This window comes from Candidatus Electronema sp. PJ (genome assembly GCF_048287395.1).
Lineage (GTDB): Bacteria > Desulfobacterota > Desulfobulbia > Desulfobulbales > Desulfobulbaceae > Electronema.
This window is the reverse complement of the sequence record NZ_JBLWEO010000061.1, coordinates 1-57,222: the sequence shown is the minus strand read 5'-3', so window position 1 is coordinate 57,222 and position 57,222 is coordinate 1. Positions and strand designations below refer to the sequence as shown.

Annotated in this window: 54 protein-coding genes, 1 tRNA gene and 1 pseudogene (1 of these 56 only partly in view); 30 read left to right on the top strand and 26 right to left on the bottom strand. The window is 53.1% G+C overall.

From position 1 onward, the window contains the following. A protein-coding gene (locus ACNKIB_RS09695; protein ID WP_417910343.1) for a nucleotide sugar dehydrogenase crosses the window boundary here: on the top strand, positions 1-85 show its end. It extends 1,193 nt beyond the left edge of the window; 85 of the gene's 1,278 nt are visible here — the last part of the coding sequence; its start codon lies off the left edge, out of view; the stop codon is at positions 83-85. 54 nt (positions 86-139) lie between these two features. Here ACNKIB_RS09695 and ACNKIB_RS09690 read toward each other — a convergent pair whose 3' ends face one another. Both ACNKIB_RS09690 and ACNKIB_RS09685 read right to left on the bottom strand, forming a co-directional pair. Further along, positions 140-571: a hypothetical protein gene (locus tag ACNKIB_RS09690; RefSeq protein ID WP_417910342.1), complete on the bottom strand. Its 432-nt coding sequence runs from the start codon at positions 569-571 to the stop codon at positions 140-142. Between the two features lie 51 nt (positions 572-622). After that, entirely contained in the window at positions 623-2,032 is a 1,410-nt protein-coding gene (locus tag ACNKIB_RS09685; RefSeq protein WP_417910341.1) for a mannose-1-phosphate guanylyltransferase/mannose-6-phosphate isomerase, read from the bottom strand. A gap of 183 nt (positions 2,033-2,215) precedes the next feature. Here ACNKIB_RS09685 and ACNKIB_RS09680 point away from each other — a divergent pair, with 183 nt between their 5' ends. The 7 genes from ACNKIB_RS09680 (at position 2,216) to ACNKIB_RS09650 (ending at position 11,535) form a co-directional block, all read left to right on the top strand. Continuing rightward, a complete protein-coding gene (locus ACNKIB_RS09680; protein ID WP_417910340.1) occupies positions 2,216-3,571 on the top strand; it encodes a sigma-54-dependent transcriptional regulator in 1,356 nt (451 codons plus the stop codon). Positions 3,572-3,727: 156 nt separating this feature from the next. Further along, a complete protein-coding gene (locus tag ACNKIB_RS09675) occupies positions 3,728-5,542 on the top strand; it encodes an ATP-binding protein (protein WP_417910339.1) in 1,815 nt (604 codons plus the stop codon). Positions 5,543-5,695: 153 nt separating this feature from the next. Next, entirely contained in the window at positions 5,696-5,776 is an 81-nt protein-coding gene (locus tag ACNKIB_RS09670) for a potassium-transporting ATPase subunit F (RefSeq protein ID WP_417910360.1), read from the top strand. A 15-nt stretch (positions 5,777-5,791) separates the two neighbouring features. Further along, the gene (kdpA, locus tag ACNKIB_RS09665) at positions 5,792-7,477 is read left to right on the top strand and encodes a potassium-transporting ATPase subunit KdpA (RefSeq protein ID WP_417910338.1); all 1,686 of its coding nucleotides are present in this window, start codon (positions 5,792-5,794) and stop codon (positions 7,475-7,477) included. Between the two features lie 238 nt (positions 7,478-7,715). After that, positions 7,716-9,794 carry a potassium-transporting ATPase subunit KdpB gene (gene kdpB, locus ACNKIB_RS09660; RefSeq protein ID WP_417910337.1) on the top strand — a complete coding sequence of 693 codons (2,079 nt, stop codon included), beginning with the start codon at positions 7,716-7,718 and terminating at the stop codon, positions 9,792-9,794. A gap of 10 nt (positions 9,795-9,804) precedes the next feature. After that, positions 9,805-10,368 carry a potassium-transporting ATPase subunit C gene (locus tag ACNKIB_RS09655; protein ID WP_417910336.1) on the top strand — a complete coding sequence of 188 codons (564 nt, stop codon included), beginning with the start codon at positions 9,805-9,807 and terminating at the stop codon, positions 10,366-10,368. Then, complete coding sequence (locus ACNKIB_RS09650; RefSeq protein WP_417910335.1) at positions 10,369-11,535, top strand: histidine kinase; 1,167 nt, start codon at positions 10,369-10,371, stop codon at positions 11,533-11,535. A gap of 117 nt (positions 11,536-11,652) precedes the next feature. On the opposite strand, the gene ACNKIB_RS09645 is transcribed toward ACNKIB_RS09650, so the two are convergent. Both ACNKIB_RS09645 and ACNKIB_RS09640 read right to left on the bottom strand, forming a co-directional pair. After that, on the bottom strand, positions 11,653-13,002 hold the full coding sequence (locus ACNKIB_RS09645; protein ID WP_417910334.1) for a peptidoglycan-binding domain-containing protein: 1,350 nt from the start codon (positions 13,000-13,002) through the stop codon (positions 11,653-11,655). 44 nt (positions 13,003-13,046) lie between these two features. Further along, positions 13,047-13,144: transfer RNA gene (locus ACNKIB_RS09640), tRNA-Sec, on the bottom strand. Positions 13,145-13,320: 176 nt separating this feature from the next. On the opposite strand from ACNKIB_RS09640, the gene ACNKIB_RS09635 reads away from it, so the two are divergent. The 5 genes from ACNKIB_RS09635 (at position 13,321) to ACNKIB_RS09615 (ending at position 16,880) form a co-directional block, all read left to right on the top strand. Next, a complete protein-coding gene (locus ACNKIB_RS09635) occupies positions 13,321-13,620 on the top strand; it encodes a hypothetical protein (protein ID WP_417910333.1) in 300 nt (99 codons plus the stop codon). Between the two features lie 165 nt (positions 13,621-13,785). Then, the gene (gene resB / locus ACNKIB_RS09630; protein WP_417910332.1) at positions 13,786-15,183 is read left to right on the top strand and encodes a cytochrome c biogenesis protein ResB; all 1,398 of its coding nucleotides are present in this window, start codon (positions 13,786-13,788) and stop codon (positions 15,181-15,183) included. Positions 15,184-15,216: 33 nt separating this feature from the next. Then, on the top strand, positions 15,217-16,068 hold the full coding sequence (gene ccsB, locus ACNKIB_RS09625) for a c-type cytochrome biogenesis protein CcsB (RefSeq protein ID WP_417910331.1): 852 nt from the start codon (positions 15,217-15,219) through the stop codon (positions 16,066-16,068). Positions 16,069-16,220: 152 nt separating this feature from the next. Continuing rightward, positions 16,221-16,658, top strand: coding sequence for a cytochrome c3 family protein (locus ACNKIB_RS09620; RefSeq protein WP_417910330.1), 438 nt, complete (start codon positions 16,221-16,223; stop codon positions 16,656-16,658). Between the two features lie 72 nt (positions 16,659-16,730). Beyond that, complete coding sequence (locus ACNKIB_RS09615) at positions 16,731-16,880, top strand: hypothetical protein (protein ID WP_417910329.1); 150 nt, start codon at positions 16,731-16,733, stop codon at positions 16,878-16,880. A 237-nt stretch (positions 16,881-17,117) separates the two neighbouring features. Here the strand turns inward: ACNKIB_RS09615 and ACNKIB_RS09610 are convergent, their stop codons facing one another. The 9 genes from ACNKIB_RS09610 to ACNKIB_RS09570 all read right to left on the bottom strand — a co-directional run bounded on the left by ACNKIB_RS09610 (position 17,118) and on the right by ACNKIB_RS09570 (position 27,092). Then, entirely contained in the window at positions 17,118-20,255 is a 3,138-nt protein-coding gene (locus tag ACNKIB_RS09610; RefSeq protein ID WP_417910328.1) for an efflux RND transporter permease subunit, read from the bottom strand. A gap of 318 nt (positions 20,256-20,573) precedes the next feature. Further along, the gene (locus tag ACNKIB_RS09605) at positions 20,574-21,146 is read right to left on the bottom strand and encodes a hypothetical protein (RefSeq protein ID WP_417910327.1); all 573 of its coding nucleotides are present in this window, start codon (positions 21,144-21,146) and stop codon (positions 20,574-20,576) included. Further along, positions 21,143-21,403, bottom strand: coding sequence for a DUF2442 domain-containing protein (locus ACNKIB_RS09600; RefSeq protein WP_417910326.1), 261 nt, complete (start codon positions 21,401-21,403; stop codon positions 21,143-21,145). The genes ACNKIB_RS09605 and ACNKIB_RS09600 overlap by 4 nt, the downstream gene beginning before the upstream one ends. A 13-nt stretch (positions 21,404-21,416) precedes the next feature. Continuing rightward, entirely contained in the window at positions 21,417-21,686 is a 270-nt protein-coding gene (locus tag ACNKIB_RS09595) for a DUF4160 domain-containing protein (RefSeq protein WP_417910325.1), read from the bottom strand. A gap of 225 nt (positions 21,687-21,911) precedes the next feature. Continuing rightward, the gene (locus ACNKIB_RS09590) at positions 21,912-23,087 is read right to left on the bottom strand and encodes an efflux RND transporter periplasmic adaptor subunit (protein WP_417910359.1); all 1,176 of its coding nucleotides are present in this window, start codon (positions 23,085-23,087) and stop codon (positions 21,912-21,914) included. A gap of 216 nt (positions 23,088-23,303) precedes the next feature. Then, complete coding sequence (locus tag ACNKIB_RS09585) at positions 23,304-23,924, bottom strand: TetR/AcrR family transcriptional regulator (RefSeq protein ID WP_417910324.1); 621 nt, start codon at positions 23,922-23,924, stop codon at positions 23,304-23,306. 167 nt (positions 23,925-24,091) lie between these two features. Continuing rightward, positions 24,092-25,339, bottom strand: coding sequence for an ATP-binding protein (locus ACNKIB_RS09580; RefSeq protein WP_417910323.1), 1,248 nt, complete (start codon positions 25,337-25,339; stop codon positions 24,092-24,094). Between the two features lie 198 nt (positions 25,340-25,537). Further along, on the bottom strand, positions 25,538-25,951 hold the full coding sequence (locus ACNKIB_RS09575; RefSeq protein ID WP_417910322.1) for a hypothetical protein: 414 nt from the start codon (positions 25,949-25,951) through the stop codon (positions 25,538-25,540). 70 nt (positions 25,952-26,021) lie between these two features. Further along, entirely contained in the window at positions 26,022-27,092 is a 1,071-nt protein-coding gene (locus ACNKIB_RS09570) for a hypothetical protein (protein ID WP_417910321.1), read from the bottom strand. A 456-nt stretch (positions 27,093-27,548) separates the two neighbouring features. Here ACNKIB_RS09570 and ACNKIB_RS09565 point away from each other — a divergent pair, with 456 nt between their 5' ends. From ACNKIB_RS09565 to ACNKIB_RS09550, 4 genes are all read left to right on the top strand, one after another. After that, positions 27,549-28,148: a histidine phosphatase family protein gene (locus ACNKIB_RS09565; protein WP_417910320.1), complete on the top strand. Its 600-nt coding sequence runs from the start codon at positions 27,549-27,551 to the stop codon at positions 28,146-28,148. Between the two features lie 122 nt (positions 28,149-28,270). Beyond that, the gene (locus ACNKIB_RS09560) at positions 28,271-29,026 is read left to right on the top strand and encodes an acyltransferase (RefSeq protein ID WP_417910319.1); all 756 of its coding nucleotides are present in this window, start codon (positions 28,271-28,273) and stop codon (positions 29,024-29,026) included. Then, positions 29,023-29,997 carry a lysylphosphatidylglycerol synthase transmembrane domain-containing protein gene (locus ACNKIB_RS09555; RefSeq protein ID WP_417910318.1) on the top strand — a complete coding sequence of 325 codons (975 nt, stop codon included), beginning with the start codon at positions 29,023-29,025 and terminating at the stop codon, positions 29,995-29,997. Before ACNKIB_RS09560 ends, ACNKIB_RS09555 begins: the two co-directional genes overlap by 4 nt. Next, positions 29,997-30,977: a cation diffusion facilitator family transporter gene (locus ACNKIB_RS09550; RefSeq protein WP_417910317.1), complete on the top strand. Its 981-nt coding sequence runs from the start codon at positions 29,997-29,999 to the stop codon at positions 30,975-30,977. Before ACNKIB_RS09555 ends, ACNKIB_RS09550 begins: the two co-directional genes overlap by 1 nt. A 184-nt stretch (positions 30,978-31,161) precedes the next feature. Here the strand turns inward: ACNKIB_RS09550 and ACNKIB_RS09545 are convergent, their stop codons facing one another. After that, positions 31,162-31,299, bottom strand: a complete 138-nt coding sequence (locus ACNKIB_RS09545) for a hypothetical protein (protein ID WP_417910316.1) — start codon at positions 31,297-31,299, stop codon at positions 31,162-31,164. Positions 31,300-31,368: 69 nt separating this feature from the next. On the opposite strand from ACNKIB_RS09545, the gene ACNKIB_RS09540 reads away from it, so the two are divergent. From ACNKIB_RS09540 to ACNKIB_RS09510, 7 genes are all read left to right on the top strand, one after another. After that, positions 31,369-33,426 (top strand): lysylphosphatidylglycerol synthase domain-containing protein, encoded by a 2,058-nt coding sequence (locus ACNKIB_RS09540; RefSeq protein ID WP_417910315.1) that lies wholly within the window; start codon positions 31,369-31,371, stop codon positions 33,424-33,426. 177 nt (positions 33,427-33,603) lie between these two features. Continuing rightward, positions 33,604-34,569, top strand: coding sequence for a glycosyltransferase family 2 protein (locus ACNKIB_RS09535; protein ID WP_417910314.1), 966 nt, complete (start codon positions 33,604-33,606; stop codon positions 34,567-34,569). Further along, positions 34,553-35,587, top strand: coding sequence for a glycosyltransferase family 2 protein (locus tag ACNKIB_RS09530; RefSeq protein ID WP_417910313.1), 1,035 nt, complete (start codon positions 34,553-34,555; stop codon positions 35,585-35,587). The genes ACNKIB_RS09535 and ACNKIB_RS09530 overlap by 17 nt, the downstream gene beginning before the upstream one ends. Positions 35,588-36,292: 705 nt before the next feature. Beyond that, positions 36,293-38,923 (top strand): type II secretion system secretin GspD, encoded by a 2,631-nt coding sequence (gene gspD, locus ACNKIB_RS09525; protein WP_417910312.1) that lies wholly within the window; start codon positions 36,293-36,295, stop codon positions 38,921-38,923. A 15-nt stretch (positions 38,924-38,938) separates the two neighbouring features. Continuing rightward, positions 38,939-40,630: a type II secretion system ATPase GspE gene (gene gspE, locus ACNKIB_RS09520; protein ID WP_417910311.1), complete on the top strand. Its 1,692-nt coding sequence runs from the start codon at positions 38,939-38,941 to the stop codon at positions 40,628-40,630. Between the two features lie 110 nt (positions 40,631-40,740). Further along, a complete protein-coding gene (locus tag ACNKIB_RS09515) occupies positions 40,741-40,977 on the top strand; it encodes a type II toxin-antitoxin system Phd/YefM family antitoxin (protein ID WP_417910310.1) in 237 nt (78 codons plus the stop codon). After that, positions 40,977-41,399 (top strand): type II toxin-antitoxin system VapC family toxin, encoded by a 423-nt coding sequence (locus ACNKIB_RS09510; RefSeq protein WP_417910309.1) that lies wholly within the window; start codon positions 40,977-40,979, stop codon positions 41,397-41,399. Before ACNKIB_RS09515 ends, ACNKIB_RS09510 begins: the two co-directional genes overlap by 1 nt. A gap of 51 nt (positions 41,400-41,450) precedes the next feature. Here the strand turns inward: ACNKIB_RS09510 and ACNKIB_RS09505 are convergent, their stop codons facing one another. Further along, a complete protein-coding gene (locus ACNKIB_RS09505; RefSeq protein WP_417910308.1) occupies positions 41,451-41,639 on the bottom strand; it encodes a hypothetical protein in 189 nt (62 codons plus the stop codon). Between ACNKIB_RS09505 and ACNKIB_RS09500 the strand changes: the two genes are divergently transcribed. The 5 genes from ACNKIB_RS09500 (at position 41,628) to ACNKIB_RS09480 (ending at position 45,633) form a co-directional block, all read left to right on the top strand. Further along, positions 41,628-41,996: a hypothetical protein gene (locus tag ACNKIB_RS09500; protein ID WP_417910307.1), complete on the top strand. Its 369-nt coding sequence runs from the start codon at positions 41,628-41,630 to the stop codon at positions 41,994-41,996. The two genes, ACNKIB_RS09505 and ACNKIB_RS09500, sit on opposite strands and share 12 nt — an antisense overlap. Before the next feature lie 48 nt (positions 41,997-42,044). Continuing rightward, complete coding sequence (locus ACNKIB_RS09495; protein WP_417910306.1) at positions 42,045-43,055, top strand: hypothetical protein; 1,011 nt, start codon at positions 42,045-42,047, stop codon at positions 43,053-43,055. Beyond that, positions 43,045-43,593, top strand: coding sequence for an AAA family ATPase (locus tag ACNKIB_RS09490; protein ID WP_417910305.1), 549 nt, complete (start codon positions 43,045-43,047; stop codon positions 43,591-43,593). Before ACNKIB_RS09495 ends, ACNKIB_RS09490 begins: the two co-directional genes overlap by 11 nt. A gap of 104 nt (positions 43,594-43,697) precedes the next feature. Next, a complete protein-coding gene (locus tag ACNKIB_RS09485) occupies positions 43,698-45,170 on the top strand; it encodes a M6 family metalloprotease domain-containing protein (protein WP_417910304.1) in 1,473 nt (490 codons plus the stop codon). A gap of 25 nt (positions 45,171-45,195) precedes the next feature. After that, positions 45,196-45,633, top strand: a complete 438-nt coding sequence (locus tag ACNKIB_RS09480) for an NIL domain-containing protein (protein ID WP_417910303.1) — start codon at positions 45,196-45,198, stop codon at positions 45,631-45,633. Between the two features lie 117 nt (positions 45,634-45,750). On the opposite strand, the gene groL is transcribed toward ACNKIB_RS09480, so the two are convergent. From groL to ACNKIB_RS09460, 4 genes are all read right to left on the bottom strand, one after another. Continuing rightward, positions 45,751-47,412 carry a chaperonin GroEL gene (gene groL, locus ACNKIB_RS09475; protein WP_417910302.1) on the bottom strand — a complete coding sequence of 554 codons (1,662 nt, stop codon included), beginning with the start codon at positions 47,410-47,412 and terminating at the stop codon, positions 45,751-45,753. Positions 47,413-47,463: 51 nt separating this feature from the next. Further along, on the bottom strand, positions 47,464-47,754 hold the full coding sequence (gene groES / locus ACNKIB_RS09470; protein ID WP_417910301.1) for a co-chaperone GroES: 291 nt from the start codon (positions 47,752-47,754) through the stop codon (positions 47,464-47,466). 214 nt (positions 47,755-47,968) lie between these two features. Further along, the gene (locus ACNKIB_RS09465; protein ID WP_417910300.1) at positions 47,969-49,045 is read right to left on the bottom strand and encodes a branched-chain amino acid aminotransferase; all 1,077 of its coding nucleotides are present in this window, start codon (positions 49,043-49,045) and stop codon (positions 47,969-47,971) included. Positions 49,046-49,175: 130 nt separating this feature from the next. Next, positions 49,176-49,781, bottom strand: a complete 606-nt coding sequence (locus ACNKIB_RS09460) for a fibronectin type III domain-containing protein (protein ID WP_417910299.1) — start codon at positions 49,779-49,781, stop codon at positions 49,176-49,178. A 639-nt stretch (positions 49,782-50,420) separates the two neighbouring features. On the opposite strand from ACNKIB_RS09460, the gene ACNKIB_RS09455 reads away from it, so the two are divergent. Continuing rightward, entirely contained in the window at positions 50,421-50,966 is a 546-nt protein-coding gene (locus tag ACNKIB_RS09455) for a hypothetical protein (RefSeq protein ID WP_417910298.1), read from the top strand. A gap of 173 nt (positions 50,967-51,139) precedes the next feature. Here the strand turns inward: ACNKIB_RS09455 and ACNKIB_RS09450 are convergent. The 7 genes and pseudogenes from ACNKIB_RS09450 to ilvB form a co-directional block, all read right to left on the bottom strand. Then, positions 51,140-51,241, bottom strand: a pseudogene (locus ACNKIB_RS09450) (VapC toxin family PIN domain ribonuclease); the annotation flags it as partial. 15 nt (positions 51,242-51,256) lie between these two features. After that, positions 51,257-52,480, bottom strand: coding sequence for a class I SAM-dependent rRNA methyltransferase (locus tag ACNKIB_RS09445; protein ID WP_417910297.1), 1,224 nt, complete (start codon positions 52,478-52,480; stop codon positions 51,257-51,259). Then, on the bottom strand, positions 52,477-53,604 hold the full coding sequence (locus ACNKIB_RS09440; RefSeq protein ID WP_417910296.1) for a hypothetical protein: 1,128 nt from the start codon (positions 53,602-53,604) through the stop codon (positions 52,477-52,479). The genes ACNKIB_RS09445 and ACNKIB_RS09440 overlap by 4 nt, the downstream gene beginning before the upstream one ends. Then, on the bottom strand, positions 53,601-54,131 hold the full coding sequence (locus tag ACNKIB_RS09435; RefSeq protein ID WP_417910295.1) for a hypothetical protein: 531 nt from the start codon (positions 54,129-54,131) through the stop codon (positions 53,601-53,603). The genes ACNKIB_RS09440 and ACNKIB_RS09435 overlap by 4 nt, the downstream gene beginning before the upstream one ends. 49 nt (positions 54,132-54,180) lie before the next feature. Continuing rightward, positions 54,181-54,831, bottom strand: a complete 651-nt coding sequence (locus ACNKIB_RS09430; protein WP_417910294.1) for a phosphatidylserine decarboxylase family protein — start codon at positions 54,829-54,831, stop codon at positions 54,181-54,183. Positions 54,832-54,996: 165 nt separating this feature from the next. Next, positions 54,997-55,479 carry an acetolactate synthase small subunit gene (gene ilvN, locus ACNKIB_RS09425; RefSeq protein ID WP_417910293.1) on the bottom strand — a complete coding sequence of 161 codons (483 nt, stop codon included), beginning with the start codon at positions 55,477-55,479 and terminating at the stop codon, positions 54,997-54,999. Positions 55,480-55,514: 35 nt separating this feature from the next. Then, positions 55,515-57,218 carry a biosynthetic-type acetolactate synthase large subunit gene (gene ilvB / locus ACNKIB_RS09420; RefSeq protein WP_417910358.1) on the bottom strand — a complete coding sequence of 568 codons (1,704 nt, stop codon included), beginning with the start codon at positions 57,216-57,218 and terminating at the stop codon, positions 55,515-55,517. Positions 57,219-57,222 lie beyond the last annotated feature (4 nt).

The following is a 57,222-nucleotide window of genomic DNA, read 5'->3' as shown; positions in this document are numbered from 1 at the left end:
ATTCGCCCGCATCTGTCGCCCGCAGGCCGTGATCTATGATGTCAAACATGTGCTGGAGCCGGGCCTGGCAGATGGGAGTTTGTGAGCTGTTGGCAAGGTGAGACAGGGGGCGAAGAAGTCTTCGCCCCTGGTTTTCTTCTTACGGCTGGACAATCGGAGAGTTGCTAGGCTCGCTCGGCGGGTTGTTGGGTACACTCGTAGGGTTGCTGGGGGCATTCACCGCATGAGTTTTGTCGCGCAAGTCGTGGAGTTCTTCGCTTTTACTTGCACTCCCTGAGCTGGAGCCAAAGTAATAGGAGACAATTTGGGTCGAAACCGTGGTCAGAGCACCTACAATGTAGATGAGAATCTCTTTCATCCCATTTTTTCCAAGGTCGGCAGGGTACATTATGATCTTCCAGTACAAAAAGAAGGTCAGCAGGAGAATGCCACTGGCAAGCAGTGAGTGGATGTTTTTATCCAGCCAGCTTTTTTCTTTCTTCGGCTTTGCGCTGTTCCTTCTGGGCGCAGCTGGCTGAACTGCTGCTGGTTTGTCCTGATTTTCCGTTTCAGTTGTGTTGTGTTCAGGCATGTTCTGCTCCTCCTTTGGGTTGTATTTATGGCTTGATAACTGGCAAACGGGTTATTTTCCCCGGCCATAGGCATCATCAAAGCGAACAATATCATCCTCACCAAGATAGCTGCCGATCTGAATTTCAATCAACTCCAGGGGAATCACGCCAGGATTCGTGAGCCTGTGCTGCGTACCCAAAGGGATGTAGGTTGATTCGTTCTCACAAAGAAGAAACTCCTCTTCACCCGTCTCTACCTTGGCTGTACCGCTGACCACTATCCAATGCTCATAGCGATGATGGTGCATTTGCAAGGACAACTGGGCACCAGGTACGACTGTAATCCGTTTGATCTGGAAGCGTTCCTGGATTTCCAGGGTAGTATAGCTGCCCCAGGGCCGATACACCGTGCGATGGGTGCGGAACTCGGTTCGCTGCTGCTGCTTCAGTTTGTTAACTATCTTCTTGATGTCCTGGGCGCGATCTAAAGGGGCAACCAGCACGGCATCAGCGGTTTCTACGACCAAAATATCCCGCAAACCAACAGCAGCCACCAGTGTATCTTCCGAGCGAATCAGACAATTCTCCACATCTTCAAGCAGCACATCACCGCTCACCACGTTGCCCTGTGCATCTTTCTCGGCTACCTCATGCAAAGCACTCCAGGAGCCGATATCACTCCAGCCAAAGTCGGCCTCAACCGCTGCGGCGCACGCAGTCTTCTCCATAATGGCGTAGTCAATGGATTTGGCTGGCGACAGCTGCATGGCCTCGGCATCAAAGCGGAAGAATACCCCATCGGCTTTGCCGCCTTGCACAGCTTTCTCCATACAACGCAGGATCTCAGGCGCGTGAACCTGGAACTCAGCCAACAGCTTCTCGTTGGGAAAGGCAAACATGCCGCTATTCCAAAGCCAACCGCCTTCGGCAAGGTATCGCTGCGCTGTGGCCAGGTTAGGTTTCTCGACAAAGGACAGTACGGAGCCATCTCCAGCCCTGCGAATGTAGCCGTAACCGGTCTCTGGGCGGTCAGGCACAATGCCAAAGGTGGTCAACTTGCCCTGGGCTGCTTGCTCATGCGCCTTGGCCACAGCGAGGATGAAATCATCAGGCCGGACAATGAGATGATCCGCTGGCAGAACGAGCAGAAGTATATCTTCCTGCTTCTGCTCCTGGCGAGCATGGAGCGCAGCCCCGCAGACTGCCGGAGCGGTGTCCTTGCCGAGCGGCTCTAAGAGCAATTGATATTCAGGAAAGAGGTGCAAGGCCTCAACCTGGGTTTTCGTGAGAAAGCGGTGCTCCTCGCCCACCACGATAACTGGTGGAAGAACATCAGGGAGTAAGCTCACCCGGATGAGGGTGGTCTGGAGCAAGGTATGCTCGCCGGTCAGGCAGAGCAACTGCTTCGGATACAGCTCTCGAGACAAGGGCCAAAGCCGCGTGCCCGTGCCACCGGCAAGAATAACAGGCTGAATACGCATACACCTATCCTAGAAGAGATAAAGTAGAGGAAGCTGTTCCATCAAAACAGAATCCTTGCGCCTTGTCAACCGCTGTCTCTGTTGGCAGCCTGCGCATTTTTTCATGGACAGGTTCTGTTAGGAGCGATAAAAGCAGAACGCAATCACGCGGGCAACTCCACAATTGCTTAGGAAGGCCATAGAGTGAATGACCATCAGCCCAAACAGCCGCTTAACGTCCTTATTATTGACGACGAAGTCAATATCCGCAAGACCCTTGCCCTTTGCCTGGAAGCACGCGGCCATCGAACCGCTGCGGTCAGCAATCCCAAAGATGCTTTGGCTGAAGCAGGCCGTCGGGTATTTGATCTTGCCTTTGTTGATCTCCGTTCAGGGACACAGAACGGCTTAGATTTAATTCCCTCGCTCTTAGGAGAATGTCCGTGGCTAAAGATTGTCGTTATTACTGCCTATGCCTCCATTGATACCTCTGTAGAGGCGATGCGGCGCGGGGCAGCAGACTATCTGCCCAAGCCTTTTACACCTGCGCAGGTAGAACTGGTCACAGAACGAGCAGCCCAGCTGCGCGCAATGGAACAACATATTGCCTGCCTGCAAGAGGATCTGGCCCAGCTGCATCCAGAAGTCACCTTTACTTCTCGCCACCATCTTATGCAGCGAGCCATTGAGCTTGCCCGGCAGGTGGCTGCTTCTGAAGCAATGGTTTTGCTGCGTGGTTCCAGCGGCACCGGCAAGACTATGCTGGCGCGGGCTATTCATCAGTGGAGTAACCGGAAGGACAAACCCTTTGCGGTTATCTCCTGTCCAACCCTGAACCAGGAGCTGTTAGAGAGTGAACTTTTTGGTCATGCCAAAGGTGCTTTCACCGGCGCACTGCGCGATAACCCAGGCCGAGTAGCTGCATGTGATGGCGGCACATTGCTGTTGGATGAGATCGGTGATCTCCCCTTAGCCCTCCAGCCCAAATTGCTGCGCTTTATCCAAGATCGGGAATATGAGCGCATTGGTGAACAGCTGACCCGCAAAGCCAATGTCCGGCTTCTGGCTGCCACCAATACCGATTTAGAGACTGCGATCAAAGAAGGTCACTTCCGTGCTGATTTATATTATCGGCTCAATGTCATTCAAATTGAGTTACCCCCTTTGGCCGAGCGTCCTGATGATGTTGAGAACATGGCGCACGCGATGTTGCGCTTCTTTGCTGGGCAGAACCATAAGTTGCTGGCTGGGTTCAGCGGCGAGGCCTTGACTGCCCTGCGGCAGTACGCCTGGCCTGGCAATGTTCGTGAACTGCGCAATGTGATCGAACGGGCTGTAATTCTCTGCCCGACAGAGCTGATTGGCAGAGAATATCTGCCCACATCCATTGCCCCCCGCCCTTCGCAGGTGCAGCTCGGTGATCCTGTTTCACTGAAAGTGATTGAAGAGCAGCACATCCGCCGCCTTCTTGCTTCTACCAAGACCCTGCAAGAAGCCGCTGACCTGCTCGGCATTGACCAGGCCACCCTCTGGCACAAACGAAAGCAGTACGGCATCTAATTCCCTCCCGCGCGGCATTGCAAAACGCAAGGTCAGCGCATCTGTTTCCTTGTCCTTCACAAGCCTTCCTCTTGTGTTCCGAAGCATATCCTACTGAAAAGACAGCGTTGCCAGATTGGCACATCGTTTGCATAGAGAAACACAAGGAGCAGCATTATGCTAGGTATCAAACAGAAACTCATCTTTGGCTTTGGCAGCCTGCTGGCTGTTATGGTTGTGATCGGCTTGCTGACTATGAGCCAGATCGAACAGCTTGGTCAGGCCATTGATTTAATCCTTACCGAGAACTACCGCAGCGTTCTTGCCTGTCAGACCATGAAGGAAGCTCTGGCAGGCATAGATAATGGTATCCTCTCTAGCTTATTAGGCCAAGAAGCAGAAGGGCAGCAGCTGATTGACGAACATGTTGCCCAGTTTCACCAGGCCCTTGCTGTAGAGTTAAGCAACATCACCTTGCCCCAGGAACAGGAGAAAGCAGAGCAGATTCAGGTGCTCTTTATGCAGTACCTCCAGGCTGTGCCACAGGCAACAGGCTCAGTGCATGACAAAAGCAACGTGCAGCTGCTCTCTGGACAAATCAAGCAGCTGGCCCAAGAAATTCTGATCATGAACCAGAACAACATGATCGAGGCGAGCACAGCTGCTCGTCGTCTTGCAACAATCGCCCATCGCCACATGCTGACTGCTATTGCGGTTGCTGCCCTGCTGGCTCTGCTCTTCAGCTACCTTACCCAACAATGGATCCTGCATCCAATTAAGCGACTGATTGAATTGACGAATGAGATTCGGCAAGGCAACCTTGATCTTGTCCTTGAGACCTGTGCTCATGATGAAGTCGGGCTGCTGTCAGAATCCTTCAATGAGATGACCGCTGCCTTACGGCAAGTGCGTAATACCAATAAGACCAGTCTGCTCCGTACACGCCAGGCCACTGAGGAGGTATTCAAAGCCCTGCCTGATGCAGTGGCGGTGCTGGACTTGGAAGGCCGGGTAGAGCTGGCCACAGAAACGGCAGAGCGGCACTTCGGGCTGAAGCCAGGAGTCCTCGCCCATGAGCTTGGCTACGCCTGGCTGCCGCCTTTGCTCAGTAAAGCCCTGACCGAGGGCCGGACGGTTGAGCATGACCTTGCAAGCGGCTGCATACAGCAGTTTGTTGATCAGCGCGAATACTTTTTCCAGCCTATGGCAATACCTATTCCCCTTGGCTCAGAACACCTGGAACCAAATGGTCTGGCCTTAATTCTCAAAGATGTCACCCAAATCCATGAACAAGAGGAGATGAAACGTGGTGTCGTGGCCACAGTCTCCCATCAACTCAAAACCCCCCTTACTTCCTTGCGGATGGCTATTCACCTCCTTCTCGAGGATAAGATTGGTCCGCTCAATACCCAGCAGAATGAATTACTGATTGCGGCCCGTGAAGAGAGTGAGCGGCTGGCCAACATCCTTGATGACCTGCTCAATCTTAATCGAATCGAGGCGGGCAAAGCGGAGCTTGCGCCAGCGCCTGTCTTGCCGCTGACTCTTGCTCAGGATGCTGTTGAGCCGTTTCTTGCTGCTGCCAAGGATAAGGGGCTGACGCTTACCAATCAGGTACCTGAAGAACTGCCTCTGGTGCTGGCGGATGCCGAGAAAATCAGGCAGGTCTTTACTAATTTACTGACCAATGCCCTACGTTTCACCGCACCTGGCGGAGCCATTACCGTGCAAGCCGAACGCAAGCCAAACCTGGTGCATTTCCTTGTTGCAGATACAGGCACAGGTATAGCGCATGAGCATCTTAACCGCCTCTTTGAACAGTTCTATCGTGCGCCTGGTCAAGATGAGAAGTCAGGCATTGGCCTGGGTCTGTCAATTGTCCGCGAGATTATCCAGGCACACAATGGCCAGGTGAGCGTAGAAAGCCGCCTCGGCCAGGGGTCGATCTTTGGTTTCACCCTGCCTCTTGCAGGTAACTGTGAGCCACAGTAACACGCTTTACCGCCCACCGTCAGAGGCTAATCCGATACTCTTCACCAAGGAGCTGAACCATGTTGCATGTTATCTTCCTGCTTATTGGCCTAAGCCTTTTTGTGGCCATGATACTACTCACTGCTCTCTGCGAGCGAATCTAGGAGTTGCCTTATGATTTACCTGTCTGGTTGCGTGCTGCTGATCTGCATAGTCTACCTCGTTTATGCCCTTATCTATCCTGAACGCTTTTAGGCTGGGGAGTTATACATGAATCTTCTCTTCATTCTCTTGCTTCTCGTTGGTACTATCCTACTCTCCTGGCCTCTGGGTAAGGCCATAACCTGGGCAATGGAGCCGGACAACAGCATCTCACTCTGGCGGCGACAGCTTGAGCTGCTCTTGCAGAAAATAGGCGGGCCAGCACTTGCTAAAGGGCAAAGCTGGCAGCAGTATCTCTTTTCTCTGCTCCTGTTTAACGGCGTGATGTTCGTGGTTGCTTATACCATTCTCGCCTTGCAGCAATGGCTGCCGCTCAACCCGGACAGCAAGGGCGCACTTGAGCCAAGCCTTATTTTCCATACTGCCGCTTCCTTTGTTGCCAATACCAACCTTCAGCATTATGCCGGCGAGGTCTCGCTGAGTTATTTCTCCCAACTCTTTGCTTTAATGTGGCTGCAATTTGTATCTGCGGCCACTGGTCTTGCGGCCCTTAGTGCCTTAGCCCGTGGATTGGCAGGCCGCACCTGCTTAGGTAATTTTTATCAAGACCTGCTGCGAGCAGTCGTGCTGATCCTGTTGCCTTTATCAGCTCTGCTGGCACTGTTGCTGGTGCTGGGTGGCGTAGTCATGACCTTGCAGGGTGCAGTACATGCAAGCACCCTAGAAGGAGTGACGCAAGTCATTGCCAGGGGGCCTGTTGCTGCCTTTGTCGCCATTAAGCAATTAGGCACCAATGGCGGTGGTTTCTTTGGGGTCAATGCCACTCATCCCTTTGAGAACCCAACGAGTTTGACCAATCTTCTCGAAAGTATGAGCATCCTCCTGCTTCCTATGGCTTGTGTCTGGATGTTTGGCCGTATTACAGGCCGAATGCGCCATGCGACCGTGATCTTTGCAGTCATGGCCATCCTGCTGCTGATCAAGATTTGTCTGGCTAATTATTACGAGAGCGCACCGACCGCTGCTTTGATTGGTCTGCCCATTGAGACCGCAGCTAATCTGGAAGGCAAGGAACTGCGTTTCGGCCCAACGGCCAGTGCTACCTGGAGCATCCTGACTACAGCTACCAGCAATGGTTCCGTCAATGCAATGCACGACAGCCTTAACCCGCTCACCAGCCTATTGGCACTGATTGGCATGTGGTTCAATGTCATCTTTGGCGGCAATGGGGTTGGCATGATTAACATGTTCCTCTATATCATTATCGGCGTGTTCATCAGTGGCATGATGGTGGGTCGCACACCAGAATATCTGGGCCGCAAGGTGGAAACTCGGGAGATGAAATTTGCTCTTTTAGCCATCCTTATCCACCCCTTGTTCATCCTTGGCGGCACTGCTCTTTTTGCAGCAACATCTTGGGGTGCAAGTACGGTTGGCAATCCAGGCCTGCACGGGTTTACAGAGATATTATACGAATTCAGTTCTGCGGCCGCGAATAATGGCTCTGGATTAGAAGGACTGGCTGATAACACCGTGCCTTGGAACGTAGCCACAGGCATTATCATGCTCCTGGCCCGCTTCCTACCCATCATCTTTCCTGTAGCTATTGCTGGCTCACTCGCAGCCAAGAAACCCACCCCAACGACTGTTGGTACCTTACGTACAGATACGCCGCTTTTTGGCTTAGTGATCCTTGGTAGCATCGTTTTCGTAGGTGCGCTTTTGTTCCTGCCAGTAGCAGTTCTTGGGCCAATTGCCGAACATTTGGCTGCGATAACGACCAAGCCGCTCTAGCCAAAAAAACATAATGCTTAGGACGAAGTATTCTAAGCATTATGTACGAAGTCTCCTAAGTATTATGGATGAAGTCTTCTAAGCATTATAGACGAATCGCCATAAGCATTATGAATGATGCCTCCTAAGCATTATGGACAAAGCGTCCTAAGCATTGTCTGGTTCTCAATATCTATCTGCGCCAGCATTGCGTTACAAAGTTATTCGTACCCAGTGCTAAGAGCGCAAGGAATACACTATGAATATTAACACCATAGAAACAGCTCAACCTAAGTTAGAGCGGCGCAAAGCTCGTCGGGCCTCGCTTTTTGAACCGCAGCTCCTGCGGACTGCTGCTCGGCAGTCGGTGGTCATGCTGAAGCCTTGGCTTATGGCCCGCAATCCAGTCATGTTTGTCACGGAAATTGGCGCAGCCATGACCACCCTGGTGCTGGTCCTGGATCTATTGCACACGCAAGAAGCGGTCGGCTATACCTTTGCCGTGGCCGTGATTCTTTGGCTGACTGTCCTATTCGCCAACTTTGCTGAAGCCTTAGCTGAAGCGCGAGGCAAGGCTCAGGCTAATACCTTAAAGCAGACCCGCAGTAGGACGCTGGCCTGCCGGGTTGCCAATGGTAGTGAAGAGCTGGTTGGTTCGGATGAACTGGCCGAGAATGATTTAGTCTTGATTCGAGCAGGGGAAATTATTCCTGGCGATGGCGAGGTACTGCAAGGTGCGGCCAGCGTTGATGAGTCGGCAATCACTGGTGAATCTGCGCCCGTGGTGCGTGAGGCTGGCGGTGATCGCTCTGGCGTTACTGGTGGCACCCGGGTGCTTTCGGATCAGCTTGTCGTCCGTATTACTGCCGGGGCAGGCGATTCATTCCTTGATCGGATGATTGCCTTAGTGGAAGGGGCCGTCCGGCAAAAGACCCCGAATGAACTGGCTCTGACCGTAACTTTAGCTGGCTTGACCCTGGCTTTCCTGATGGTCACTGGTGCCTTGTGGCCGATTGGTCGATATTTTGGCGTATCTCTGCCAATACCGACCCTGATTGCCCTGCTCGTCTGCTTGATTCCCACGACTATTGGTGCCCTGCTGGCCGCGATTAGTATTGCTGGCATGGATCGTGCCCTTTCTGCCAATGTGCTGGCCAAGAGCGGCAAGGCGGTGGAATTAGCTGGCGATATTGATACCCTGCTGCTTGATAAGACCGGCACGATTACGATGGGCAATCGGCAGGCCACAAGATACTACGCCTTGCCTGGGATAACTGAAGCCCAGCTGGCCGCAGCAGCCATGTGCGCCTCCTTTGGGGATCAGACCCCAGAGGGCAAATCTATCGTGCAGCTGGGTGAGGATTTACTCAAGGCGAATGCGCCCAGAGAGTTCCCAGGGGCCAAGGTCATAGCTTTTTCTGCCCAAACTCGCTTAAGCGGCATTGATCTCCCTAATGGACATTCGTTCCGCAAGGGAGCGTCTGATGCAGCCCAGGCTTATATTCAAGGATTAGGCGGGGTAATTCCTGCACCGCTGCGGGGCTTGGTTGACCAAGTTGCTCGCCAGGGCAGTACCCCTATCGTGGTTGCCGCAGGTAAGAATGTGCTGGGGGTGATTGCGTTGGCAGATGTGCTGAAACCAGGCATCCGAGATCGCTTTGCACGTTTACGGGCAATGGGTCTGCGGGTGGTGATGGTAACAGGTGATAATCCTCTGACGGCGGCGGCGATTGCCACACAAGCAGGCGTGGATGATTACATTGCCGAAGCCAGACCAGAAGATAAGCTGGCATACATTCGGCAGGAGCAGCGGGCTGGGCGGCTGATTGCCATGATGGGCGATGGCACCAATGATGCCCCTGCCTTGGCACAGGCAGACATTGGTATTGCCATGAATTCCGGCACCCAGGCTGCGAAAGAAGCAGGCAATATGGTGGATCTGGACAGCGATCCCACCAAGCTGATTGAGGTGATTGAGATTGGCAAGCAGCTGCTCATGACCCGTGGTTCTCTGACGACCTTCTCGATTGCCAATGATGTGGCCAAGTACTTTGCGATTATTCCGGCGATGTTCATCTTAGCGATGCCGCAACTATCAGCTCTCAACATCATGGGCCTGGCAACCCCGCAGAGTGCGATCTTGTCAGCCTTGATCTTTAATGCGATTATTATTCCCCTGCTCATTCCGATAGCAATCAAGGGGGTGAAGTATAGGCCTATGGGTGCAGACAGTATTCTTCGTCGCAATCTGCTGCTCTACGGCTTAGGCGGCTTGCTGACCCCTTTTATCGGCATCAAGCTGATTGACCTGACCTTAACCCTGACAGGTATTCTTTAGGAGATTGATCATGAAGGCACAAGCTCAACCCACAGGCATTTTAGTGCAGCTCGCGATCTCAGGCCGGATTGTCCTGGCCACGGTGCTTATCTGCTGCGTTGTTTACACCTTGGTCATCTTGGCTATTGGTCAGACCTTGACCCCGCATACTGCCAATGGCTCCTTGATCAGCACTTGGCAAGGCGATATCGGTAGCGAGCTGATCGCCCAAGGCTTCAGCAGGCCGGAATACTTCTGGCCTCGGCCTTCAGCGGTTGCCTACAATGCTTCTGCGGCAGGCGGCAGCAATCTCTCGCCCACCAGCCCCGTGCTTCGCCAACGAGCAGAGGGGATACTCGCTCATCTGCAAGTAAAACCCGTGCCTACTGATGTAGTGACCGCATCTGGCAGTGGCTTAGATCCGCATCTCACAATCCAGGCTGCCCGTGGTCAGATAGAACGAATAGCTGCCGCGAGAGGCAGAACAGCAGAACAACTTATGCAGCTCCTTGAGCAGCATGTTGAACACGTCGGAAGATACAGCCTGGTGAATGTGTTGCGCGTGAATATGGCTCTGGATAAGATGGAGCCGTAGATGAACAGCAGCCGTGCTGACAGCTTCCTGCGCCTGATCCGCCGCTCGCAGCGCGGCAGATTGAAGCTCTACTTGGGCTATGCCGCCGGGGTAGGCAAGACCTGCCAGATGCTCCTTGAGGCCCGTCGCCTCAAAGAAGAAGGAGTTGATGTCGCTGTCGGCCTGCTGGAGACGCACGGAAGAGCGGAGACCGAGGCCTTGGCAGTCGGCCTGGAACGCATTCCGCGCCGCCAGATCACCTATCGCGGCATCGTGATTGAAGAGATGGATTTAGAGGCGATTCTTCACCGTCACCCGCATGTGGTGCTGGTGGACGAGTTTGCCCACACCAATGTGCCTGGCAGCAAGAATGCTAAACGCTATCAGGATGTGGAAGAGCTTCTCGCCGCAGGCATTCATGTTATTTCAACCCTGAACATCCAGCATCTGGAAAGTTTGTATGAAACGGTGGAACGCATCACCGGCATCAAGGTGCGCGAGCGCATACCAGACCGTATCGTGGCTGAGGCTGATCAGATTGTCAACGTTGATGTCACTGCCGAGGACTTGCGTCATCGCCTACAGCAAGGCAAGGTCTATCCTGTCGAGCGGATCGAGACGGCCTTGGCGCACTTCTTTCGCTCGGTTAATCTTGAACAGCTCCGTGAGCTGACCCTGCGCGAGCTGGCCTCACAAATTGACTCGCGACAACGTGATGCCCTGGCTGGGGATTGTCCGTCAAGCCCGGATCAGATCATGGTCTGCCTTAGTTCCATGGGGCCGAACAGCGAGGCCCTGCTCAGGTATGCTTCCCGTCTGGCAGGACGGCTGAACCGCAACTGGTATGCTGTTTATGTGCAGACTTCTAAAGAATTGCCAACCGCAATTGATGCAGCGACGCAGCGGATGCTCGCCAATACCCTGACCCTTGCCCAGCAGTTAGGAGCAACTGTTTTCACCTATAAGGGTGATGATATCGTCAAGACGATCCTTCAGTTTGCCAAAGAATATCGGGTTGGGCATATTGTCATCGGCAGCCCAGGCAGAAAGGCACCTTTCTGGCAACGCCTTAAGGGAAAAACCAGCATTATGGAGCAGCTTGCTACTGAGGGCAGAGGCATCACCGTGGTTGTCTTAGACACCAAGGCGATGCCGCATAAGCAGCAGGAGAAGAAGTGCGTCTCTTGATTGCGAAGCGGTGGGGCTAATACTCCGCCGCTTGCGGCAAAAATTGGCGGGATAGTAAAATAAAAGGGAGACACATTCTGTGTCCCCCTTTTGTAATCAACGTTGCAAAAGGTATTGTTATTGAGAAATACCTAAGGCCTCAACGGTTTCCTTGGTCAAGGTACCGCCTTGGGCAAGACCCTTGGCCTTCTGGAAGTCCACGATGGCCTGTTTGGTCTTGTCATTCAGCACGCCGTCAGCCGGACCAGCATCAAATCCTTCCTGAACAAGAGCCTCCTGAACCTGGGTAATGAGGCCAGAATGATTGCCCTTATCCTGACAGAAAGCCTCTTGCCTCCAGACGAGTACTGGTTTGCAAACTTGTGGCGGCACTCCAATACAATCTATTACAGGAGGCTTCGGTACAACCTTGTAGTCCGGCACCTTAAAGGTAACAGTGCCATAGGTTGGTTCAGGCTGCCCTATAATCACGCGGTCGGAGCATACCTTTTCCATGATCGGAACTTTTATGATCTGAGGCTCTCCCTGCACCTGCCTCCGTGTTATCTGACATGGAGGAGGATTAGTCGAATCCGGCTCGCATACCGTTACAAAGTACTGCTTAACGATAGTTCCTGGTTCCTGGACAACTTTATCAATACACTTCTCAATTTCCACTGTCTTGTGCCCGGGCTTGGTTTCATTGCAGACAGAAGAACAGTCGGTTCCACCCTTTCCATTCGGCGGGCAGGGAACAGGTCTTCTGTATAAGTCTTCCCAGCTGTATGGAAACGATATTGGGTGCGTGATAGTATGCGTTAATAGAGTAGGTCTCTCATATGTGACTGTTACTGACTGTAGTTTTTTACGGCACACAGAGGGAAGGGGGGTCGTGTTGGGAGTACAGTCCTTTATCATTACCGTTTTAGGCTTTGGCCAGACTACCTTATACTCATAATGCCCGCTGGGTTTTTCGATGCATTTCCTCTTTAGCACCCCAGGAGTCACGATTCTGACAACTTCCTTTTTTGTGATAGTTTGTGTTCCGTTTTGCACAACCTGATCACAGTCAATACATGTTTTGACCGGTTTATAGGTCTTTCCCATTCGGCCTGGATAAATACATTGCGACCAGCACTCCCCAGTTTGAATAATCGGGGTAAACTCGTCCTGCTTCGGACAGAATTTATGCTTAAGCCCTTCCTTTTCCTTAAGATTAAGGTAAATACATTGGCCATTCACAGGTGGATTGGATGCCTTGCATTGCCCACTTGGAGGATGATAGCCGCCTTTTTTGGGATCAACGATAACCTCTTGCTCTTGTTCAGCATCAACATCCTGTTCCTGATCAACAATAACTTCGCCCTGGCCTTGATCAACAACTTCCTGCTCCTGATCAATAACAACTTCCTCAGCAAGTGACCTCTCTGCCGCAAAGCCCAGCAGAGCCAACATCATTACGCCAGAAACCAACTTCTTTCTTCTCATCTTGCTCTCCTTTTTTGTTGGTGGTTAGTTTATACAACTCAATCTGGCGGAAGTGCATGGGAATCGAACCCACTTGCCAGGCTGTTCACCCGGCACACCGGATTTGAAGTCCGGGAGGGCCACCAGTACCCTTTCCACTTCCGAAACAGCTAGATACCCAACCAGCCCCGCTTGCGCTCCAATAATCCAGCGCAAAGAGACAGTGTGGATGTTTCTTTGTAATAGATATTGACCAGAAATACAACTTTTTTTATAATAGGTCATCTATTTGTCGCTGACCCTCCCCCGTCAACCCTCTGAGCACAGTCACCGTTTTCTATGCAATGCAATCAGCTGCTTCGCCTGGTCAAAGAATGGCACACGCACGTCAAGCAGGAGACTATGGCTCCTGGCCGCATGATGCAATTTGTGGACAGCCATGTCAAAGAGTGTCCAGTCTGCCGCGAGGACAGAGGTTTGCCCCATGAAATTGAGAAGATCCGGGAATATGTCCTGCCAGAGTTAAAACATGCCAAACATGGTCGCGCAGCTCAGGAGCTGTTCACGCCAGATATTTTTCCAGCAGACGAGCCGGATAACGACCCGCCCGACGATGCACCAATGGATGTCATTTTCTGACAACAGAACATTCTCCGCTCCGTTGCCTCTCTGCGCTCGAGCCTATCCTATAGGGAAAAAAGATTGACAGCTTTTCTGGCCTATGCTTGAATGATTCGAGCATTTGTTTGTCTTTTCTGCCCCTATTTCTATTTTATTTCTCCTTTCAAGGCATTGTTTCAATATATGGCTGCCAAAGCAAAAAATCCGGTCTGGGCTTTTTGGGCCTCGGTGCAACTTGCCCTGTTCCTCATAGGCTTGCTTGCCTCCACCTCCATCATTGGCACAATCATCCAGCAGAACCAGCCTGATGAGCATTATATTGAGAAATGGGGACAATCAAAGGCGGCAGTGATTCAGGCTCTCAACTTGGACGACATGTACAACTCGGTCTGGTTTCTCACCCTGCTGGCCGCGTTCAGTCTGAACCTGACCGTATGCAGTTTGGACCGACTGCCAGGCGTAATCCGTTTGGTGCGCAAGGACAATTTGGATACCGAGCCTGAGCAGCTGCTCAAGATGAAAATGCAGCACAAGGTGCAGGTCAGCGGCTTGGTAGAGACAGCAGCCCGGCAGGTCGCTGATTATCTTAGTGACAAAGGCTGGAAGACCGCCTCCCGCGCCGCTAAGGAGAACAGTATCCTTCTCTTTACCCAGAAAGGCGGTTGGACCCGCTACGGAGTGTATGTTGTTCACATCTCCATTCTGATTATCCTGCTAGGCGCGGTCATCGGCTCCCCGACAGTAGCGAAGAAGATTCTGAAAAACCAACAGTTCGCCTTTAAAGGCGGTGTATCTCTGCCGGAGACTGCCAGTACGAGCCGCATTTTCTCCTATGCTGATGAAAGCGAAATCCCTCTGAGCTTCACTGTCCGCTGCAATTTTTTTGATATTGATTTTTACGACAACGGGATGCCCAAGGATTATGTCTCCGGCCTGACTATCATTGAGCAGGGGAAAGAGGTGCTGACTAAGGAAATTGAGGTCAATAAGCCGCTAACCTACAAGGGTGTCACCTTCTACCAGTCGAGCTATAATGACATGCACAGCCCGATCATTCATCTGACCAACCTGAAGACTGGTAAAAAGATGGTCTTTCCGGTTAACCCGGAGAAATGGGATGCAACACATAGCTGGCAAGAGGAAGGCGGTGGCCAGGGAATGCTGCGCATCCAGGAGGCTAACAGTGTGCCTGTTCCAAACGGCACAGGCATGACCACAGAAATGAACATCTGGCTAATGGACTCGCAGGGGCCACCTTCGATGTTCTCCATGAGCTACGGCAGGCCGGTGATTGTTGAGCGGCCTGGTACCAAATATGAACTCAAAATTGGCCCGCATTACGCCACAGGTCTCCAAGTGTCTAAGGATCCTGGAGTCTGGTGGGTTTACAGTGGCTGCGCCCTGATGCTGCTCGGTCTCTACGCCGCCTTTTTCATGTCGCATCGCAAAATCTGGGCTTATGTGCATGAGGAGAACGGCGGAACCGTAGTTGTCTTTGTCGGCCAGGCCAACAAGAACAGCCTCGGCTTTGAAAAGACCTTCGCTGCCCTGACCGAAGGCTTCGGCAGCAGGCGCGTTTGATCTCACCATTTAATCTGCTGAGAAATTGAAATCATGAACAGCTCGCAGCTTTTCGGTATCACGACCTTAGCCTACCTGCTGGCCTCGGTTTGCTACATTGGCCTGTTTGTCTTTCGGAATAAAAAAGCCGGGCAGGCTGGGCTGATCCTGGCCCTCTTTGGTATTCTTGCCCAGACTGTCGGTCTCGGGTTACGCTGGTACGAATCCTATCAGGCAGGCATCGGTCATGCGCCACTGACCAACATGTATGAATCGCTGCTCTTCTTTGCTTGGTGCGCGACCATCTTCTATGTTCTGTTAGAGATGAAGTTCAAGCTGCCAGTGATCGGAGCTTTTGTCATGCCCATCCCCTTTATCACGCTGGCCTATACTTCGCTTGATAAAAGCCTCAGCAAGGACATCAGCCCCCTGGTTCCTGCCCTCCAGTCCAACTGGCTGATCGCCCATGTGATCACTTGCTTCATTGGTTACGGGGCCTTTGCCGTGGCTGCCGGTCTGGGCATTATCTATCTGCTCAAGCAGGTTGCCCATAATCGCAAATTCGCCGCAGACACTATGATTGGTAGTCTGCCTGAGCTGAGAACACTCGACGACCTGATCCACAAGACCATTATCTTTGGCTTTATGTGGTTGAGCGCAGGGATCATCACCGGCGCGGTCTGGGCCAACGAAGCCTGGGGCACTTACTGGCAATGGGATCCCAAAGAAACGTGGTCGATTATCACCTGGTTTCTTTATGCCCTGACCCTACACGCTCGTTTTACGAGAGGTTGGAGCGGCAATCGCATCGCTTGGCTGGCGGTGATTGGCTTTGTTTCGGTGTTCTTTACTTATTTCGGAGTGAACTATCTGCTGGCTGGCTTGCACAGTTATGGCTCCAACTGAGCTGTCTGCTGTTGCAGCGGCAACTCTTCGCTTGACACAACAGAGCAGTCGAGCTATATCAAGGCGATAAAAAGAAGACGACTGAACAACAGGTTGTTTATCACTTCATTGGTTAGAACCCTGTTACATCCGTTCATTAAGGAGGAGTTTGTATGAGGAAGACATTAGTTTTCGGTGCTGCTCTGGCACTGATCTGCGGCTCAGGTGTCATGACCATTACTTCTGCCCAGAATGATCAGGGGCCAGAACATCTCGTGATCACCGATGGTAGCCCAAGCTCCGCCAATCCTGCTTATTTCCCGCATCGCGACCATCAGAACCGTCTGAAGGACTGCGGCATCTGCCATCATGGCAAAGGTGCAGACGGCAAGCAGGTTCCCTATAAAGCAGGCGAGACCAAGCAACAGAAGTGCAATACCTGTCATAACAAGAATGCCGATGGCGTGTCTTTGGATGGCAGACTCCCTGGTATTTCCCCGATTCAGCGCGCAGGGCATGGCCGTTGCCAGGGCTGCCACAAGGATAAGACCAGCACCAAGACCCCGCCGGTTCAGCTACTGGCCTGCCCCACTTGCCATACCAAGAAGTAAACAGAATCCTTCCTGCATCTCGCTGTAAACCAAGGCCGCCTTTTGAGGTGGCCTTAAGTTTTGGCAGAATAGGTGCGGTGTTTTTCGCATACCCCTGAGTTACTCTTCCTTTCTTGCTCGCTTACAAAGCAGTTTGGCTTGGCACAAGAGGAGTTCTGCCGACTTGCAAAGGAGTTGTACTCGGCAGAAAAGGAGTCTGGCCGAGTACTCAAGGAGTTTTAGTGAGCCACAAAGGAGTTTGGCCGACTAGGAAAGGAATTTTAGTCGGCCAAACTCCTTTGCAACTCGGCAAGAAAGCAGTTTTGCCAAGCCGAACTCCTCGTTTGCCGAGGAGAACTCCTTGGCAAACGAGCAGGACTCTTCTCTTGCTTATTTGAACTTCACTTCAACCTGATTGCTAATTATTGTAATTCCTTGATGTTGGCACGAGAGCCGCATCCTCCGATTGCTGCCGAGCAATCAGGCCAGTTCCTTACCCTTCCCTGCAAACATCCCTGATACCAGCACAAAGAACAGCGGAATAAACACCAAGTCAATAAAGGTGGCGGACAGCATTCCGCCGCAGACCGCCGTGCCGAGGGCGTTCATCGCGCCTGCGCCCGCGCCGTTGGCCAGAGCCAGCGGCAGCACGCCGAAGAAGAAGGCCAGCGAGGTCATCATGACTGGGCGGAACCTTGTTTTAATTGCATCGAGCGTGGCTTCCGTCAATCCCTGCCCCACCGCCATCCGCTCCTTGATGAACTGGATGATCAGGATGGCGTTCTTGGTGGAGAGGCCCATCGTGGTCAGGAAGCCGATCTGGAAATAGACATCGTTGGGCATCCCGCGCCACGAGCTGGCGACTATCGCCCCGAACACGCCCAGCGGCAGCATGAGCAGGTTGACGAAAGGAATCGTCCAGCTCTCGTACAGCGCGGCTACGCAGAGGAAGATGACGAAGATCGAGAAGGCATACAGGATTGGCCCCTGCTTGGTCGCCATTTTCTCCTGATACGACAGGCCGCTCCAGTCGAAGCTGATACCTTGCGGCAGCTTGGCAGCCAATTGCTCCATGATCGTCATCGCCTCGCCGGTGCTGTGGCCGGGCGCGGGCTGGCCTTGGATATTCATGGACGGGAAGGCGTTGAAGCGCTCCAGCTTGGGCGAGCCGAGACTCCAGCGGGCCGTGGCAAAGGCGGAGAACGGCACCATCTTGTTTTCCTTATTGCGGACGTAGAGGCGGTCTAAATCTTCGGGCAGGCGACGGTACGGCGCGTCGGCCTGCACATAGACCTTCTTCACCCGGCCTGCTTGGATGAAGTCGTTGACATAGCTGCTGCCAAAGGCCGTGCCCAAGGTGCTGTGGATCGAGCCGAGCGGCACGCCGAGCGCGCCTGCCCTATCCCAGTCCACATCCACGCGGTATTCGGGCGTGTCGTCCATGCCGTTGGGCCGCACCGCCATCAAGCGCGGCTCCTGCATGGCCATGCCGAGGAGCTGGTTGCGGGCGGCGGTCAATGCCTCGTGGCCGAGGCCGCCCCGGTCTTGCAGCTGGAAGTCAAAGCCGGTGGCCATGCCCAGCTCCATCACGGGCGGCGGCGGAAAGGCCATGACCTGCCCCTCCTTCAGCTGCGAGAAAACCCGCATTGCCCGGCCTGCGACCGCCTTGACTTTGAGGTCAGGCCGCTGCCGTTCGCCCCAGTCCTTCAGCTTGACAAAGCTCATGCCCATGTTCTGACCCAAGCCGCCAAAGCTCCGCCCGGCTGCGGTCATAACCGCAGCCACCGCGTCTTTCTCAGTGTCCAAAAAATGGCTCCGCACTTTGGTCAGCACCGCCTCGGTCTGATCCAAGGTCGAGCCAGCAGGCAGCCGCACCAGCACCATCAGCAGACCTTGGTCTTCATCAGGAATATACGAGGTGGGCATCTGCCGGAGAAGCAAAGCGGAGGCAGCCACAATCACCAGATAGACCACTAGAAAGATGATCTTCACCCGCAGTGAGAAGGCGACGAAGCGCACATACAAGGCGCGGATGCCGCCGAAGAAGAACTCGAAGGCCGTGAAGAAAGGCCGCATGAAAAAGATCGCGCTTTCTGAGGGCGAATGCCCGGCCTTGACTGGCTTGAGGAAGGAGGCGCAGAGCACCGGGGTCAGAATCAGGGCCACGACCACGGACAGCAGCATCGAGGAGATGACCGTGATGGAGAACTGGCGGTAGAGCACGCCGGTCGAGCCGGGGAAAAAGGCCATCGGCCCAAACACGGCGGAGAGCACCAGCCCGATGCCGATCAGGGCGCTGGTGATCTCGTCCATAGACTTCGCCGTGGCTTCCTTCGGCGACAGCCCTTCTTCGCTCATGATCCGCTCGACGTTCTCGACCACCACAATCGCGTCGTCCACCAGCAGGCCGATGGCGAGAATCATAGCGAACATGGTCAGCATGTTGATCGAATAGCCGGAAAAACCCAGCACGGCAAAAGTTCCGAGCAGCACCACCGGCACCGCGATGGTCGGGATGATGGTGGCGCGGATGTTGCCCATGAACACATACATGATGATGAAGACCAAGAAGACCGCTTCAAAGAGGGTCTTCACCACCTCATGGATTGCAACCTTGGTGAAAGGCGTGGTGTCGTAGGGATAAATCACTTTGAGGCCCGGCGGGAAGAATCTGCTCATCTCCGCCAGCTTGGCTTTGACCGCGTCAGCCGTGGCAAGAGCGTTCGCACCCGCTGCCTGACGGATGGCCAAGCCTGCCGAGGGCCTGCCATTGCTCCGGGTGACTGAATCGCTGCGTTCGCTGGCCAGCTCAGTGCGGCCAATGTCTTTGATCCGCACCGCCGAGCCGTCCGGGTTGATCCGCACCGGTATTTCGGCGAATTCCTCCGGTGTTTGCAGCAGATGCTGGACAACAATGGGCGCATTGAGCCGCTGGCCGGGCAGCGCAGGCTGTCCGCCGAGCTGTCCAGCCGAGACCTCGACATTGTACGCGCGCAGAGCGGCTGCCACATCCTCAAAGGTCAGGCTGTAGCTGGTCAGTTTGTCAGGGTTCACCCATATCCGCATGGAATACTGCGAGCCAAACGGTTCGACCTCGCCCACGCCCTCAACGCGCGACAGCACTTTTTCCAGACTCGACGCTGCGTAGTCTTGCAAATCGCTGCTGTCCATGCTGCCGTCCTCTGAAATCAGGGCGGCGATCAGCAGGTAGTTGCGGGTGGACTTGTTCACTCGCAGGCCTGCCCGCTGCACCACGTCGGGCAAGCTCGCCAGAGCAAGCTGGAGCTTGTTCTGCACCTTGGCCCAGGCCATGTCCGGGTCGGTGCCCGGCGCAAAGGTCAGCTCTACCCGCGAGCTGCCGGAGGACGAGCTGGTGCCGGAGATGTAGATCATGTCGTCCAGGCCGGTGATCTTCTGCTCGATGATCTGCGTCACCGTGTTCTCCACAGTCTCCGCCGACGCGCCAGGGAAGAAGGCATCAATGGCAATGGCGGGCGGCGCGATGGGCGGGTACTGCGCCACCGGCATCTTCCAGATCGCCAGCAGGCCGACGGTCATGATAATAATGGCGATGACCCAGGCAAACACGGGCCGGTCGAGGAAAAACTTCGAGAGCATCAGATTCTCCCTTGGGTGCTGGTGGTAATCGGCAGACTTGATCTGCCGCTCTTTTTGATGGCTGAATGCCTGCTGCGATAGGTTGAACCATAGCTGAGGTATGCTTCAACGTATCCTTTGGTATGGTTGAAGCATACCGATGGTATGCTTTGTCCTATCCTCAGGTATGGTTCGACCATGCCGAGGGTATGCTTCTGCCTATTTGGCACTATGTTTTGCGTGTTCCGGGATAGGTTCTTCGGCAAAGACAGCCTATTGAGGGAGTGAATCCCTGTATTCACACATCGCTGTCTGCGGATTAACATCTTGTCCTGTCAGTCAAGGTGTTCCTTCCTCAGGATCTGGAAATTCAAGAAGCATCTTTCCTGCCTCTTGGATAGCTTGCACTCTACCTATGAGTTCATCAAGCTCAGGCGATATTTTATCACGCTGTAAATCAAGGTATTGTTCTACCTCTTTCCAGCTTTCAAGAGACAACGGCTTTAAGCGAGGCAGCAAATGATGAACTAATTCGTTTCGTTCGTTCTTTAAAGCCTGCAAAGATTCCTTCTTTCTCTTAAAATATGTAGGATCATCACTCTCCATCCATGTTTCAATTTTCATATAGCTTTCTTTTAGGCGGTCATGTACCTCTTCCGCGTCTTCCACAGCAGCTTTAGGCTGCATTTCCTCAACATAATTGCATACTAGCTGGCCTAACGTCTTCCGATGAACTGCTTTTTTCTGTCGGTCAATGACTGCTTGCCATTCGCTGCTATACCCCTCGATCTTTGCGCGAGCTAAAAGCCATTTAATTATATGTTCAACCTGTTGGAACAGAATTAAATTTCTTCCAATTTTACGTTGAACTTCATTCTTGATTGGTTCTAATTCAACAGGGAATTCCATCATCCTTCAAATCCTTCTCGAATCGCCCTCGAACAATCCCAAAGCGTCTCCGGCGCAATGTCTATGTTGCCCGGCCAGACCACAGTGCCGTTCTCCACACTGGCCTTCATAAACAACGGCACGTTCTTTAGCATCAGATACGGCTTGCGCTCCAAGTACGGTGCCATGTCGAAGATGCGTCGCTCGTTGTTCTCAAAGGTGAGGAGCAAAGTGCAGTCCTTTTGCGGCATCACGCTGACTACATCCAGCAATAATTCCATAAAGATCTCCGTCTTATTGCAGCGGCGCAATGCGGAACGGCTCCTCGCCTGCAAGAGCCAGCTCCCAGTCAGCCAGCAGCTCATCTTTATGAATGTCTAACCAGACCTGCACCATGCGGAGCTGCCGCGCCGGAAAATCTCCGGCCAAAACTGCTCCGTCCTCAATCGCGACCGAGGCTTTCTTCCCCTGATAGCGGACGTGAATGTGCGGCGTGCTGTGCTGCCCCGCATCTTCGTAATAGATGGAGACAAGAATGCCGTAGAACATCGAGATGGTGGGCATGTTGATCTGGTTGTTTCTGGTTTACTGATATGCTGATGCGCCGTTCTTCTGCTCTTCAGAGGCGAAAAACGGCAGCCAAGAGCCGTTCTGCGGCTCCGAAGATCGATTCAACGTATCTTGGAATACGTTTTTCCTATCGCCGAATACGTTCATCGTATCCGGCGATACGTTCTACGCATTCCGGGAGAGGTTTCGCAGATACAAAACAACGTCCTGCCGCACTGCTCACCGCCCCGGCCCTGCGCCGCCCTGCGGCTTCTCCCCAAAGGGCGCGGCCTTCACCTCCGCGCCGGGCCGGAGCATGATCAGACCCTCGACGATCACCTTGTCGCCGGGAATGAGGCCCTTGGAGACCAGCCATTTGTCCTCCACCGCCCGCTCGATGGTCAGCATCCGCATCTCGGCCTTGCTCTCCGCGCCGACGACCAGCGCGAAAGACTGGCCTTTGCCGTTGCGCGATACGCCCTGCTGCGGCACGAGCAGGCCCTGCTCGCGCACGCCTTCCTGAATCAGCGTGCGGACAAACATCCCCGGCAGGAGCAGCCCGTCGGGATTCGGAAAAACAGCCCGCAGCAGCACCGAGCCGGTGCTCTGCTCCACCGTGACATCGCTGAACTGGAGCGTGCCGTCAAGGGGATAGGCCGCGCCGTTCTCCAGCAGCAGGCGGACTTTGCGCTGGTTCTTCGCAGCTTGGCCGCCGTTGTTGAGCTGGAGCAGTTTGGCCGCTGACTGCGGCATGTCAGCGTAAATGGGGTCGAGCTGCTGCACTGTGGTCAGGGGCGCAGGCTGATAGGCGGTGACCACCGCGCCTTCGGTGACGCTGGAAATGCCCGCGCGACCGGAAATGGGGGCCGTGACCTTGGTATAGCTGAGGTTGATGCGGGCGGTTTTGACCGCCGCCTCGGCCTGTTGCACCGAGGCTTCCGCTGCGGCTATCGCGCTCTTGCTGCTCTCGACCTGCGCCTCGGCGGCGGCCAGCGTGGCTTCGGCAACAGCCACTTCTGTGGTCGCCTGATCGCGCTGCACCGCCGAATTGACCTTGCTCTTGAACAGCTCATCGGCCCGCTGACTGTTGCTGCGGGCAAGGCTCAAGGTGGCCCGCAGGCGCGCCAAGTCGGCCTGCCCCGCTTTCAGTGCGGCCTGCGCCCGTTCAGCAGCCTTGCGGGAAGCCAAATGACTTGCTTCGGCGTTGTCGAGTGCGGCTTGAAAGGGCGCAGGATCGATTTGATACAACGCCTCGCCCGCCTTCACATCCGCGCCTTCAGTGAAGAGCCGCTTTTGAATGATGCCGCTCACCTGTGGCCTGATTTCCGCCGCCCGGTAGGCAGCGGTGCGGCCCGGCAGCTCGGCGGTCAGCTCCACGCGCTGCGGCTGCACGACAACAAAGGACACCGAAGGCATGGGCGGTGGCCCTCCCGGCAAGCCGGGAGGGCCTTGACCGGGTTGCCCCTGCTGCGGGCCGCCGCCTTTGAGCCGCATAACCCAGGTCTTTGCATCTTCCATCTTGCAGCTGGCGGTCAGCAGGCTGCCGGACAGCAGGACAAGCAGGAGGCTTCGTTGATATATTGTCTTCATAGTGTCTCCGATTTTGTCGTAGTGGCGAAAGATTTTTCGCCACTACTTTACTTCCATCAGCCCGTGGAAAAAAATATTGAGAATGATGTCCGGGGATTCGGGATATGGCTGCCGCCCCTCCAGCCAGTGGAAGAGGAAGGCGTTGCAGAGGCTGTCCAGTGCCAAGGCGAGATGGTATGGCTCGGCGGTTTTGCGGAAAACGCCACTCGCCATGCCGTCAGCGAAGACGCTCTCCAAGCGGCGCAGCACCAGCTCGCAGCGTTCGCGGATCTCGCTGTCCAAGCCGGCCTTGATGTTGAAGCTCGCGCCCCGGTGTTCGGCAAAATAAAGACGGATGCAGGCGGCGTTGTCCATATAGATTCTGCCTTTGGCCCGCACGTAGCCACGCAGCCGCTCCACCGCATCGCCTTCCGCTGCCAACGCTTCGGTCAAGGCGGCATGGAAGCGGTCCGCCTGCTCCGCGATCAGGGCCTTGTAGAGGTCTTCCTTGTTTTTGAAAAACTTGTAGAGCGTGCCGACCGCGAACTCCGCCTTCTCGGCAATCTCCTGCATGGAGACATTGTGGTAGCCCTTGTCCGAGAAAAGCGCGATGGCGGCGGCGAGCATGTCCTGCCGCTGCCTGATTCTCTCCCTCTCCCGGCGGGGAAGGTTGTTTTCTTGCATAAATCGTCTCGCTTCGTTGGTAATGATGCCGCCATATAGAAGATGACGCTCGCTTCATATCTTACAACGAAGCATCCCATTGTCAACCGGAAAATACAAGAACTACCATCCAGAATGGAAGTAAAAAGAAAGCAGCAGATGGCAGCGGGTACAAGCTGTCTTGAAAATCAGCAGCGTTTTCCTGCACGCAGGAAACGAAACATGGTAGACTGTACCAGTTTGGAAAGTAGAAGGGATTTGATGGGAGGGAAGATCACTGCTGCATTAACAGCTCTACGCAGCAGAGCATGCAGTTGGCTTGTTTGGTTGTCGAACAAGTAGTTGCCCAGCTTGCCTGCATGGACAGCGGAGACCAGAATCTTTTCTATAGAATCTTTTGGGATATAGGGACGCGGCGTTCTGGGATACATGTGGCACGAATCATTAGGACAGAAGCGGGCGCACACACCGCAGCCTAGACAGACCTTAGGCTTCACCATCGGTTTGTCTCCTGCGGTATCAATTGCACCTGCCGGGCAGCGTTTGGCGCATATCCCGCAGCTGGTACAGATGTTCTGATCAATTGCAGCGAGAAAAGCTGACGGGCTGATTAGTCCACTGCTGCCGAACCGCCTATAGCCAAGAAGGAGATCGCAACAGCAGCCGCAGCAGTTGCAGATAACCGCCAGGCCGCTCCTGGTGTTGTCGCCAATCTGAACAAGACCTTCGTTCATACATTCTTTGACGATACGGCGTGCCTCCTCTTTGGAGATCTCCTTGGCAATACCGTAGTCAGCCAGATATCTCGCCACCTCATTAAAGGTGAGACATACTTCTTGCGGCGCATTACAGGCCTGCCCCATATGCTCCATCTTGTGACGGCAATAACACAGTCCGACTGTAATACAGGTTGCCGTCTCAATACCGACACTAACCCGATCATAGGAAAGCACCTCGGCAGCGACATCTTCCAAGACATCCTCGCCTGCATAGACCCGTGTGAAGGCAGGAGAGGATATCGCTCCATGTTGACGAACAAAGTCGCCCTCCACTTGGCAATACTGGTAGTACAACTCAGAGAGTCGCTTTGCATCCAGCTTACCGTCGGTACGCATAAGGGAGAATTCAACAAAGCCCAATACCGGTGGAGCCAGTCCATAAGCAGTGCCGCTATCGCCAGCAAAAGCGTACACCACCCCCTTCCCTGCCAGCCGATCTAGGACTGCCCTTGCCTCTTCAGCATCCATACCCCACACCCGTGCCATCTTCTCCGCAGGCACTGTGCGCAGTGGCATCAGCGAGCACAACTGCGCCTCTTCTTCAGTGACGAGTTGCTTGAGAATCTCAACAAGGGTTGCAGAGACAAAAGCACCAGGAACATACTGACCCAGTCGCTGCGCCATTCTTCCGTAGCTGTGATGATTCAGGTGTCCCATCTCTGCTTCTAGCTGCTCTGCATCCAAGCAAATTGAAAGTGAAAACTGAGGGTAGTTAGAACAGGTGACTACTGCCTACACAGGCATGTCAATACAGACCAAAAGGCTGCCTCTATAGACAAACACAGGCAGCCTCCATCAGGGGGATAAGGACGCAGGCTAGGAAAGAGCGACAAACCTAGCCTGCGATATAGAGCCTCACGGTGTAACAGCTGTGGTTGTTACATAGATTGATTTGACATGGCCGTTTACATTGGTTCCCGATGACGGATCTTTTGCGTTAGCAAGGCAGAACTTTACCTTCTTGTCGTCGGCAAGGGCAGTCAAGGCAGTAGCAAGCATTGCATCTTTTGGGGTGCCTGGTAGCTCGAAATATCTTGCTGGAGTACCAGTCCAGTCAGGATTAGTAGTAAGACCACTCTCACAGGTAAGCTTGACACCATGAGTGGTTCCGACAGCAAACCCAGTATCAAAATTACGAAATGAAGCACCAGCCTCATGCACTGTTCCGTCGGTACAGCAAACATCAGCTGCATACACCGACCCTGCAATCCCTGTTAGCAGCAAAGCTGCAGCTGCGATCCCTGTTATCTTCTTATTCATTGTTTTCATTTTTACCACCCTCCGGTGTTTCATTATGTGAGATACCTTTGTATCCCTATTGTAACCTGCTCGAAGCAGGTTACGCTGTGCGCACATCTAAAATATCCACTAACCTACCTGCGTAACCGTTTCTGGTCAAGTTCATGAGCTGGTCGAAGCTCATCACCTTGATCTCCAGGCTACTAACCGCAGAACCAGTAAAACCGTGCAAGGTATAAAGTCCGTTCTCTGTCACGATTACCTCTAGGCCTGCCTTACCTCCCTCCTGCATATCCAGGAGGTTAAACAGCAGACGACTCGTATCCCGAATATCTACCACTGCCTGAATCCGCACTCTCTCATTCGCACTGACCTCACCGTCCATAATGACTACGTAAGGCTCTGCGGCATTACCCGTCAGAATACCCACACTCGTAGCCGGGGAGATAAGTGCTACCAGTGGCGAGCGCAACTTCCTTTTGTACGTACTGGTACGCAAAGTCCCATGTTCGGAGTAGCGGGTGCTGAATACCAGAGTGTATTCATTATTCCATGCCTCTTCTTGGCTAGGAATATCCGGCAGCAACAAGATCTCTGTCTGCGAGGTCTGGACATACTTAGTCTGTACTGTTCTGCCACTCCGAGTGCCTTCGATCACGCAACCGCATTCTGCATCCTCCTGATTGAACATCAGGTTGCTGCCCGTAATCTTCAGCACACTCTGAGCTTGCAGAACCTCATCCAGCTTGAGCAGCGAGTCCTTGACACTGGCAAGCACGGGGAGCTTCTCTACGAGGGCTAGCCTTTCTAAATGGGCCGCGTGCCGTATCTCTTTGACAAAGGGTAGAGAAGCGTAAATCCGTACTTGGAGAACCTCATCTATCGGCGGTAGCGGACTGTCTGGATCCTCCAGTTTATCAGTCAGGGCCAGAGTATAAGTAAATGCGTCCTCCAGGGTTACCTGGTTGCCAGCGATCAGATTCTGCTGAATCCTTCGGGCCATAACTTGCAGAGCGAGCTGCATCTGTTCCGGGGTGACACCAGGAACCTCTGCGGCAATCTCCGCAGCTAAGACCTCACTCCCCACGGTCTTTTGAGGCAGGTAGCGCATCTTGTACGACTGAGGAACCGTAAGGGCATTGACTTCAGGTCGCCATTGAATGCTTGCCATGTCCGTGTTCCTCAGAGAAAAAAAATTATATAAGAGAAAGAATTCAGCTCTACACTTAAGCTTAATACAACCGCCGATCTTTTGTCAAGCGATTCTTCGCCATTTTCGGGTGGAAAAAGATCGCAAAACAGGATAAGAAGAGCTGTGGCCAAGGGATTAGAACCGGAGAGCACGAGGGATTAGAATAGCTCTACAAGAGGGATTCTAATCCCTCTGCAAGAGCCATTAGAATAGCAAGGCAAGAGGGATTCTAATCCCTCTGTAAGAGCCATTAGAATAGGAAGGAGAGAGGGATTCTAATCCCTCTGTAAGAGCCATTAGAATAGGAAGGAGAGAGGGATTAGAATAGCCAGCCAGGAGCCATTAGAATACCTTTGCGCAAGACACTCAGGCGGCAGGCAGACCGCATTTCACCTCCAATCACCCCAGGCACTCTACAGCAAACCCACCAGAGATATGAATCAAGAAGCAAGTACCTGTCTCTATCTGCTCCGGCACGGGCCAGCAGCGGCATTGCCTGGCTGTTTGCTCGGCAGCCGCACTGATGCGCCTTTATCTGGCCAAGGCCTCTTACGTCTCAACAGCCTCATCGAACCGCATCTTCAGGCCGTGGAAACCTGGTATTGCAGCCCGCTGCTCCGTGCTCGCCAAACCCTGGCCTACCTAGGTGAGCAGGGCTGTCAGATTGAGCACGCAATCTATGACCAACGGCTCCAGGAGATTGATTTCGGTGCCTGGGAGTTACGCACGTTCAGCGAAATAGCTGCGGCTGATCCAGCCCGTATCGAGGCCTGGCAGCGTTACACAGACTTTACCTTTCCAGAAGGGGAGGCTGTAGCTGACTTTATCCAACGGGTGCAGGCGATGTTGGGTATTCTGAGCACAGCAGGCAGCAAGGTGGGGGTTGTTGCGCACGGAGGAGTCATCCGCACCATGATTTGCTTGGCTCTTGGCCTGCCACCAAGCATGTACCTGCTCTTTGATGTCCAGCCTGCGGCCTTGACCATTCTCGACGTGTTCTCCAACGGTGGGGTGTTGCGGGGCTTGAATCTGTAAGATCCGGGTGGTCTGGGTAAATCTACAGGACAGGTTTGCAGTTGCGCAGTGCCCCTGGCTCAGGGTACTGTATTCAGGCACAGTGAAACGCTACTCTTTCTTCTTTTCCAACGCACTTGGCCATGCAGAAAACTCACCAGGCGGTAACTGGCAGCGGTTCGCCATTGACCAAATACCAAGACCTCATGGTTGGCAATCGCTCGTTATCTGCCCTACTCTATTACGAATGGTGTTTGTTGCTTGGGCCGTTACCAGGAGCAATCGGGATGCTGCTCCGGCAGAAATTCTGGCCCCGTCTGTTTGCCGAATGTGGTACAGATTGTATGTTCGCGCCAGGCATCACCCTACGGCAACCAGGGAAAATCCGCCTTGGCAAGGCAGTGGTAATGAGTGAAGGTTGTATCCTGGATGCTCGGCACGAGAGCAATGACATCTCTATTAGCCTAGGCGACAACGTTATCTTATCAAACAATGTTATGCTCTCTTGCAAAAACGGTTCCATCAGCATTGGCGATCACTGTGGGATTAATTCCCAAACTATCGTGCAATCAACAAACGGTTGTCCAGTCAAGATAGGCCCAGACTGCCTGATTGGTCAACAGTGCTTGATCGTGGGTGGTGGTACCTATAATATTTATAACCTCGATCAATCAGATCTGCCGATTCGCAAGCAGGATATTCGGCAAGACGGTGGCGTGCGTTTAGAAGCTGATGTCTGGCTGGGTGGGCGTGTGACGGTGCTGGGTGGCGTGAATATGGGTCGAGGGAGTGTCGCAGGGGCAGGAGCAGTACTCACCAAATCCGTAGGGGCCTACACCGTCTCTGTTGGTGTGCCTGCGAAGGTGGTTAATAGTCGGCAAGCAGGACAAGTAGTATGAAGAAACAGCTGCTCCTGCTTGGCAAGGTACTGTTCAGCTGCACGCTTATGGTGTTGCTCTACTGGAAGATCCCAGTGCAGGATCTGCATGGCCTCTTGGCTTCCATTGATTGGCGTTACTTCCTACCGATCCTTGTCCTGCTCTTCTTAAACACGGCTGCCAGTGCCCTGAAATGGCAACTCTTCCTCCTCGCTGATGGCGTACAGCTCCCCCTCTCCACTTTGACAAGCACCTATCTAATCGGGAGCTTCTATAATCTCTTCCTCCCCTCCAACATTGGCGGCGACTCCTTTCGTATCTATGACATTGCCAAGAAAAGTAAATGCACAGTCCGGTCTGCTGCCTCGGTCTTTGCCGACCGCTTTTCCGGCTTTATCGCTTTGGTAATCCTCAGCCTACTGTCCTCAATATTGGTGGCCCAGCAGTTTGGCAATCTCCTTTTCTTCTTTATTCCCTTAGCAATCCTCCTGCTGCTCCTAGCCGTGCTGGTTGCCCTCAGTAAAGAGAAGCCTGTGCGTATCTTCTTAGCTCTTACTCGGCTTGATCGGTTCCCGCTCCTTGTCAACCTAACGGAAAGGTTCTTTCTCTCCTTTCAGGCCTACGGCAGCAACCGCAGATTGTTAGCCCAGGTAATGGCCATCTCTTTTGCCTTCCAACTTTCAGTGATCACCATTGTCTGGTTACTTGCTCTCTCCCTCCATGCGCAAGTGCCGTTCTATTACTTCAGTGCTTTCGTCCCCCTGATTACGCTTATGGAAGCCCTACCGATATCTATCTTCGGCTTGGGCTTGCGTGATGTTGGCTATGTCTTTTTCTTTAGCTGGACAGGGATGAGCGAACTGCAAACCAGATCCCTGGCCCTCCTCTTTCTCGGTACTACAGTCAGCTATTCTCTCATAGGTGGGCTAGTCTATCTGGGACGGCTTTGCACTGCACCTGCGCGTGAGCAAGAAATACCACAAGGGCAATAATGAAAACCGATATCCTCCCTGCAAACCCAGCTGTCTCCCTGACCCGCTTTGCGTGGCTGTCTATCGCTGCTGCTCTCGTGACTATTATCCTCAAGTCAGTAGCCTACCTACTCACAGGCTCTGTTGGTTTGCTCTCTGATGCTGTAGAGTCGCTGGTCAACCTTGCTGGTGCGCTGATGGCTCTTGCTATGCTGACTATTGCTGCCCGACCAGCAGATGAAGACCATGCCTACGGGCATAGCAAGGCGGAATATTTCTCCAGTGGCGCAGAAGGGATCTTAATTCTGATCGCTGCGGTCAGTATCGGTATAGCTGCTGTCCAAAGGTTCTTTGCTCCCCAACCGCTCGAGCAAATCGGCATGGGTTTGCTCGTCTCAATCGCGGCTTCTCTGGTAAATTTGTTCGTTGCCCTCTTATTATTAAAGGCCAGCAAACGCTATCACTCTATCACCTTAGAAGCAAATGCCCATCATCTCCTAACAGATGTCTGGACTTCAGCAGGCGTGTTGCTGGGAGTTGGTTTAGTCGCGCTTACAGGCTGGCAGCAGCTGGATCCCCTTGTTGCTTTGCTTGTAGCTGGCAATATTATTTGGGCAGGATTCCACATTGTGCGCAGCTCGGTCTTAGGTTTGATGGACACTGCGTTACCTACAGAAGAACTGGCGGCTATTCAACGGGTACTGGATCAACATAGCCAAAGCCATGTGCAATTCCATGCCTTACGTACCCGCCGGGCCGGAGCACGCCGCTTTGTTTCGCTCCATGTCTTGGTACCTGGTGCCTGGACAGTGCATAAAGGACACGAACTTGTGGAACAGATTGAAGCTGATATCTGTCGGGCAGTGCCGAATATGACCGCATTCACCCATCTCGAATCACTAAACGACCCGGCCTCCTGGAATGATACCGACCTGGATCGTACAGAAGAACTCCCGCATAAGCCAACAACAAGGATTGACAGTGATGAGCAAGCAGGTTGAAGCGAAGTGCAAATAAGCAAGAGAAGAGTTCTGCTCGTTTGCCAAGGAGTTCTCCTTGGCCAGAAAGGAGTTGTCCTCGGCAGAAGAGGAGTTCGGCTTGGCAAAACTGCTTTCTTGCCGAGTTGCAAAGGAGTTTGGCCGAGTACCAAAGGAGTTCTAGTGAGCCGCAAAGGAATCTTGCCGACTAGCAAAGGAGTTTGAGTCGGCCAAACTCCTTTCTTGCCGAGTACAACTCCTTTGCTAGTCGGCAGAACTCCTCTTTGGCCGAGTACAACTCCTTGGTAACCGAGCTGTACTCGTGCTTATTTGAACTTCGCTTCAATTTGCTTGATGACTTCTGCAAAAAAGCCTCTTCACGAAGCATGTGAAGCAGAACATACTGGAGCTAGTGATGAGCCGCCGCCATTTGCTTAACCTTCTTCTCTCTCTTGGAGTTTCTCTGCTCCTGCTGGGTCTGCTGATCAACGGCTTCAGTGGCTCGGCAGAAGAAGCGGTTCGGCCACGCCTGTTCTCCATTCTTGCCGACACCTCTCTGCTCTGTGTTGGGTTCTATGTGTTCACGACTCTGAGTCAGGCTTTCTTTCGGATGCTCCGTTACCGGGTGATTCTGACGAACTCTACGAGCCGAAAGGACGTACCAGGTCTTTTTCATCTCTTTCTCGTTACCCAAAGCCGGAATATGTTTGTTGATATGCTCCCGGCCCGTCTAGGCGAACTGAGCTACATTGCCATGCTCAACCGAGGTTTCAAGGTAGGCGCAGATGCCTGCCTGTCCTCACTGGCAATCTCTTTTGTTTTCGACTTGATTGCCTTGGCCCTGCTCTTACTTGGCATCATCGGTTGGCAATTACTAGCCGCTGCTGTCCAGCTTTGGCTCATCGGTGTCTTTCTGGTGATTATGGGAGTCAGCGCACTCCTCCTCTTTTTTCTTTTTCCGCTTCTCCAAGGGGTAAGTAAACGACTTCCCCACCTTCGTTCTGGCACTTTGCTCACCAAGCTGGTCAAATTGATCGAGGATACAGCGCACTCTTTGCAACAGGCACGGCAGGCTGGCATTATTGGCAGGGTGCTGCTGCTGTCACTTGCTGTCCGGCTCTTTAAATATTTTGGCCTCTATCTGCTGTTCCTTGGCGTTGCGCTTCCCTCCTTCCCAGAAATGCGACATGAACTGACCGCAGTGCTGGTCGCTTTGGTCAGTGCCGAGGCCAGCAGTGCCCTACCCGTGCCGTCTTTCATGAGCTTTGGCACCTATGAGGCAGGAGGCGCATTGGCCTTAACTGCCCTCGGTGCTGCCAAGGGTACTTCCGTCCTGATCATGCTGGCTTTGCATATCTGGAGCCAGGTAGTTGATTATAGCTTGGGCATTATCGCCATGAGCCTGTTTATCTTTGTTGTTGGGAGAAAAAGTGAGGACTCTTTAGCTTGGAGCGGAAAAAAGAGGTTGCTTGTGCTGACAGGAGCTGTTCTGGCTACGGGGTTGCTCGTGTTTGCCTTCCAAGTGCGGCAAGTGGGCAAGATGGGTGCCTTCCGTCCACCCAAACCTGGCGAGCCAGTGCCTGTTGCCGAAGCAGAACTCAAGGTAGATCCCATTCTTGCCAAGCTGCGTGGCTTTGTCATCTGGAGTAGTAACCGCTTTGGCAACCACGATTTGGTCATGCTCACGCTGCCAGACCGCAAGCTGACTCGCCTGACCACAGACCCACACACCGAGTATTTCCCGCGCATTTCCCCGGACGGCAGCAAAGTGGTCTTTGCTCGCTCGCAGGAGCTGTGGGTCTCGCAGCGGAACAAATATCCCTGGGACACCTGGCTGCTTGACCTGACCACGCACGAAACCCGGCTACTGGCGCAAAATGCCAACACGCCCACATGGTCTATGGACGGCAAAAAGGTCTATTTTCAGCGGCAGGCTAACCAGTTTGTCGAATATGTCCTTGCCACCGGGAAGGAGACTGTGGTATTTGAAACAGGAAAGAATCTACCGCTCAAGGCCTCTGTGCATTTAGAGACCCCAGCGTGGAGTGAGGCCCGGCAAAGTTTGGCTGTAACCATGAGAAAAGGCGGGCCGGTGTACACTTATCTGATTAAGCCGGACAGGACAGTGCAGGAGATCAACGAGGGCTGCGAGTTGAACTGGGCACCAGATTCCTCGTACCTCTATCATGTTGGCCACGGCAAGGGTCGCCGTAATGTCTTTTACAAGATTAACCCAGACACGCTGGCGCGGGAAGTCTGGTTTGATTCACCAACGGAATACAGCCACGAATATTTCCCCAAGGTTGCCAATACCGGCGATGTGTTGGTCTATGGAGCCAGCACCGGCGGGCATGAACATGATACAGCGGACTATGAAATTTTCCTTTGGCCGATTGGCTCGCCGATGAACAACACAGCCAGGTTGAGTTTCCATACCGGGAATGATAACTGGCCGGATGTGTTTTTGTATTAGCTGGTACAGATAGAAGGCTGACAATAGCCCATTTCCTTGAGATTGTTTGGGAACGCAGCGTTTTCCACGTGTTCGTTGTCAGGGCAAGTAGAAGACTTGCCCTCGAAATGACGTGATCATCGGAGCGAATACAAAATTCGCCCTTACATTTTTTTGTTGCTTTTCAAGGTGTAGCTCGTGAAACTCTCCGTCGTCATTCCTATCTATAACGAAGAAGAAAACATCAATCCGCTCTACGCAGAGCTGAAGGGCGTGCTCAACAACCTTGAGCACGAGCACGAAATTGTCTTTGTTGACGATGGCTCCAGTGACAGCAGCCTCGTTCTGCTGGAAAACATCCAAGCGCAGGACAAGAACGTGGTCGTGGTCTCTTTCCGCCGTAATTTTGGCCAAACCGCAGCCATGTCCGCCGGTTTTCACTATGCCAGCGGCGATGTGATTGCGACTTTGGACGGCGATATGCAGAATGACCCCCATGATCTGCCGATGTTTCTCGCTAAAATGGCAGAAGGCTACGATTTGGTCAGCGGTTGGCGGCATAAACGGCAGGATCCTTTCCTTAACCGCCGCCTACCCTCGATGATCGCCAACAAGGTAATCTCCGTTGTCACGGGCGTACATCTGCATGACTACGGTTGCACCCTCAAGACCTTCAATAAAGAGATTACCCAAGGGATCAATCTCTATGGCGAGATGCACCGCTTCATTCCTGCCATTGCCAGCGGCGTTGGCAGCAAGATTGCCGAGGTTCAGGCGAATCATCGACCCCGGCGTTTCGGGGCATCAAAGTATGGTATCTCCCGCACCTTGCGGGTGGTGCTGGATTTGATGACCGTCAAGTTCCTTCTCAGCTACGGCACGCGGCCTATTCATGTTTTCGGGATGCTGGGCATGGCCAGCGGCGGCATTGGCTTTATCATCGCTCTGATCATGACCATCCAGCGGACGTTTTTCGGCAGGCCGCTGGCGGATCGACCTCTTCTTTTGCTGGCGGTACTGCTGCTGTTCATGGGTGTACAATTTATCTCGATGGGCTTACTCGGCGAGCTGCAAGTTAGAACCTACCACGAGTCGCAAGGCAAGCCGATTTACGTGGTGCGCAAGGTACTCGGTAAACGGGAAGAGATTGACCACCGCAGTTAACATTGTCATTCCCAACTGGAACGGGCTGCGCTTTTTGCCAAAATGCTTGGCTTCCATCCAGGAGCAGCAGTTTGCCGACTGGCAGATCACGGTTGTCGATAACGGCTCCAGTGATGGCTCGCTGGCATATTTGCAGGCGCAGTCCCAGCTGAGTGTAATTGCCCTGCCGAAAAATCAGGGCTTCAGCGCAGCGGTGAATGCGGGCATTCTCAGCAGTGCTGCGCCCTATGTTTTCTTGCTGAATAACGACACCGAGCTGTCGCCGGACTGTTTGCAACAGTTGCTCAAGGCGGCAGAAGAGTTGCCGGACTCTGCTTTCTTCGCCCCCAAAATGCTCAGTTTTCATGACCGCACCGTACTGGATGGCGCAGGAGATGGTTATCTGCGCGGCGGAGCTGGATACCGCTTGGGCACGCTGGAAAAGGATTGCGAGGTCTATAATCACCCCCAGCCGGTCTTTGGAGCCTGTGCCGGCGCGGCGCTTTACCGCCGCCGCCTCTTTGAGCGCGTTGGCTTGTTTGATGAAGATTTTTTTGCCTACTTAGAAGACGTTGATTTCAATCTGCGCTTGAATCGGGCCGGGTTTAAAGGGCATTACGTCCCGGCAGCCAAGGTTTATCACATAGGTAGTGCCACTAGCGGCTCGAAATTCAATCCTTTTACCATCCGATTATCCACCCGCAATTCTGTTTATGTCCTGCTCAAGCACTATTCACTTTCTCTGTGCCTGCGTTTCCTGCCCGTGATTGTGATTTATCAGCTCTGCTGGTTACTTTTCACCATCAAGAAAGGCCAATTCAAGGCTTATTGCCAAGGAATGACGCAGGCAATGGCAAACAGCAGCAAGATGTGGCGGAAAGGAAAAGAGATACGCCAGCATGACTCCCTTACAGAACCGGAATTCGCGGCCCATTTGCAGGCAGCAGAACAGGCGGCAGTGGCATCTATCCTGCGCAGGTGCCGTGAACAGAAGAAAAACACCTGGCTACTGCGGGCGTATCAGGCTCTTTTTCTTTAGTTCTTCTGCCGAACTCAAGCAGAAGGGGTGCGAGCCAGGTTGCAGTAGCGAGCAAAGCATTTTTGCCTGCTTGGACACCTGGGCAACTACGCCAGGGAAGAGTACGGCTCGTTTACAAACGAGTTTGGCTTGCTAACAAAAGGTTCTGGTTAAGCCACAAAAGGTTGTGGCCGAGTAACAAAGAGTTGTAGCTCGGCAAGAAAGAGTTGTTGTTAAGCAAGAACCTCCTTCTGCCGAGCAATAACCTTCTCTTGCTCGACAACAAAAGGTTGCTGTTTAGCTACAAAGAGTTCTTGCCGAGCAACAAAGAGTTGTTGTCAAGCAAGAACCCTCTTCTGTCGAGCAACAACCTTCTTTTGCTCGGCAACAAAAGGTTGTTGTTTAGCTGCAAAGAGTTGTTACCGACTGCAACTCCTTGCCAAATCGGCAGAACTCCTTTGCGACTTGGCCAAACTCCTCTGCAAGGAACTGCTGACTTGCGCCATCTTGGCAGAACAGGATTGCCAGCGGTTTTTTCAGGAGTGAGTCAAATCAGTTGCTTTCTCTTTTTTAGCTCGCTATAGTTCAACACTACAAAACAACATATCAACAATACAGCGAAAACAAACTGCCCAACCCCAAAAGAAGGCCTATTCTTTTTGAGCACGGTTTTCTTGAGGTGTTTTGCTGCGTAAGCTGCTTTGTTTCTGCCGCCTTGAACGTATTATGAAACCATATCTCCCTGTTTTTTTTCGCCGCCTCCTGTGCTGCGGTCTGATCCTCTGTGCTCTTGCTCCGTCCCTCCTGTCAGCTGCTGAAAAGAACGAAAAGGCAGAGAAAACAGCGGCGGGCAAGAACAAGGAGCAGCAGTATGTGCAAATCAACTTCCCAGACATTGATCTTAACATCCTGATCAGCCTGATCAGCCAGATGACCGGCAAAAACTTCATTGTTGATCCGGCTGTCAAAGGCAAAGTCACGATTATTTCTCCAGAAAAAATCTTGGTCGAAGATGCCTACAAGGTCTTTGAGTCGGTACTGGAGGTGCATGGCTTTGCGACAGTGCCCAGCGGTTCGGTGATCAAGATTATTCCGGCAGTGCAGGCCCGGTCTAAGAGCATTCCGACTGTCCGCAATGGAGAAAGCAGCCTGACAGACGACAAAATAGTCACCCGGATTATCCCGATAGAGCATTCCACCCCGGATGAGATCAGAAAACTCATCGCGCCACTGATCTCCAAGACCAGCGTAGTGCTTCCGCATGAGCAATCTGGCCTGTTGATCATGACTGACGCGCTTTCTAATATCAATCGCTTGCTGGAGATCATCAAGGCAGTGGATGTGCCGGCCACGGGTGAGGAGTTAGAGGTGATTCCCCTGAAATACGCCTCAGCCGAGACCATCGGCAAATCCATTGGCCAGATGTTCATCCAAACCGCTGGCGTGAGACGGCCAGGGATGCCCGGTTCAGGGCCAGGACAAAATATCAAAATCATCCCTTATGAGCGAACCAACTCGCTGATCGTCTTTGCCCCAAGGCCGCAGATTGAGAAGCTGAAGGGTCTGCTGGCCCAGTTAGACACCGAAGTGACTACTGAGGGCGGGAATATCCATGTCTATTATCTTCAGCACGCTAATGCCGAAGAGATCGTCAAGGTGTTGACCAGTTTACCGACCAGCAAGCAGGGTAAAGAGACGGACAACAGCAAGATCGTCCAGCCAAGGCAGGTGGAAGAGCCGCAACTGCAACAAAGGCCAGAGCAGCCAAAGGCAGCGGCGCAGCCTGTGGCCTCTGCCCAGCTTTCCGCAGACATTAAAATCACTGCTGACCCAGAAACCAACGCCCTGATTGTTACAGCCGCGCAGGAGGAGTACATGGCCTTGGAAGAAGTGATCAAGCAACTCGATATTCCCCGGCGGATGGTTTATCTCGAAGCTCTGATCATGGAAGTCTCGATTGACAAACAGTTTGAAATCGGGGCTGAATGGGGAGGTTTGGGTGATATCCACGATGAGACCGGCACTTTGGGAGCTGGTTTTAGTAAGAACAGCTTCAATCTGATCAACGGCATCAGCAAGGGCACTGCGGGCATGGCCTCTGGGGCTACGTTCGGTATCTTGAAAAAGGGCGTGAAAATCGGCAGTGCCTATTTCCCTAACATTGGCGCGGTGGTCAATGCCTTTCAGAAGGACTCAGACATCAACATCATCGCCACCCCACAGATTCTGACCACGGACAACAAAGAGGCAAACATCACTGTAGGCGAGAATGTCCCCTACATCACCAGCAAGAACAGCTCGTCCAGCGGCAGTAGTCAGGATTACACCAATTATGAGTACAAAGATGTCGGCACAACCCTGAAAATTACCCCGCAGATCAACCAAGCTAACTTGCTGCGCTTAGACATAGGCGTGGAGGTTACCCGCCTAAAGAGTGAAGCAGGCGTTGCCACACCTACTACCTACAAGCGAAGCGCGGCAACCACCGTGGTGGTGCATAATCAGGAGATTGTGGTCATTGGCGGCATGATTGGCCAGGATGCCACCTCAGGCGATTACAAAGTGCCGCTCCTGGGCGATGTGCCTGTGTTGGGTTGGCTGTTCAAAACCCATGAAAACAGTGCGCGCAAGACCAACATGTTCATCTTCATCGCGCCTCGGATCGTGGATAGCGCGCCAGAACTGGCTGATCTGTATTATAAGAAGCGCGACAAGATGGAAGAAGTCAAAAAAGGTGCGGGCCAAGTTCCAGAGCAGCTGCTCAAGACTGGTGGGAACCTGGAACACGCCTATGCCCTGATGGATCGCGGCTTTGCCAAGCTGCGCGACAAAGAGTACAAAGATGCGCGGAAGTATTTTCAGCAGGCTTTGCAAAATGCGCCGGAGAATCCCTATGCCTTGATCAATCTCGGCGAGGTTTATGCGCAGGAAGGGGATGGCAGCAAGGCCGCTGAGACCTATCAGCAGGTGATTGATCTGGCAGGCCGCAGCGCAGCGGCGGAATCAGACGAGGCCTTGTTGAAGGCAGCCCGCGCTCGGCTCAGGGACTTGCGCCAGCGAGAAAAAGCTCCTCAACAAGAACAAGCTGTGCCGAAAGAACCGGAGAAAACCCCAGAGCAAAGTAAAGATTCCACTCCAAAAGCAGAGCCGCTGAAGGACACGCAGGAAAATTCGGTTCAGCAAGAAAAGACTGCGCCGAAAGAGCAGGAGAAAAACCCGGAGCAAAGCAAAGAATCTGCCAAGAAAGCAGAGCCATTGGAGGACACGCCGAAGAAGGAGGCTTCCGCCCCAGAGAACAAGGGCACGGCCAAAGAGAAAACAGCCGGGCAGGGCAGGAAGCCGGAGCAGAAAAAATAACCAGGCGGTTTCCTTATGAAGTATCTCGGACAAGTACTGGTCGAATCCTTTGGTCTGAAAGAGGAGACCCTGGCTGCGGCCCTTAAACTCCAGAAGGAGAAAGGCGGACGGCTGGGCCGGATTCTCATCCAGCAGAAGAAGATCTCCGAGGAAGAGCTGCTGCGCGCCCTGAGCATCCAGTTTGGCTTGGAGCTGCGCATCTCCTTGCCCCTGAATCCTGATCCATTTTTCATCAAAAAGGTACCGATTGCCTTTCTGCGCAAGTTTAAAATGATGCCGGTGGCCACGCCGACCGAAGCCTTCATTGCCCTGTCTGATCCTTTTCATTTCCAACAGCTCGATGATTTGCAGCGTCTGCTGAACTTGGATGGCATAAAGGTTTGCCTGGCCCCTCCAGATGAAATCCTGGTGGCCATTAACATGGCGTATGACCGGGACAGCGCAGGCGCGGCAGATCAGGTGTTGCAGGACATTGATGAGGACGACCCAGAGGCCATTCTCTCGGAAATCGAGGAGACCGCAGATCTCCTCGATGACACCAGCGACGCACCGGTGATCAAATTAGTCAATCTGATCCTGTCGCAAGCAGTGCGCGACAATGCCAGCGACATTCACATTGAGCCGTACAAGGATAAGGTCAAAATCCGCAAGCGGGTGGACGGGATTCTTTATGATATGATCACCCCGTCCAAGCACGTGCAGGCCAAGCTGCTCTCCAGGGTCAAGATTATGGCCAAGATGGATATCGCTGAACGGCGCTTACCGCAGGATGGCCGCATTGAAATCCGGGTAGCAGACAAAAATATCGACCTGCGCGTCTCCTCGTTGCCCACTGCCTTTGGCGAGCGGATCGTTATGCGCCTGTTGGATAAATCCAACGTGCTGCTCTCCCTGGAGCAACTCGGCATGGCTCCCAGAGATCTTGAGCTGCTGATGAAGCTGATCAAGGCCCCGCACGGGATTATCCTCGTTACTGGCCCAACGGGCAGCGGCAAGACCACCAGCCTGTATTCTGCCCTAACCATGCTCAATCAGCCGGATGTCAACATCATCACGGTTGAAGATCCGATTGAATACCAGATCAACGGCATCAGTCAGATGCAGGTCAACAGCAAGATTGACCTGACTTTTGCCAATGGCCTCCGCACCATAGTCCGGCAAGACCCAGACATTATCCTGGTTGGCGAAATCCGCGATCTGGAAACAGCGGAAATGGCGATTCAGGCGGCCCTTACCGGCCATCTTGTCTTCTCCACCCTGCATACCAACGACGCAGCCAGTGCCGTGACCCGCCTCATCGACATGGGCGTGGAGCCGTTCCTTGTTTCCTCGTCAGTCAATGCGGTTATGGCCCAGCGTTTAGTGCGGCGGATCTGCGATAAATGCAAGGAGCCGTACATACCCTCCCCTGAATCCCTGGAACGACTCAATCTGCCCCCGGAATTCAAGGGAGCGGTGTTACATCGGGGCGTTGGCTGCGAAGCCTGTCTGCATACTGGCTACCAAGGACGGCAAGGCATTTACGAGCTGATGGTGTTTTCCGAGCACATCAAGAGTCTGATTCTTACCACCTCGGATGCGGGCCAGATTAAACGCTCTGCGCAGGAAGATACCAATCATCCCATGACCACTTTGCGCCAAGACGGCCTGCGGCAGGTGCTGGCCGGGCAGACTACCTTGGAAGAGATCTTCCGCGTAGCCGCATAGGCGGAACTGCAACTGCACCGGTGGGAACATTGCCTGAAGCAGTGAGGCCAAGGCACGGAAGAGCCGGAGTTTGCGGATGAGCAAAACAATCCCCAGCAAGTAAAGGACGAATGATGCTGGCAGTGAATATCAAAGAGGCACGATCAAAGCTAGGTCAACTTCTCAGGCAAGTTGAACATGGGCAAAACATTCTCCTGACCCGACGTGGCAAAGAAGTCGCCTGTCTTGTTCCTCCTCAGAAAACAGGCCGCCTACCCAGCCTAAAGGAATTCCGGCAAACAATCGCTGCCCCAAAACAAGGTTTGAGTTCTGCTGTCCTGGCTGCGCGAGAAGAGGAACGCTGCTGATGTGCTATATCGACACCAGCGTACTGGCTGCTTACTACTGCCCCGAAGCTCTCAGCGACAAAGCGGAAGAGCTTATCTTAGCCGCAGAAAATCCCGCAGTCAGCCAACTGACCCGGCTTGAGCTGGTCTCGACTGTGTCTCGAAAAATCAGGGAAGGCATGGCGCATGAGGACGGACAGAAGATTATTCGCCAGTTTGAACGGCACCTTTTCAAGGAAAAACTGTACCGCCTACTGGAAATTAAGGAGCATCACTACACAATGGCTGCGGGCTGGATCTCCCAATTCAACACTCCACTGCGTACCCTGGACGGACTACATCTTGCCGTAAGCTGCACAGCGCATTTGACCCTGCTTACCGCCGATCTCCGGCTTGCGCAGGCCGCTCAGTTCTTCGGTATGGAGGTAACGCTGCTTGCTTAATTTCCTCCATTCTCGGCGGAAAGGCAGTTGGTTGAAGATGCACACGTTTTCTCAGGCGATATACTCCTGCGGGGACAACATCGCCTGAAGCCGGGCGGCCAAGGCAAGGAAGAGCTGGAGTTTTCGGACCTTGCCAAGCTCCTTGCTGACGTTCCCGAACAGCTTGGGAAGATGCAAAAGCTGTTCAGGAACGTGCAAAATCTCATCCTGGATGTTCGCCAGGAGATTTTGGACATCCAAAAGCTCTCCAAAAACCCTCCAAAGCTGCTCCTGGATGTTCTTGAACAGCTTCTGAAGAAGCAAAAACTGTTCGGGAACGTCCAAAATCTCCTCTCGGACATCCGCGAAGAGTTCCTGGAGATCCAAAAGCTACTCCTGAATCTTCCAAAGCAGCTTCGTAACGTCCGAAAGCTCTTTCTGAACGTCCAAAACCTGTTTACGAAGAAGCAAAAGCTCTTCGCGAACGAAGGAAAGCAGTCTGCGAACGAGCAAAAGGAGGCAGAGAAGATGCCTCATCCCCGCGAAAACCCTCTGGCAGGGGAAAAAAACGTCTTCGGCGCAGAGCAGACTTTTCTTTTCCGCAGGTTCATAGTTTAATGGGGGATTCAGCGGCAGTTGCGCCGCAGAATTTTCTTGGAGACACTCATGGAACACCATAATCTGCCTGGCTTCATCGCCGCCCTGCTGCATCCGCAGAAGTATCCGCACCCTGCCGCTGAGATCCAGCTCGTGCAGACGCACATTTCCTTTGTCCTGATCGCGGGCGACTTTGTTTATAAATTCAAGAAGCCGGTTGATTTCGGTTTTCTCGATTTTTCGACCTTAGAAAAGCGGCGGTACTGCTGTGAACAGGAGCTGCGGCTCAACCGCCGCCTCTGTCCAGAGATTTATTTAGATCTGGTCACGGTAAACAAGGAGAGTGACAACTTTGCCCTCAACGGCAGCGGCGAGGTGATGGAATATGGGGTGAAGATGGCCCGGATGCCTGAGGAAGGCATGATGGGTAATCTGATCCGGGCCGGCAAATTGGGCCGGGCGCAGCTTGATGCCATTGTTGCGCGGCTGATTCCTTTTTATCAGCAGGCAGAACGAAACGCAGAGATTGACAGTTTTGGCCGTGCCGAGAAAGTAGCAATCAGTATTCTTGAGAATTTTGACCAGACCCAAGGCGTAATCGGCCAAGGTGCCTTGACCCGCGAGCAGTTTGACCACATTTCTAGCTGGTCAAAAGCCTTTCTTACCCAAGAAGACCTCTTTAACCGCCGCATTGCCGAGGGCTGTATTCGTGACTGCCACGGTGATCTTTATTCGGCGAACATTTGCATCGCTGACCAGGTTTATATCTTTGACTGCATTGAATTCAACCAGCGCTTTCGCTCGTGTGACCTGGCCAGCGATGTCTCTTTCTTGGCCATGGATCTGGATTTCCACGGCCTGCACGAATTATCCGAATATTTTATCGACCGTTTTAGCCAGCTGTCTGGTGATCGCGGCTTGCGCGAGCTGCTCAACTTCTACAAATGCTACCGCGCTTACGTGCGCGGTAAGATTAATCTCTTCACCGCTGCGGATCCAGCCGTAGATGAGGCAGTGCAGGCGGCTTGCACCGCAGCTGCGGCCAAATATTTCGCCCTCGCAGACAGCTATGCCGCCTGAGAAGAAGCTGTATATTTTCTTTGGCCTGATTGCCTCGGGGAAATCAACCCTGGCCGAGCTGTTTGCCGCGCAACACGATCTGCCCTATTTCAATTCCGACCGAGTACGCAAGGAGTTGGCAGGGATTGCCCCGACTGAACGCCGCCCAGATGGGCTTGGCAAAGGGATTTACAACGCAGAATTGACGGCCAAGACCTATCAGACCCTCTTTGATCGGGCTGAACAGGCACTGAAAAACGGCTCGTCAGTGGTTCTCGATGGCTCGTACAGCCTGGCGACTGGCCGTAGTAAAGTCAGACTGCTGGCAGAGGGCTTGGGCGCACAACCGTTATTCATTCTCTGCGCTTGCTCGGAAGAAGAAACGCGCCGCCGCCTGGAGTTACGGGCGAAAAACCCGAACGCAATCTCTGATGGCCGCTGGGAAATCTTTGTCCTTCAGCGCGAGACCTTTGAGCCGCCTGATGAGCTGCCGCCAGAACTCCTGCTGCAGCTTAACACGGAAGCAAAGCCGCAGGCGTTACTGAGACGGTTGAAATAGCCGCATCAGCATGCTTTAACAGCTTGACAAGATATTGAATTGAAGCGTTAATAATAACATCTTATCTTGAGATGCTATTATTTCTAACAGAAAAAGGGGGAAATATGAAACTGCTTCGTGTTCAACTATCCATCATCTTCTTACTTCTCGTCAGCTGGACAGCAGCATCTTTTGCCCTGGAACGACCGACTCAGAAACAGATTGATCAGTATAAGAAAGACGGCTCTCTACCGGAACGGCAGAAAGCTGCCCGTGCCATCGGCAATCACAAGATGGATCCAGCTTTGGCAGCAAAGGCCAATTACAAACTGCGCCGCCTTGCTTATCAGGCTGCTGGAAAAAGTGCCAAGGAAATTGATCAGATTCTTCCTGCTCCACCTCCTGCCTGGCAGGGAATGCCGTCCACCGGCGATGTCAAGATGTTCGTTCTGCTGATTGAATTCAATGAATATCCGCATATTGCGGCAGATACTCAGCCTGACGTTCATTCGCGGATTTTTGGCCCAGAAAACACGAGCAGTTCAAGTTATCCCTATGAATCTTTAACTGCTTATTATGACCGGTCATCATATGGCCTGTTAAATCTTCAGGGAGCCACCTTGGGTTGGTACAATGCGGGAAATCGTTCAGATGTTGCTGAAACTGATGCTGGCCGTGAAGCACTGATCATGTCCGCTATCAATTCGTTTGATGCAGGCGGCCATGATTTTTCCCAGTACGACAACGACAACGACGGAGATATTGATTATTTTGCAGTTATCTGGACCGGCCCATATGGTGCATGGGCATCATTTTGGTGGGGATACCAGACTCATTTCGGGGATACCTCGTATACTATTGATGAGAAGAACCTAAGTAAATACTCCTGGCAATGGGAGTCCGACAATTATCCAAGCGATATTTTTTCTCCATATACGCTCATTCACGAAACTGGCCATGCCTTGGGACTGCCCGATTATTACGATTATGATGATACGGTAGGGCCTGATGGCGGAGTTGGTGGTCTAGATATGATGCATTGGTATGGGGATCATAACGCCTTCAGTAAATTTGTTCTTGATTGGCTCACTCCGACAGTCATTTCAGCAAATGGAACCTATCCGGGACAGGATCTTTCCTCGAGCGCAAGCACAGCCGATGCGTTACTGATTATGCCGAATGCTTCCGGTTCGCCGTTTGAAGAGTTCTTCATGGCACAGCACCGCAAGCGTGAAAAAAATGATATAGGGATACCAACCGACGGACTGCTGATCTGGCATGTGGACGCTCGGCTTGATTCAGATGGCTGGAATTATCTGTATAACAATTCTTACACCGAACATAAGCTGCTGCGGTTGATGGAGGCAGATGGATTAGAAGAAATTGAACAGGGTGACGGCTGGGCGGATGAAGGCGATTTTTACACTTCAGGCAAGAGCTTCACTCCTGCCAGCAGCCCCAACAGCAATGCCTACAGCGGTTTTTCAACATGTATTAATGTGAACGGCATTACTGCGTCAGGAAACGACATAATATGTGCTGTTGCCATCGATGAGCCTGCTCCGTACCTCCCGGCAGTTCTCAAACCGCTGCTTTAACGAACCTTCAACCGCACTGGATGCCATGACCAAGATCTATCTCCTCAGTTACCCGAAAGAGAACTCCAACCAGCCTATCATCTATCAGCTGGTCAAGCATTATGATGTGGAATTCAACATCCTCAAGGCAGATATCCGGCCCCAGCGGGACGGCATCCTGATTCTGGAGCTGAAAGGCCTGAAGGAGAAGATCACCGCTGCCCTCGACTACCTGAAAAGTCTGGGAGTCAGAGTAGAGCGGATTGCTGGCAAGGTACATCGGGATGAGAAGAAATGCTTCCAGTGCGGGGCCTGCACCGGTATCTGCCCTGTTGGGGCACTGCATCTACAGCGGCCTGAGATGGAAGTGGTGTTTGAGCCAGAGAAATGCACGGCCTGCGGTCTTTGCGTCACGGGTTGCCCGGTACGAGCAATGGCGGTTTCCTTTGACCCGGCCACTGAAGAAAGCTGCGTGATGGCTTGAGCATTTTTAGTCGGCACATAATCGCTGTCCCTCGTTTCTTGCCTCTATACAAAAAAGCGGTATCCTCCCATGCAGGAGGATACCGCTTTATCTTACCTTTTCTTTAGGCTGGCTCTGTTAGTAACCCATGCCGCCGCCCATTCCACCCATACCGCCGCCCATTCCACCGCCTGGAGGCATACCGCAACCTGCTGAGCCTTCCTTCTCCGGCTCATCAGCGATCATGCACTCAGTGGTGAGCAGCATCCCAGATACAGACGCTGCATTCTGAAGCGCAGTGCGGGTAACTTTGGTCGGGTCGATAACGCCATCAGCCACCAGATCACCGTATTGTTCGGTGGCCGCGTTGAAGCCGTTGGCCCCAACCATCGCCTTAACCTTCTCGACAATAACTGAGCCTTCTTTGCCGGCGTTGGCGGAAATCTGGCGTACCGGCTCTTCCAAAGCGCGGATGATGATCTGCTTGCCCAGCTCCTGCTCGCCTTCCAGCTTCAGGGCCTCAACTGCCTTGATGCAGCGCAGGAACGCCACGCCGCCGCCAGGTACCACGCCCTCTTCTACTGCGGCGCGAGTAGCGTTAAGGGCATCCTCAACCCGGGCCTTCTTCTCCTTCATCTCTACTTCGGTGGCTGCGCCGACATTGATCACCGCTACACCGCCAATCAGCTTGGCCAAGCGCTCTTGGAGCTTCTCGCGGTCATAATCAGAGGTGGAGTCGTCAATCTGGGTGCGGATCTGCTTAACCCGGCCAGCCAGCTTGTCCTTGTCGCCGTCACCGTCGATGATGGTGGTGTTGTCCTTGTCGATGACCACTCGCTTGGCAGTGCCCAGATCGTTAACAGTCACATTCTCCAGCTTGATGCCAATATCTTCGGTGATGACCTGGCCGCCAGTGAGAATCGCGATATCCTCCAGCATAGCTTTGCGGCGATCGCCAAAGCCCGGAGCCTTGACTGCGGCTACGTTCAGGGTGCCACGCAGCTTGTTCACCACCAGGGTGGCCAAAGCCTCGCCGTCAATGTCCTCAGCAATGATGATCAGCGGCTTACCCATCTTGGCCACAGACTCAAGGATGGGCAGCATGTCCTTCATGCTAGAGATTTTCTTCTCATTGATCAGGATGAGCGGATTGCTCATATTAACTTCCATCCGCTCGGCATCGGTGACAAAGTACGGAGAGAGGTAGCCGCGATCAAACTGCATACCCTCAACCACATCCAAGGAGGTCTCCATGGATTTGGCTTCCTCAACTGTGATCACGCCTTCCTTGCCTACCTTGTCCATAGCCTCGGCAATGATGTTGCCGATGGTCTTGTCGTTGTTGGCAGAGATGGTGCCGACTTGGGCGATCTCGCTCTGCTCTTTGGTGGGCTTGGAGATATTCTTCAGTTCGGCTACAACTGCTTCTACAGAAGCGTCAATGCCGCGCTTGATCTCCATCGGGTTCGCGCCAGCAGCTACCATCTTCACGCCTTCGGTGTAGATGGCCTGGGCCAATACAGTGGCTGTGGTGGTGCCGTCGCCAGCCACATCAGAGGTCTTGGAGGCAACCTCCTTCACCATCTGAGCACCCATGTTCTCAAACTTGTCCTTCAGCTGGATCTCTTTGGCTACGGTTACACCGTCTTTGGTGATAACCGGTGCGCCGAAAGACTTCTCAATCAGCACGTTGCGGCCTTTTGGCCCCAGGGTAACTTTGACTGCATTGGCAAGGCTGTTCACGCCGTTCAGCATAGACTCACGGGCCTTGGCTCCGTACTTCAGTTCCTTTGTAGACATCGCACTCAACTCCTTATAGCTTGTGGTTAAACAGGATAGTCGCAGGTGGGCTTACGCTTCAATAATGCCGAGAATGTCCTCTTCACGCATGATGAGGTACTTCTCGCCGTCCAGCTTCACGTCCGTGCCGCCGTACTTGGAGAACAGCACCCGATCACCAACCTTAACATCCATGACAATCCGCTCACCTGCATCATTCCGCTTGCCTGCGCCAACGGCAATTACTTTACCCTCAGCAGGCTTCTCTTTGGCAGAGTCAGGGATGATGATGCCGCCTGCGGTTTTTTCCTCTTCCTCCACTCTCTTGACCAGGATGCGGTCATTCAACGGACGAATATTCATGGATCAATCCTCCTGTTACAGAAATTTAATAGGGAGTTCAGGCCGACAGTTTTCTGCATGATGTCGGCTCAAGTTCACTGATTCAGACAGGAGCAATGCCCTGTCTCATCTTTTGACTGGGCCAAACAATAGGAACGGGCGAGAGGAAATCAAGGGGGGAGAGGGAGAAAAAATCATTTTTTCTCCCTTCAGGATGAAATGTCAAAAAATATTCTTAGGTTGCCCGCACCAGCCAGCCGTGCGTGTCCAGCATTTGGCCGCGCTGGAGCTGCTGGATGCCGTCAAAGAACCGCTGCGCGATTGGCCCAGTCTTGCCGCCGCCGATTTGAATCGTCGTGTCTTTATAAATGAATTCGCCCACCGGCGAGATGACCGCCGCTGTGCCGGAGCCAAAAGCCTCAGTCAGCGAACCGTCCGCCGCGCTCTTGATGATTTCCTCCATGCTGATCCGCCGCTCGCTGGCTTTGATGCCCCAGTCCGCTGCCAATTGCAGCACCGTGTCGCGGGTGATGCCCGGCAGGATGGTGCCGCCCAGCGGCGGCGTCACCAGCTCGCCGTTGAGGACAAAGAAGATATTGGACGTGCCCACTTCCTCGACATACTTGCGCTCCGCCGCGTCTAACCAAAGCACTTGAGTGCAGCCTTTCGCCTTAGCCTCGGCAAAGGCCTTGAGCGAGGCGGCGTAGTTGCCGCCGGTCTTGGCCTCGCCCACGCCGCCTGCGCTTGCCCGGACATAGCGGTCTTCCACGCAAATTCTGGTCGGCTTGAAACCTTCGGCGTAGTAAGCTCCGACTGGGCAGCAGATGATGAAAAAGAGGTATTCGTTCGAGGGATGCAGGCCGACAGCGGCTTCAGTGGCGATCATCGCCGGGCGGATGTAGAGCGACGCGCCCGGAGCCTGCGGCACCCAGCCGCGATCTAAGGCGATCATCTGCTTCAAGGCTTCCAGCACCTCTTCCGCTGGGATTTCCGGCATGCACATGCGGACAGCGGAGCGGTTCAGGCGGGGCAGATTGTCCAAAGGCCGGAAAAGCAGAATGGAGCCGTCCGCGCCATGATAGGCTTTCAGCCCCTCGAATATCTCTTGGCTGTAATGCAGGACCATCGCCGCCGGGTCGAGACTGAAGGGGCCGTAGGGTTTGATTGCTGCGTCATGCCAGCCTATCTTACTGTTCCAGCGCATCACAAACATGTGGTCGGTGAAATGTCTGCCGAAGCCAAGATTGCTCTCGTCCGGCTTCTCCTTCAGCGTCTCCGCCTTGCGCAGCGTGATCTCCAGTTGCCTGCTCATTGTGTCCCGTCCTGTTGAATATGTCTCAAGCCTGCCGAATTGTCGAGAAAGTCCGCAGCACTTCCTGCGGTCGCCCCATAATATCCCGACAGGCCGGGAAAAGCAAGAACAGGCGCAAGCCGTCCGCCGCTCAAAGCACCGCTGTCACCGTGTTGCTCGGCCCGCTTTCGCCCGCCTTGTTGACCGCAATCACGCGGTATTCCCATTCCTTGCCGCGCTCCTGGCTGTTGAGGGTGATCTCGGCTTCCAAGGCCGTTCCTGCCATTGCCCATTCGCCGCCGGATGCCTCCCGCCGTTCCAGACGGTAAAAGGCCGGCTTGCCGCCGTCCGGGGATTTCTTCCAGTCCAAAGTCAGCCAGCCAGGCCCCTCTTTGGCTGCCTCAAAGGAACGGGGCTGGCCCGGAACTTGCAGCGGGGTCGGCTCTGCCCTGCCGCCCCAGCCGAGCGCGGCCAGTTTCGCGTCATTGCCGTGCGCCGCGTCTTCCGCATAGCTGAGAACGCTTTTTGCTGCCGAAATCATTTCGTCGTTCCCAGCCTGCTTGGCCTCAGTAGCCTGCTGGGCCGCTGCCTGGGCCGCGACTTGGGCATCCTCCAAGTTGATGGAATTATCCAGGAAGGCTTGCAGCTGCGTCGGGGTGAAGGGCGGATTGGGAAAGTCTGGGTTGTCTACAAGCCCGGTGATGATGTTCTGCACCAAAATCCTGATATCCGCCTCTCGCTTGGGAAAACGTGCCATGACTGCCTCCTGTGCTGTTTGTGCTGAGATTTTTTCAGGTTGAAATGCCGTGTTTGCAACTGCAAATGCCTCGCGGAACGCTTGACATGCCGCATTTCATGCTTTCCGCGTCTCGTGTCACGCTTGAAATGCCACGCAGCACGCTTGCTTTGCCTCGCGGCAAGCATGAAACGTCACGCGGAACGCTTGCTCCGCCTCATGGCAAGCGTGACATGCCGCATTTCATGCTTGCAATGCCACGCTGCACGTTTGCTTTACCTTGCGGCAAGCGTGAAATACGCCGGAGAAAGCGTTCCGCGCCGCAAGTGAAGCATGACCTGCCTCACGGAATGCTTGCTCTGCCTCTCGGAAAGCGTGAAACGTCCCACTGCAAGCGTGCAATGCCGCATGGCAAACTGCATGTGCGCTGCGGCAAATTTGCAGCGAGGGAGGTGCGACCGCCTTCTTAACTGCTCGGCATAAGCGTGAAACTTCCTGAACAGGCATGGTAAAAAGCGCGGCGGTTTTTGTCAACAGGAAAGTTGGGCGGAGCGGGAGGCAGCCTTGAATTATTTTTCAACCAGGCGAAATATTTTCTTGACAAGTACCACGGGGGGGGGTAAAAATAATCATCCTCTATCCTCTACCTTGGAGAAAAAAATGAAACGTTCTATTTTGGTAGCTGTCGTGTTAGGTTTTGTATTTATTTCTTCTATTGCATATGCACAGTGTAGCTTGTGCAAGCCAGCCCCTGGCGATCTTGATCCGTTAAGTGCTAACATTGGTGCAGTCACTAACATGGCTAACATGTTGAGCAATAAACCAGTTAATGCTACGCAAGATGACACGGGGAGGTGTTATAAAGCTGGTATCCATGTAGGAACTAAAGGTGAATGGCGACAGCTGAATGGTAGCGTTAAAGCAGTTTATCTCGTCAAAGATTCTATACAAAGCAACTCTACTACAACAGTTGCTGTCTTTCGTATAGCTGTCACTGGAAAATCAAAACAAAAAGGTTATATATGTGTTAGAGACGAGCATCATACCAGAGACGAGGATTTTACTGGGGATGCTTATATAAAGCTTAAACACTCTAACAATCAAACTGCCCTGATAGGTGTGGATGTTCAGCATGACCATTGGGGCATGATGAGAGAGGCGATTATAACCTCTGCGAATCAATTAGGATTCATTGTGATGCTATAACTACTGCGAGTTCCCGCAAGTAGCACCGTAGGATGGGCAAGCATAAAGACGCTTGCCCATCCTTTATCATATCTGCCGCCTTTTGCGAAGGCATCATCCAGCAGGTGCTCATCTGCTTGATTGATAGCCAAGGCGGGAAAGTGAAAACGGCAGCCTTCTTCAGAACACCGGAGTCATGCTGCCCAGTTTTCAAGGCGAAGCCCTTGCACCCAGATGAACTCTTTGAGATTGTTCGTCACCAGAATCAGGCCCAGCGATCTGGCATGACCGGTGATTTGATCAAAGGCGCATCACGCGGCCCGCACACACAGCCCTTTTAAATACTGCGTTTCCGGGATGGCCAGCTTGACCGGATGATCCGCGCTCTGGCCCAGCCAGCGGAGGACTTGGGCATCCCGCTTGGCATCAGCCGCCGCATCGGCGACAATCTTCTGAAACAGCTCCATCTTCATCAGCCCGGAGCAGGAGAAGGTGAAGAGCCGTCCGCCGGGACGCAGCAGCTTGAAGGCAAGCAGGTTGATGTCTTTGTAGCCCCGGCTTGCCCGCTCCATATTAGTCTGCGATTCAGCAAATTTCGGCGGATCAAGAATGATCAGATCGAACGAGCAGCCTTCTTTCAGATATTGGCGTAGAAGCTGAAAAACATCGGCTTTCAGATTGGCGCAGCGGTCGGCGGCAAAACCGTTCAGCGCAACGTTTCTCTCAATCAGACCGATGAAATCCGCCCGGTCTTCCGCATTGGTGACGTGCTTCGCTCCGCCGTGCAGAGCGGCAATGCCGAAGCCGCCGGTGTAGGCGAAGCAGTTCAGCACCTCCGCGCCTGCGCTGTGGTCACGGACGAGATGGCGGTTGTCGCGCTGATCAAGGTAGAAGCCAGTCTTGTGGCCTACTTTAATGTCGACGAGGAATTTCATCCCGTGCTCTTCGATTTCCAGCAAGTCAGGCGGTTCTTCGCCGCAGAGCACACCCTTGCATGGCTGAAGCCCTTCCTTCTTGCGGACTTCCACATCAGAGCGTTCGTAGATATTGCGCAGACCTGTCGCCTGCCGCAATTGCTCGACAAGCACCTTCTTCCAGCGTTCCGCGCCCGTGCTGAGAAACTGGCAGACGATAAAATCAGCGTAGCGGTCGGCAATCAGGCCGGGCAGGCCGTCGGCCTCGGCGGCGACAAGGCGGAAGGCGTTGCTCTGCGCCGGAACACCCAAATCTTCGCGCAGCCGCACAGCGTCCTGAATGCGGCGGGCGAAGAAAGCTTCATCAACGATTTCCTGCTCATCAAACGTCCAGATGCGGAGCCGAATCTGCGAGGAAGGCGAATAGGCCCCGCGCCCTAGACATTGGCCGTTGGCGGAAAAAACATCCACGGTCGTGCCGGGCTGCGGATTGCCCTCCACCCGCTGCACCGCCCCGGAAAACAGCCAAGGATGCCCGTGCAGCAGCGAACGCTCGCGGCCTTGTTTGAGGATGAGTTTATTCTTCATATCAGGGCAAAGTAAAACAGCTACCTCATTCATGAGGATGTTTCATCTGGATCGATTGATGATAACTTTATTAATTTATCTTTTACTCTTACACCATTTATCTTTACCTGCTTTCCGAAATATTCTCTTGCTATGTCGTTTAATCCATCATCTACGACAACGGAATAACTGCCATCACCATCTACTTTAAGCTTAATATTTTTCTGATCTTCATTTGCCGCGTAAAGCCTTCCTGATAGAACAATTTTTTCATTTTCGCATCCTTCATTTTTGTTATCTTCGAGTATTTCGTAATGAATATCTCCCCTTACCTTTGTTAGCTGGACATCTTTCTTTTCTCCTTTTTTGAATATGGTCAGTCCTACGAGATTAATCTCTTTTCCATCTGGAGCTAGCTCCCTAGACAAATTTATAAAATTACTTAGATAAGTTTCATCTTTTATACTCTCCCGCAATGAACCATAATCAGATAAATTTATAAATCCTATATTCGTAACGATATCTTCGATAACGTCAACTGGACTGCCAAACCCTTCCAATCTGTCATCATGTCTATTTGATTGTCCACCTATCCTGATAGTAAATGCAAAGCTCGATGCTCTTGGAACGGAAAGGTATGGCTGAAAACCTTTTTTGATATTGTCAGGTATGCGATAACTGTTTCTAAAAGGTTTTCTTAATTTTCTTTCAGCAGTTCTGTAAGTCAATTTCTCAAAGGTATTTATCTTTCCAAAAACTGAATCTGGTTTAGCCATTCCATAACCGATTCCTTTACCTGCGATCACTATCTGTAACTCAGTTTTATTCAAGACAGTACCTTTAAGCTGTAAATGCCTTTCAAACCAAACTTCCTCAAGTAAACTTCTTAATTCTTCAGCTATTTCATAAGGTGGTTCACCCGAGAGTGCCAAACAGATGAGTTTTTCAGCTTCAGAGTATTTGCCGCAATTTATTGCAAGATAAGCAGCACCTTTCATTAGAACTGAAACTGTAGGCTCTCCAATATTGAGATTTTTTGCAGCCTGTGCAGCTTCTTTCTCAAGTTCAAATGAAGTAGCAAAAAGCTCTTTTGCCTCGTTCATGAGGCCGTTAAATTTTTTGATAAAAGCTATATCTGCAAATTCAATTGCTTTAGCGTGTAATTCTTGGATATTCATTTCTTTCTTCCAAAATTAGCCATTGGGTTGCTAAATTCAACTATACCTATATATGCTGGCAATCCTAATGAGTCAGACTGATCTGTTTGCTTAATTTTCACTCTGTACCTTTTGTTTACATCCTGCTCTGTGCCTCGGAAAATTCCTGATATCTCAAGTCTTGCTTTTTTCTGGAAAGGAATGTCGTTTTTATCACCTAACCAATAATCAAATCCATTCTTTCTCGGTGATTTTTCTATAATTGTGTATTTTGTCATTTTCAGTGCTATTAAAATCGCCAAACATACAGCACCGTGTTCAGTTGTATAGAACTGATCGTTCCAAGTTCTATTTAGTTGATCATCGAATATATTCTCCCATGTAATTTGATAGTTAATTTCTTCATCTCCGTAGATTGAAAAAGTCGTTCCTGCTGGGTTATGATTATGCCTTGATAAACAAACTACACATCCTTCAAAGAGATGAGCACCGCTTGTTTTAGAAAGCCCCGGAAGCCCTTGGCAAATATCTTTGATATTCAAGATCATAGTCTAACTCCAAACAAAGAGCAAATTAAACTACCTTCGCTGAATCGCATCATTTCTCTTTCACCCTTGCCAGCACTGTCTCACCTGCCTTTACCGTCTCTCCCACCTGCACTAATGTCTCGCTGCCCTTGGGCAAATACAAATCCACCCGCGAGCCAAAGCGGATCAGGCCGTAGCGTTGGCCGGTTATGACTTGATCACCTAGCTCGGCCCGGCAGACAATGCGGCGGGCAATCAGTCCGGCAATCTGCACTGCCGCATACTGCTGCCCAGCAGCAGTTTCAACAATCACCGCGCAATATTCGTTGTGCAAAGCGGCCTTGTCCTGATCAGCAGCATAAAAGCGGCCCGGCTCAAAGACAATGCGCCGTACTGTGCCTGCTAAGGGGATGCGATTGACATGCACATTGAAGACATTCATGAAGATGGAAATTCTGAGCACATCCTGATGCAGGAAGCGGTCGTCATGCAGTTCCTCCATCCGGATGACCTTGCCGTCCGCTGGCGAGACCATTGCGCCGCTGTCTTCCGGCAAAGTGCGTTCCGGGTCGCGGAAGAAATAGGTGACAAAAGCCGTCACAGCCAGCCCAGCCAATGCCGCATAACGATATTGGAGAACTGCGCAGATCAGCGCGGCGAAACCGGCAAAGAGGATGAAGGGTAGACCCTCTTTGGCAACAGAGAATTCAGGAGCTTTCATGGGGTGTGATCAGAGGAAAAATCGGAACCTTGGTTCGAGACAAACTGGAACCAAGCATCGGGATGATCTCGAGTTAGGACTCGAGGCAAACTCGAATTGTAACTCGAGCCTCCCTCGAGTTACTACTCGAGGGAGATTGGAGTTATGGTTCGAGATGAGTTCAGCCTACTTCTTCGGCGCACGGGCCATCGCAATCGTGCCAGTGCGGATGATCTCTTTGATACCGATGGGCCGGAGTATATCAATCACCGCCCGAACCTTGGACTCCGAGCCAGTGATTTCCACAGTGTAGGAAGTCGGGCTGACATCCACCACCTTGCCCCGGAAGATGTCTATCACCCGCAGCACCTCGGCCCGCGTGCCCGCTTCGGCCTTCATTCGGATCAGCACCATCTCGCGCTCGACGTACTCGCCTTCGCTGATGTCGCTGACTTTGATCACGTCAATCAGCTTGTGCAGCTGCTTCATGATCTGCTCGATGATTGAGTCGTTACCCCGGGTTACTAAGGTCAGACAGGAAACTTGGGGGTCAAGGGTTTCGGCCACGCAGAGGCTCTCAATGTTGAAGCCACGCCCGCTGAACAGGCCAGTCACCCGCGACAGCGCGCCGGGCTTGTTGCGGAGGAGAACGGAAAGAGTATGTTTCATTGCTTTGATCCTCGCAGGAGTTCGTGAGAAAGGGGTTAAGCCAGCAGCATTTCAGTGGTTGACCGTCCAGCCGGAATCATCGGGAACACGCACTCCTCGCGCTTGATGACGAAATCCATGATCACCACCTTGTCGTTGATGGCCAGCGCCTCTTTGATCACGGCCTCCACCTCGCTCTTGGTCCTAGCCCGCAGCCCGACCGCGCCGTATGCCTTGGCAAGCTCGACAAAGTCCGGCGTGACTTCCATCGGTGTGCCGGAATAGCGTTTGTCGTAGAACAGCTCCTGCCACTGCCGCACCATGCCGAGGTAGCTGTTGTTGAGAATGGCGACCTTGACCGCCGCGCCGTACTGCTTGGCTGTGGCCAGCTCCTGAATGTTCATCTGAATGGAGCCGTCGCCAGCGATATCAATGACGGTCTTGTCCGGGAAGGCGATCTTCGCGCCAATGGCCGCAGGCAGGCCGTAGCCCATCGTGCCAAGGCCGCCGGAGGTGAGCAGCTGGCGCGGCTGATTGAACTTGTAGAACTGGGCCGTCCACATTTGGTTCTGGCCAACCTCGGTGGTGATGATCGCGTCGCCGCCGGTGAGGCGATTGATGGTCTCAATCACGTACTGCGGCTTGATGATCTCGCCTTCATCCTGATACGAGAGCGGGTGTTTGGCGTTCCACTCCTGCACCTGCTCAATCCAGACCTTGTGCTTCTCGGCAAAGGCGGCTTTGTCAAAGTCCGCCGAGCTGTCAAACCAAGCGTTGATGGCCCGCAGCGCGTTCTTGCAGTCGGTAACAAGAGGGATGTCCACCTTGACGTTCTTGGATATCGAGGTCGGGTCAATGTCAATGTGGATGATCTCCGCTTCCTTGGCAAAGGTGTCGAGACGGCCTGTGATCCGGTCATCAAAACGTGCGCCGACGGCAATCAGCAGGTCGCTTTTGGCAACCATCATATTGGCCGCGTAGGAGCCGTGCATACCCAGCATTCCCATTGAGAGGGGATTGGTGCCCGGAAACGCGCCCAGACCCATCAGGGTCATGGTCACGGGAATCTGCGTCTTCTCGGCCAGCTCGGTCAGCTCCTTGCTGGAGTTGGAGAGGATGACTCCGCCGCCGACATACAGCACCGGGCGTTTGGCCTTGAGCATGGCCTTGCAGGCCTTGGCGACCTGGCCCGGATGCGGCTCCACTGTGGGCTGGTAGGTCTGCATCTTGATCTCTTCCTTCTCTGGGTAGGCGACGAGCGAGGCCATCACGTCCTTGGGCATGTCAACCAGCACCGGGCCGGGGCGGCCAGAGGCGGCGAGATAGAAGGCCTCGCGCAGCACCGGCACCAAGTCGTCAGGATTGCTGACCAGATAGTTGTGCTTGGTGCAGGGCCGGGTGATGCCGACGATGTCCACTTCCTGAAAGGCATCATTGCCGATCAGGGCGCGCGGCACTTGGCCGGTCAGCACCACCATCGGAATAGAGTCCATGTAGGCGGTGGCGATGCCGGTCACACCGTTGGTCGCGCCAGGGCCGGAGGTGAGCAGTGCGACACCGACCTTGCCGCTGGCGCGGGCGTAGCCGTCCGCCGCATGGACTGCGCCCTGCTCATGGCGGACTAGCAGATTCTTGATCGGAGAATCCATCAGTTCGTCATACAAGTCAAGGATCACGCCGCCCGGAAAGCCGAATATGGTGTCAACCCCTTCCTCCACCAAACATTGCACTATGGCCTTCGCGCCTTTGATTTTGCTCATAGGT

Coding starts and splice junctions, on each gene's coding strand:
- ACNKIB_RS09690 (WP_417910342.1), bottom strand. CDS start 571: ATGCCTGAACACAACACAACTGAAACGGAAAATCAGGACAAACCAGCA.
- ACNKIB_RS09685 (WP_417910341.1), bottom strand. CDS start 2,032: ATGCGTATTCAGCCTGTTATTCTTGCCGGTGGCACGGGCACGCGGCTT.
- ACNKIB_RS09675 (WP_417910339.1), top strand. CDS start 3,728: ATGCTAGGTATCAAACAGAAACTCATCTTTGGCTTTGGCAGCCTGCTG.
- ACNKIB_RS09670 (WP_417910360.1), top strand. CDS start 5,696: ATGATTTACCTGTCTGGTTGCGTGCTGCTGATCTGCATAGTCTACCTC.
- kdpA (WP_417910338.1), top strand. CDS start 5,792: ATGAATCTTCTCTTCATTCTCTTGCTTCTCGTTGGTACTATCCTACTC.
- kdpB (WP_417910337.1), top strand. CDS start 7,716: ATGAATATTAACACCATAGAAACAGCTCAACCTAAGTTAGAGCGGCGC.
- ACNKIB_RS09655 (WP_417910336.1), top strand. CDS start 9,805: ATGAAGGCACAAGCTCAACCCACAGGCATTTTAGTGCAGCTCGCGATC.
- ACNKIB_RS09650 (WP_417910335.1), top strand. CDS start 10,369: ATGAACAGCAGCCGTGCTGACAGCTTCCTGCGCCTGATCCGCCGCTCG.
- ACNKIB_RS09645 (WP_417910334.1), bottom strand. CDS start 13,002: ATGAGAAGAAAGAAGTTGGTTTCTGGCGTAATGATGTTGGCTCTGCTG.
- ACNKIB_RS09635 (WP_417910333.1), top strand. CDS start 13,321: ATGCAATGCAATCAGCTGCTTCGCCTGGTCAAAGAATGGCACACGCAC.
- resB (WP_417910332.1), top strand. CDS start 13,786: ATGGCTGCCAAAGCAAAAAATCCGGTCTGGGCTTTTTGGGCCTCGGTG.
- ccsB (WP_417910331.1), top strand. CDS start 15,217: ATGAACAGCTCGCAGCTTTTCGGTATCACGACCTTAGCCTACCTGCTG.
- ACNKIB_RS09620 (WP_417910330.1), top strand. CDS start 16,221: ATGAGGAAGACATTAGTTTTCGGTGCTGCTCTGGCACTGATCTGCGGC.
- ACNKIB_RS09610 (WP_417910328.1), bottom strand. CDS start 20,255: ATGCTCTCGAAGTTTTTCCTCGACCGGCCCGTGTTTGCCTGGGTCATC.
- ACNKIB_RS09605 (WP_417910327.1), bottom strand. CDS start 21,146: ATGATGGAATTCCCTGTTGAATTAGAACCAATCAAGAATGAAGTTCAA.
- ACNKIB_RS09600 (WP_417910326.1), bottom strand. CDS start 21,403: ATGGAATTATTGCTGGATGTAGTCAGCGTGATGCCGCAAAAGGACTGC.
- ACNKIB_RS09595 (WP_417910325.1), bottom strand. CDS start 21,686: ATGCCCACCATCTCGATGTTCTACGGCATTCTTGTCTCCATCTATTAC.
- ACNKIB_RS09590 (WP_417910359.1), bottom strand. CDS start 23,087: ATGCCTTCGGTGTCCTTTGTTGTCGTGCAGCCGCAGCGCGTGGAGCTG.
- ACNKIB_RS09585 (WP_417910324.1), bottom strand. CDS start 23,924: ATGCAAGAAAACAACCTTCCCCGCCGGGAGAGGGAGAGAATCAGGCAG.
- ACNKIB_RS09580 (WP_417910323.1), bottom strand. CDS start 25,339: ATGGGACACCTGAATCATCACAGCTACGGAAGAATGGCGCAGCGACTG.
- ACNKIB_RS09575 (WP_417910322.1), bottom strand. CDS start 25,951: ATGAAAACAATGAATAAGAAGATAACAGGGATCGCAGCTGCAGCTTTG.
- ACNKIB_RS09570 (WP_417910321.1), bottom strand. CDS start 27,092: ATGGCAAGCATTCAATGGCGACCTGAAGTCAATGCCCTTACGGTTCCT.
- ACNKIB_RS09565 (WP_417910320.1), top strand. CDS start 27,549: ATGAATCAAGAAGCAAGTACCTGTCTCTATCTGCTCCGGCACGGGCCA.
- ACNKIB_RS09560 (WP_417910319.1), top strand. CDS start 28,271: ATGCAGAAAACTCACCAGGCGGTAACTGGCAGCGGTTCGCCATTGACC.
- ACNKIB_RS09555 (WP_417910318.1), top strand. CDS start 29,023: ATGAAGAAACAGCTGCTCCTGCTTGGCAAGGTACTGTTCAGCTGCACG.
- ACNKIB_RS09550 (WP_417910317.1), top strand. CDS start 29,997: ATGAAAACCGATATCCTCCCTGCAAACCCAGCTGTCTCCCTGACCCGC.
- ACNKIB_RS09540 (WP_417910315.1), top strand. CDS start 31,369: ATGAGCCGCCGCCATTTGCTTAACCTTCTTCTCTCTCTTGGAGTTTCT.
- gspD (WP_417910312.1), top strand. CDS start 36,293: ATGAAACCATATCTCCCTGTTTTTTTTCGCCGCCTCCTGTGCTGCGGT.
- gspE (WP_417910311.1), top strand. CDS start 38,939: ATGAAGTATCTCGGACAAGTACTGGTCGAATCCTTTGGTCTGAAAGAG.
- ACNKIB_RS09515 (WP_417910310.1), top strand. CDS start 40,741: ATGATGCTGGCAGTGAATATCAAAGAGGCACGATCAAAGCTAGGTCAA.
- ACNKIB_RS09510 (WP_417910309.1), top strand. CDS start 40,977: ATGTGCTATATCGACACCAGCGTACTGGCTGCTTACTACTGCCCCGAA.
- ACNKIB_RS09495 (WP_417910306.1), top strand. CDS start 42,045: ATGGAACACCATAATCTGCCTGGCTTCATCGCCGCCCTGCTGCATCCG.
- ACNKIB_RS09490 (WP_417910305.1), top strand. CDS start 43,045: ATGCCGCCTGAGAAGAAGCTGTATATTTTCTTTGGCCTGATTGCCTCG.
- ACNKIB_RS09485 (WP_417910304.1), top strand. CDS start 43,698: ATGAAACTGCTTCGTGTTCAACTATCCATCATCTTCTTACTTCTCGTC.
- ACNKIB_RS09480 (WP_417910303.1), top strand. CDS start 45,196: ATGACCAAGATCTATCTCCTCAGTTACCCGAAAGAGAACTCCAACCAG.
- groL (WP_417910302.1), bottom strand. CDS start 47,412: ATGTCTACAAAGGAACTGAAGTACGGAGCCAAGGCCCGTGAGTCTATG.
- groES (WP_417910301.1), bottom strand. CDS start 47,754: ATGAATATTCGTCCGTTGAATGACCGCATCCTGGTCAAGAGAGTGGAG.
- ACNKIB_RS09465 (WP_417910300.1), bottom strand. CDS start 49,045: ATGAGCAGGCAACTGGAGATCACGCTGCGCAAGGCGGAGACGCTGAAG.
- ACNKIB_RS09460 (WP_417910299.1), bottom strand. CDS start 49,781: ATGGCACGTTTTCCCAAGCGAGAGGCGGATATCAGGATTTTGGTGCAG.
- ACNKIB_RS09455 (WP_417910298.1), top strand. CDS start 50,421: ATGAAACGTTCTATTTTGGTAGCTGTCGTGTTAGGTTTTGTATTTATT.
- ACNKIB_RS09445 (WP_417910297.1), bottom strand. CDS start 52,480: ATGAATGAGGTAGCTGTTTTACTTTGCCCTGATATGAAGAATAAACTC.
- ACNKIB_RS09440 (WP_417910296.1), bottom strand. CDS start 53,604: ATGAATATCCAAGAATTACACGCTAAAGCAATTGAATTTGCAGATATA.
- ACNKIB_RS09435 (WP_417910295.1), bottom strand. CDS start 54,131: ATGATCTTGAATATCAAAGATATTTGCCAAGGGCTTCCGGGGCTTTCT.
- ACNKIB_RS09430 (WP_417910294.1), bottom strand. CDS start 54,831: ATGAAAGCTCCTGAATTCTCTGTTGCCAAAGAGGGTCTACCCTTCATC.
- ilvN (WP_417910293.1), bottom strand. CDS start 55,479: ATGAAACATACTCTTTCCGTTCTCCTCCGCAACAAGCCCGGCGCGCTG.
- ilvB (WP_417910358.1), bottom strand. CDS start 57,218: ATGAGCAAAATCAAAGGCGCGAAGGCCATAGTGCAATGTTTGGTGGAG.